47 protein-coding genes, 1 pseudogene and 2 riboswitches (1 of these 50 running past the window's edge) are annotated in these 45,107 nt (G+C 60.1%); of the genes and pseudogenes, 28 read left to right on the plus strand and 20 right to left on the minus strand.

All coding sequences use genetic code 11. The features are described from left to right. Both FHX09_RS24200 and FHX09_RS24205 read left to right on the plus strand, forming a co-directional pair. A protein-coding gene (locus FHX09_RS24200) for a DUF2189 domain-containing protein (RefSeq protein WP_132593124.1) crosses the window boundary here: on the plus strand, positions 1 to 104 show its end. Its footprint begins 700 nt before the window's first position; only the last 104 of its 804 coding nucleotides appear in the window; its start codon lies beyond the left edge, outside the window; the stop codon is at positions 102 to 104. A gap of 69 nt (positions 105 to 173) precedes the next feature. After that, positions 174 to 662 (plus strand): low affinity iron permease family protein, encoded by a 489-nt coding sequence (locus tag FHX09_RS24205; protein WP_007789560.1) that lies wholly within the window; start codon positions 174 to 176, stop codon positions 660 to 662. 6 nt (positions 663 to 668) lie between these two features. On the opposite strand, the gene purB is transcribed toward FHX09_RS24205, so the two are convergent. From purB to FHX09_RS24225, 4 genes are all read right to left on the minus strand, one after another. Continuing rightward, positions 669 to 1,976, minus strand: a complete 1,308-nt coding sequence (purB, locus tag FHX09_RS24210) for an adenylosuccinate lyase (RefSeq protein ID WP_132593122.1) — start codon at positions 1,974 to 1,976, stop codon at positions 669 to 671. A 63-nt stretch (positions 1,977 to 2,039) separates the two neighbouring features. Beyond that, complete coding sequence (locus FHX09_RS24215; protein ID WP_184450764.1) at positions 2,040 to 2,576, minus strand: hypothetical protein; 537 nt, start codon at positions 2,574 to 2,576, stop codon at positions 2,040 to 2,042. Further along, positions 2,548 to 3,228 (minus strand): ribulose-phosphate 3-epimerase, encoded by a 681-nt coding sequence (gene rpe / locus FHX09_RS24220; protein WP_007789567.1) that lies wholly within the window; start codon positions 3,226 to 3,228, stop codon positions 2,548 to 2,550. Before rpe ends, FHX09_RS24215 begins: the two co-directional genes overlap by 29 nt. 38 nt (positions 3,229 to 3,266) lie before the next feature. Next, positions 3,267 to 4,349 (minus strand): branched-chain amino acid ABC transporter substrate-binding protein, encoded by a 1,083-nt coding sequence (locus FHX09_RS24225; protein ID WP_132593118.1) that lies wholly within the window; start codon positions 4,347 to 4,349, stop codon positions 3,267 to 3,269. A gap of 170 nt (positions 4,350 to 4,519) precedes the next feature. On the opposite strand from FHX09_RS24225, the gene FHX09_RS24230 reads away from it, so the two are divergent. From FHX09_RS24230 to FHX09_RS24260, 7 genes are read left to right on the plus strand one after another with little or no spacing between them, the layout of a single operon-like run. Next, positions 4,520 to 5,014 carry a flavin reductase gene (locus tag FHX09_RS24230; RefSeq protein WP_037081966.1) on the plus strand — a complete coding sequence of 165 codons (495 nt, stop codon included), beginning with the start codon at positions 4,520 to 4,522 and terminating at the stop codon, positions 5,012 to 5,014. A gap of 23 nt (positions 5,015 to 5,037) precedes the next feature. Continuing rightward, positions 5,038 to 5,967 carry a MoxR family ATPase gene (locus FHX09_RS24235; RefSeq protein WP_184450765.1) on the plus strand — a complete coding sequence of 310 codons (930 nt, stop codon included), beginning with the start codon at positions 5,038 to 5,040 and terminating at the stop codon, positions 5,965 to 5,967. A 3-nt stretch (positions 5,968 to 5,970) separates the two neighbouring features. Continuing rightward, the gene (locus FHX09_RS24240; protein WP_184450766.1) at positions 5,971 to 7,233 is read left to right on the plus strand and encodes a VWA domain-containing protein; all 1,263 of its coding nucleotides are present in this window, start codon (positions 5,971 to 5,973) and stop codon (positions 7,231 to 7,233) included. After that, complete coding sequence (locus FHX09_RS24245; protein WP_007789581.1) at positions 7,230 to 7,559, plus strand: XdhC family protein; 330 nt, start codon at positions 7,230 to 7,232, stop codon at positions 7,557 to 7,559. The genes FHX09_RS24240 and FHX09_RS24245 overlap by 4 nt, the downstream gene beginning before the upstream one ends. Continuing rightward, positions 7,559 to 8,263, plus strand: a complete 705-nt coding sequence (locus tag FHX09_RS24250) for an XdhC family protein (protein WP_132593114.1) — start codon at positions 7,559 to 7,561, stop codon at positions 8,261 to 8,263. The genes FHX09_RS24245 and FHX09_RS24250 overlap by 1 nt, the downstream gene beginning before the upstream one ends. Beyond that, positions 8,260 to 9,894, plus strand: a complete 1,635-nt coding sequence (locus FHX09_RS24255; protein WP_183722876.1) for a molybdopterin-binding/glycosyltransferase family 2 protein — start codon at positions 8,260 to 8,262, stop codon at positions 9,892 to 9,894. The genes FHX09_RS24250 and FHX09_RS24255 overlap by 4 nt, the downstream gene beginning before the upstream one ends. A gap of 3 nt (positions 9,895 to 9,897) precedes the next feature. Continuing rightward, positions 9,898 to 10,215: a TfoX/Sxy family protein gene (locus tag FHX09_RS24260; RefSeq protein WP_007789587.1), complete on the plus strand. Its 318-nt coding sequence runs from the start codon at positions 9,898 to 9,900 to the stop codon at positions 10,213 to 10,215. 4 nt (positions 10,216 to 10,219) lie between these two features. Here the strand turns inward: FHX09_RS24260 and FHX09_RS24265 are convergent, their stop codons facing one another. The 5 genes from FHX09_RS24265 to FHX09_RS24285 form a co-directional block, all read right to left on the minus strand. Further along, positions 10,220 to 10,642 carry an NUDIX domain-containing protein gene (locus tag FHX09_RS24265; RefSeq protein WP_007789589.1) on the minus strand — a complete coding sequence of 141 codons (423 nt, stop codon included), beginning with the start codon at positions 10,640 to 10,642 and terminating at the stop codon, positions 10,220 to 10,222. Between the two features lie 6 nt (positions 10,643 to 10,648). Beyond that, entirely contained in the window at positions 10,649 to 12,187 is a 1,539-nt protein-coding gene (locus tag FHX09_RS24270) for a DEAD/DEAH box helicase (protein ID WP_183722878.1), read from the minus strand. A 106-nt stretch (positions 12,188 to 12,293) separates the two neighbouring features. Next, positions 12,294 to 13,592, minus strand: a complete 1,299-nt coding sequence (locus FHX09_RS24275) for a M23 family metallopeptidase (protein WP_132593110.1) — start codon at positions 13,590 to 13,592, stop codon at positions 12,294 to 12,296. 97 nt (positions 13,593 to 13,689) lie between these two features. Further along, complete coding sequence (locus FHX09_RS24280; RefSeq protein ID WP_132593108.1) at positions 13,690 to 14,514, minus strand: ferritin-like domain-containing protein; 825 nt, start codon at positions 14,512 to 14,514, stop codon at positions 13,690 to 13,692. Then, positions 14,511 to 14,984, minus strand: a complete 474-nt coding sequence (locus FHX09_RS24285; protein ID WP_007789596.1) for a peroxiredoxin — start codon at positions 14,982 to 14,984, stop codon at positions 14,511 to 14,513. Before FHX09_RS24285 ends, FHX09_RS24280 begins: the two co-directional genes overlap by 4 nt. Positions 14,985 to 15,103: 119 nt before the next feature. On the opposite strand from FHX09_RS24285, the gene FHX09_RS24290 reads away from it, so the two are divergent. Beyond that, entirely contained in the window at positions 15,104 to 18,493 is a 3,390-nt protein-coding gene (locus FHX09_RS24290) for a DUF3971 domain-containing protein (protein ID WP_183722882.1), read from the plus strand. Between the two features lie 52 nt (positions 18,494 to 18,545). On the opposite strand, the gene tyrS is transcribed toward FHX09_RS24290, so the two are convergent. After that, positions 18,546 to 19,802 carry a tyrosine--tRNA ligase gene (gene tyrS, locus FHX09_RS24295; protein WP_007789598.1) on the minus strand — a complete coding sequence of 419 codons (1,257 nt, stop codon included), beginning with the start codon at positions 19,800 to 19,802 and terminating at the stop codon, positions 18,546 to 18,548. 116 nt (positions 19,803 to 19,918) lie between these two features. Here tyrS and FHX09_RS24300 point away from each other — a divergent pair, with 116 nt between their 5' ends. Then, positions 19,919 to 21,031, plus strand: coding sequence for an anhydro-N-acetylmuramic acid kinase (locus FHX09_RS24300; protein ID WP_007789600.1), 1,113 nt, complete (start codon positions 19,919 to 19,921; stop codon positions 21,029 to 21,031). After that, positions 21,031 to 21,555, plus strand: a pseudogene (locus FHX09_RS24305) (GNAT family N-acetyltransferase). Before FHX09_RS24300 ends, FHX09_RS24305 begins: the two are co-directional and overlap by 1 nt. Here FHX09_RS24305 and FHX09_RS24310 read toward each other — a convergent pair. Then, positions 21,552 to 22,229: an alpha/beta hydrolase gene (locus FHX09_RS24310; RefSeq protein WP_007789602.1), complete on the minus strand. Its 678-nt coding sequence runs from the start codon at positions 22,227 to 22,229 to the stop codon at positions 21,552 to 21,554. The pseudogene FHX09_RS24305 and the gene FHX09_RS24310 overlap by 4 nt on opposite strands. Positions 22,230 to 22,432: 203 nt before the next feature. On the opposite strand from FHX09_RS24310, the gene FHX09_RS24315 reads away from it, so the two are divergent. The 9 genes from FHX09_RS24315 to FHX09_RS24355 all read left to right on the plus strand — a co-directional run bounded on the left by FHX09_RS24315 (position 22,433) and on the right by FHX09_RS24355 (position 31,377). Beyond that, positions 22,433 to 23,599, plus strand: a complete 1,167-nt coding sequence (locus FHX09_RS24315) for a cysteine desulfurase family protein (RefSeq protein ID WP_132593104.1) — start codon at positions 22,433 to 22,435, stop codon at positions 23,597 to 23,599. Positions 23,600 to 23,742: 143 nt separating this feature from the next. Continuing rightward, positions 23,743 to 25,212: a Fe-S cluster assembly protein SufB gene (gene sufB, locus FHX09_RS24320; RefSeq protein ID WP_007789605.1), complete on the plus strand. Its 1,470-nt coding sequence runs from the start codon at positions 23,743 to 23,745 to the stop codon at positions 25,210 to 25,212. Between the two features lie 72 nt (positions 25,213 to 25,284). Beyond that, positions 25,285 to 26,040: a Fe-S cluster assembly ATPase SufC gene (gene sufC, locus FHX09_RS24325; RefSeq protein ID WP_184450767.1), complete on the plus strand. Its 756-nt coding sequence runs from the start codon at positions 25,285 to 25,287 to the stop codon at positions 26,038 to 26,040. Between the two features lie 23 nt (positions 26,041 to 26,063). Beyond that, on the plus strand, positions 26,064 to 27,338 hold the full coding sequence (gene sufD / locus FHX09_RS24330) for a Fe-S cluster assembly protein SufD (RefSeq protein WP_132593102.1): 1,275 nt from the start codon (positions 26,064 to 26,066) through the stop codon (positions 27,336 to 27,338). Between the two features lie 12 nt (positions 27,339 to 27,350). Continuing rightward, positions 27,351 to 28,592, plus strand: coding sequence for a cysteine desulfurase (locus tag FHX09_RS24335; protein ID WP_132593100.1), 1,242 nt, complete (start codon positions 27,351 to 27,353; stop codon positions 28,590 to 28,592). Between the two features lie 11 nt (positions 28,593 to 28,603). After that, complete coding sequence (locus FHX09_RS24340; protein ID WP_132593099.1) at positions 28,604 to 28,984, plus strand: SUF system Fe-S cluster assembly protein; 381 nt, start codon at positions 28,604 to 28,606, stop codon at positions 28,982 to 28,984. 135 nt (positions 28,985 to 29,119) lie between these two features. Then, entirely contained in the window at positions 29,120 to 29,512 is a 393-nt protein-coding gene (gene sufA / locus FHX09_RS24345; RefSeq protein ID WP_007789610.1) for a Fe-S cluster assembly scaffold SufA, read from the plus strand. Positions 29,513 to 29,647: 135 nt separating this feature from the next. Continuing rightward, positions 29,648 to 30,265: a LysE family transporter gene (locus FHX09_RS24350; RefSeq protein WP_132593097.1), complete on the plus strand. Its 618-nt coding sequence runs from the start codon at positions 29,648 to 29,650 to the stop codon at positions 30,263 to 30,265. Between the two features lie 329 nt (positions 30,266 to 30,594). Continuing rightward, positions 30,595 to 31,377, plus strand: a complete 783-nt coding sequence (locus FHX09_RS24355) for an alpha/beta hydrolase (protein ID WP_132593095.1) — start codon at positions 30,595 to 30,597, stop codon at positions 31,375 to 31,377. A gap of 64 nt (positions 31,378 to 31,441) precedes the next feature. On the opposite strand, the gene FHX09_RS24360 is transcribed toward FHX09_RS24355, so the two are convergent. The 5 genes from FHX09_RS24360 to FHX09_RS24380 form a co-directional block, all read right to left on the minus strand. Next, complete coding sequence (locus tag FHX09_RS24360; protein WP_183722890.1) at positions 31,442 to 31,687, minus strand: DUF982 domain-containing protein; 246 nt, start codon at positions 31,685 to 31,687, stop codon at positions 31,442 to 31,444. A 98-nt stretch (positions 31,688 to 31,785) separates the two neighbouring features. After that, positions 31,786 to 34,650 (minus strand): aminomethyl-transferring glycine dehydrogenase, encoded by a 2,865-nt coding sequence (gene gcvP, locus FHX09_RS24365; RefSeq protein WP_184450768.1) that lies wholly within the window; start codon positions 34,648 to 34,650, stop codon positions 31,786 to 31,788. Further along, positions 34,650 to 35,012: a glycine cleavage system protein GcvH gene (gene gcvH, locus FHX09_RS24370; RefSeq protein WP_132593089.1), complete on the minus strand. Its 363-nt coding sequence runs from the start codon at positions 35,010 to 35,012 to the stop codon at positions 34,650 to 34,652. Before gcvH ends, gcvP begins: the two co-directional genes overlap by 1 nt. Before the next feature lie 24 nt (positions 35,013 to 35,036). Beyond that, complete coding sequence (gene gcvT / locus FHX09_RS24375) at positions 35,037 to 36,173, minus strand: glycine cleavage system aminomethyltransferase GcvT (RefSeq protein WP_132593087.1); 1,137 nt, start codon at positions 36,171 to 36,173, stop codon at positions 35,037 to 35,039. A 74-nt stretch (positions 36,174 to 36,247) separates the two neighbouring features. Next, positions 36,248 to 36,328, minus strand: a riboswitch (glycine riboswitch). Positions 36,329 to 36,331: 3 nt separating this feature from the next. Next, positions 36,332 to 36,419, minus strand: a riboswitch (glycine riboswitch). Between the two features lie 111 nt (positions 36,420 to 36,530). Further along, positions 36,531 to 36,800: a hypothetical protein gene (locus FHX09_RS24380; RefSeq protein WP_184450769.1), complete on the minus strand. Its 270-nt coding sequence runs from the start codon at positions 36,798 to 36,800 to the stop codon at positions 36,531 to 36,533. Between the two features lie 120 nt (positions 36,801 to 36,920). Between FHX09_RS24380 and crcB the strand changes: the two genes are divergently transcribed. The 7 genes from crcB to FHX09_RS24415 all read left to right on the plus strand — a co-directional run bounded on the left by crcB (position 36,921) and on the right by FHX09_RS24415 (position 42,441). Then, positions 36,921 to 37,298 carry a fluoride efflux transporter CrcB gene (gene crcB / locus FHX09_RS24385; protein WP_132593085.1) on the plus strand — a complete coding sequence of 126 codons (378 nt, stop codon included), beginning with the start codon at positions 36,921 to 36,923 and terminating at the stop codon, positions 37,296 to 37,298. 90 nt (positions 37,299 to 37,388) lie between these two features. Further along, a complete protein-coding gene (locus FHX09_RS24390; protein WP_037081974.1) occupies positions 37,389 to 38,384 on the plus strand; it encodes an RluA family pseudouridine synthase in 996 nt (331 codons plus the stop codon). After that, a complete protein-coding gene (locus FHX09_RS24395) occupies positions 38,381 to 39,034 on the plus strand; it encodes an HAD-IA family hydrolase (protein WP_184450770.1) in 654 nt (217 codons plus the stop codon). Before FHX09_RS24390 ends, FHX09_RS24395 begins: the two co-directional genes overlap by 4 nt. Before the next feature lie 8 nt (positions 39,035 to 39,042). After that, positions 39,043 to 39,828, plus strand: a complete 786-nt coding sequence (locus FHX09_RS24400) for an ATP12 family chaperone protein (protein ID WP_132593083.1) — start codon at positions 39,043 to 39,045, stop codon at positions 39,826 to 39,828. A 70-nt stretch (positions 39,829 to 39,898) separates the two neighbouring features. Further along, complete coding sequence (locus tag FHX09_RS24405; protein WP_007789628.1) at positions 39,899 to 40,354, plus strand: hypothetical protein; 456 nt, start codon at positions 39,899 to 39,901, stop codon at positions 40,352 to 40,354. A 32-nt stretch (positions 40,355 to 40,386) separates the two neighbouring features. Next, positions 40,387 to 41,919: an acyl-CoA carboxylase subunit beta gene (locus tag FHX09_RS24410; RefSeq protein WP_007789629.1), complete on the plus strand. Its 1,533-nt coding sequence runs from the start codon at positions 40,387 to 40,389 to the stop codon at positions 41,917 to 41,919. A 126-nt stretch (positions 41,920 to 42,045) separates the two neighbouring features. Then, positions 42,046 to 42,441 (plus strand): DoxX family protein, encoded by a 396-nt coding sequence (locus FHX09_RS24415; RefSeq protein WP_132593081.1) that lies wholly within the window; start codon positions 42,046 to 42,048, stop codon positions 42,439 to 42,441. A gap of 44 nt (positions 42,442 to 42,485) precedes the next feature. Here FHX09_RS24415 and sugE read toward each other — a convergent pair whose 3' ends face one another. The 4 genes from sugE to gfa all read right to left on the minus strand — a co-directional run bounded on the left by sugE (position 42,486) and on the right by gfa (position 44,908). Beyond that, the gene (gene sugE, locus FHX09_RS24420) at positions 42,486 to 42,800 is read right to left on the minus strand and encodes a quaternary ammonium compound efflux SMR transporter SugE (protein WP_184450771.1); all 315 of its coding nucleotides are present in this window, start codon (positions 42,798 to 42,800) and stop codon (positions 42,486 to 42,488) included. A gap of 132 nt (positions 42,801 to 42,932) precedes the next feature. Further along, a complete protein-coding gene (gene fghA, locus FHX09_RS24425) occupies positions 42,933 to 43,766 on the minus strand; it encodes an S-formylglutathione hydrolase (protein WP_132593077.1) in 834 nt (277 codons plus the stop codon). Further along, positions 43,763 to 44,230: a YaiI/YqxD family protein gene (locus FHX09_RS24430; RefSeq protein ID WP_132593075.1), complete on the minus strand. Its 468-nt coding sequence runs from the start codon at positions 44,228 to 44,230 to the stop codon at positions 43,763 to 43,765. Before FHX09_RS24430 ends, fghA begins: the two co-directional genes overlap by 4 nt. A 99-nt stretch (positions 44,231 to 44,329) precedes the next feature. Beyond that, positions 44,330 to 44,908 (minus strand): S-(hydroxymethyl)glutathione synthase, encoded by a 579-nt coding sequence (gfa, locus tag FHX09_RS24435; RefSeq protein WP_132593073.1) that lies wholly within the window; start codon positions 44,906 to 44,908, stop codon positions 44,330 to 44,332. Positions 44,909 to 45,107 lie beyond the last annotated feature (199 nt).

Genomic DNA, 45,107 nt, shown 5'->3' on the forward strand with positions numbered 1-45,107 from the left:
TTGGCACGATCCCACTGTTCGTCGGGCTTGCCCTGGTCATGCCGGTGCTCGGTCATGCCAGCTGGCACCTCTATAGGAAGCTCGTGGCACCACCGGTTGTCTGACGGCTGCAGACTGGAACTACACCACCTCCCTTGGAGTTTCGCTGAGGGGATACCCCAGGGAGGTCACATATGGCTGCGCCGCAACATCTGTTTACCCGCTTTGCCAGCAAGACGTCTGAATGGGCAGGGAAGCCAGCGACTTTCGTCCTCGCTGTCGCGCTCGTCGCCATATGGGCAGCGACGGGGCCACTTTTCGATTTCTCAGAGACTTGGCAGTTGGTCATCAATACCGGAACGACCATTATTACGTTCCTGATGGTGTTCGTGTTGCAGAATGCGCAGACGAGGGATGCTCGCGCTGTCCAGGCCAAGCTCGACGAGATTATTCTGACGAGCCACGCCGAGAACAAGTTCATCGGGATCGAGCACCTCGATGACGAAGACCTGAAGCACTTGGACCGCCTTGTCGCCAAGGCCGCAAAGGGAGTGCGCGAGGGGCGGACAAAAGGAACGCCGAAAGCGACAAATTCCACTGATGAGACGAACGAAAAGAGGACATCGGCGAAGCCCCGGAAGCCGAAACGGAAAACGGCGCCCTCGAAGGCGCCGTCCCGGTAGTCCAACTTAGGCAGCGCCGAAAACGCGCCGGAAGATCGTATCTACGTGTTTGGTATGGTATCCGAGATCGAACTTCTCGCGGATTTCTTCTTCGGATAACGCGGCACGGACCTCTGCGTCGGCGAGCAATTCCTCGAGGAAGTCCTTGCCCTGTTCCCAAACCTTCATCGCGTTACGCTGAACGAGCCGATAGGCATCCTCACGCGAAACACCAGCCTGCGTCAGCGCCAGAAGTACACGCTGCGAATGCACGAGGCCACGGAATTTATCGAGATTCTTCATCATGTTGTCGGGATAGACCACAAGCTTCTCAATGACGCCGGCCAAACGGTTGAGGGCGAAGTCGAGCGTGATCGTCGTGTCGGGACCGATGGCGCGCTCGACGCTGGAATGGCTGATGTCGCGCTCGTGCCACAGGGCGACGTTCTCCATGGCCGGAACGACCGACATGCGCACCAGGCGCGCTAGGCCGGTGAGGTTCTCGGTCAGAACCGGATTGCGCTTGTGCGGCATGGCAGAAGAACCCTTCTGGCCAGGCGAGAAGTATTCCTCGGCTTCCAGCACTTCAGTCCGCTGCATGTGGCGGATCTCGATCGCGACGTTTTCGATGGAGGAGCCGATGACGCCGAGGATCGCGAAGAACATCGCATGGCGGTCGCGCGGAATGACCTGGGTCGAAACGGCCTCCGGGATCAGGCCGAGCTTGGCGCAGACGTGTTCCTCGACGCGTGGGTCGATATTGGCAAAGGTGCCGACGGCGCCCGAAACCGCACCTGTGGCGATTTCGGCACGCGCAGCCACGAGACGCGCACGGTTGCGGCTCATCTCGGCATAGAAGCGCGCCAGCGTTAGTCCCATCGTCGTCGGCTCGGCGTGAATGCCGTGGCTACGGCCGATGCGGATGGTGTCCTTGTGTTCGAACGCGCGTGCCTTGAGTGCCGCAAGCAGGCGGTCCATATCGGCAAGCAGAATGTCGGCTGCACGGACGAGCTGGATGTTCAGCGTGGTGTCGAGAACGTCCGAAGAGGTCATCCCCTGGTGGACGAAACGGGCGTCCGGGCCGACGATTTCTGAAAGATGTGTCAGGAAGGCGATGACATCGTGCTTGGTGACGGCCTCGATTTCATCGATCCGCGCAACGTCGAACGTCGCAGCGCCGCCTCGCTCCCAAATTGTCTTTGCAGCGGATTTCGGGATGACGCCCAGTTCGGCGAGCGCATCGCAGGCGTGAGCCTCGATTTCGAACCAGATGCGGAATTTGGTTTCGGGCGACCAGATGGCGACCATCTCTGGTCGGGAGTAGCGCGGGATCATGGCTTCCTGCTTTCGTTCATAAAAAGAATGCTGGCGCCCCTGTAGCAAAGACAGGCGGCAATCTCAACGCATGCGTTTGGCAAGCGCAATACTCGTGCCGAAAAGGCAGAGAAGCCCGAGCGGAAGAAACAGGCGAATTCCCAGCACGGCAAACTGATAGACCGCGCTGGCTCCGGTAAAGACGAATTGGAACACCCATGTGCGGGATCCAAAAGAGGCGTGCCACGCGGAGTAGAAGACCCGGTAGTCCATGGCGAAGAGAAAGGCCGTCATCAAGATGGTCCCGGCGGCAAGTGCAACGAAGAATGCTGCAAAGCGTGTTTTCAAGGATCGTCGATGCGCAAGGAAGCGGCCCAAGGGCAACATGAACAGCCAGGCCAGTAAACCGCCCGCAAAATAGAGCATTGCGAGATCGCGGACATGTGCCGTCTCCATCCCATTTCTGAGATAGAGCGCGGCCATTGCGGATGCCAGCATCTGGGTGCCCCAGAGAATGGCGCCCACGAAAAGATCGGGGAGGGGCGGGCGAGCCGCCCGAAGCCGCTCGGAAATCAAGGGCGGCCTGCTTTTATCACGACTTGGATTGACCTTCGGCGGCATTTCGTAGAGCGCTGATTGCTGTCTTGTAGGCTTCGAGCGAACCGCCTTTGAAAATCGCCGAACCGGCCACGAGAACATCGCCGCCAGCCTTGCCGATGATCGGCGCGGTTTCGACCGTCACTCCACCGTCAACTTCAAGGTCGATCGGTCTGTCACCGATCAGTGACCGCGCTGTGGCGATCTTGTCGGCCATCGCCGGGATAAATTTCTGCCCGCCGAAGCCGGGGTTCACCGACATGATGAGGATCAGGTCGATGTCGTCGAGCACGTTCTCGATCGCCGAAAGCGGCGTTGCTGGATTAATGGTAACGCCGACCTTCTTGCCCAGCCCGCGTACCGTCTGAAGCGAGCGGTGGAGATGCGGCCCGGCTTCAGCATGGACGGTAATGCGATCGCAGCCGGCTTTCGCGAAGGCCTCAAGGTACGGGTCGACCGGCGCAATCATCAGATGGCAATCGAACACTGCATCCGTATAGGAACGCAGCGACTTGATAACGTCAGGGCCGAAGGAAATGTTCGGCACGAAGTGACCGTCCATGACGTCGAGGTGAATCCAATCGGCTCCGGCGGCCGTTACGTCGCGCACTTCCTGGCCGAGTTTAGCAAAATCGGCAGCAAGGACGGATGGCGCGATGCGAATGGGCGTAGTCATTGAAGTCTCTCCGTAGAACGCATGCCGCAGCGTCAGATCTATTCGATCGGAGTGCTTGGCGGCACGAACGAACCGGCATGCCACTGCAGCATGCGGTAGGGATTGTCGGCCAGTTCATGGCCGGCGTTGAAAGCAATTTTTCCGATGACCGTCTCAAAGGAGGTGCCGCCGATGTGCTGCGCGATGGGCCTGTCGTCCGCGCCGGCATCCTGGGCTGCCTTCGTGGCGATTTCCACCGCCGCATAGGCAGGTAGCACATAGCCCTCCGGCTCGACGCCACTCGCGCGGAACGCGTCGACCACCGGCTTCGCCTCCGGGCGCGCGGCATAATCAGGCAGAACAACGGCGAGAACGCCATCCGCGAGTGCAAGCGGCTGGTCAGCAGCGCGCATGGCGTCGCCACCAAGAATATCGAGGTGAGCTTTTTCCGCTGCGGCATCGCGTGCGATGACGGCAGCGTCGCTACGATCTCCGCCGACAAAGACTTTTGTTGCCCCGGCTTTCTTCAGTCGTCGCACGAGAGCGACCTGCTGCTCCTGGCCCGGTCGATAGGTGTCGGTGAAGACGGGCTTGAGGCCTTTTTCCTCGAGTGCGTTACGGATTGCTTCCGTAAGCTCCCGACCATGGATAGTGCCATCCTCGATCAGTGCGATCGGCGAGGCTGCCCACTCGCTCACGATTGCCTCGATGATCTTTTCCGCTTCGGCGCCATCGGCTGGCGCCATCCGGTAGAAGGGCCAGCCATTCTTCAGGGCATCTTCCATGAGAATGCGTGAACGCACGGAGACGGTGATCGCCGGGATATTTGCGTCCCTGAGCTTAGGCAGCGCGCCTTCGAGCGTTTCGCTGCAGAGAAAACCGACGGCCACCTGGACCTTGGCATTAATCAGTGCGTCGGCGATTGCCGCGCCGCTGTTTGCCTCGCAAGTCTCTCCGACCGTGACAACCGTGTTACCGTCCTGCTGGACCTTGGCCGTCGCGCCGGCAATGACCTGCGCGCCGATTGGCGCGAGGTTGCCACTCTGTGGCGCTACGACACCGACTATCAGGCCCGCGGCATGGCATTCTGCGGCCGCAAGGAGCAGCATCGGCAGAAGTGCTAGGCCACGCAAAGTATTCATAAAAGCTGCAGGTCCCTGTCGTTTGTCCTGCTCTTTTATCCGTCCGACATCGATCGTCAAAGAAAAACGCACAATCGGGAAGCTTTTCGCCTGGCTTTTGTAGAAAAGGTAACCGATCACCTTCATATTACAGGAAACAGCAAGCCGGTGACGCCGGATGGAGAATGCCTTTGTTGAATAAACAACCGATCGATCCGCGCCTCTACCGAGATGCGATGAGCCGCTTTGGAGGCCATGTGCAGCTCGTGACGACGGCAATCGGCGAGGAGCGCCGCGGCGTGACGATCACTGCCGCTTGCTCAGTATCTGACGACCCTGCAACCGTTCTTGTGTGCCTGAACAATAGCAATCCGAAGAACGACATCTTCTTCCGGAGCGGCATCTTCGCCCTGAACACGTTGGGCGCGCACCATCAGGCGCTGGCCGATGCCTTTTCCGGCCGCACCCAGCTCAGCAACGACGAACGTTTCGCGACGGGCCGGTTCGACAAGCTCGTCACCGGTGCACCCATTCTTCACGACGCCCTTGCCTCCTTCGATTGCCGCGTGAGTGAAATCAAGGAAATGTCGACGCACCATATCATTTTCGGTGAGGTCGTGGCGGTCCGCTACAACGAGGCCAAGCCCGCGCTTCTCTATATGAACCGCGACTATCACACGTTATAACTTCCTGAAAAAAGGGAGAAGACATGCCGGATCAAGCGCATCTGCCGCTGCCGTCGTCGATCGACGAGACGATCGCGATGCTGGGCGATCAGGACTATCTGGCTGGGCGGGCACTTGGCACGGTGCTTTTTCTCGCCCTGAAGATGAGGCGTCCTCTCTTCCTGGAGGGTGAGGCCGGTGTCGGGAAGACGGAGATCGCCAAGGTCCTATCAAAAGCCCTGGGGCGGCCGTTGATCCGCCTGCAATGCTACGAAGGCTTGGACATCGCCTCGGCCGTCTACGAATGGAATTACCCGGCGCAGATGCTGGAAATCCGCCTTGCCGAGGCGTCCGGGCTTACCGACCGGGACAGGATCGAGTCGGACATCTTCTCCGAACGCTACCTGATCCGCCGGCCGGTGCTTCAGGCTCTATCGAGCCCGGATGGCCGGTCACCAGTCTTCCTTATCGACGAGCTAGACCGTACCGACGAGGCATTCGAGGCCTTCCTTTTGGAGGTTCTTTCCGACTTTCAGGTAACGATTCCCGAGATCGGCACGATCCGGGCCGCCGAGCCGCCGATCGTCATCATCACCACGAACCGGACGCGCGAGGTCCACGACGCGCTAAAGCGGCGCTGCCTCTACCACTGGGTCGATTATCCCGATGCCGCGCAGGAGCTGGAAATCATTCGACGCAAGGTGCCGGGCTGCAATGCAGCCCTGTCCACACAGATCGTCGCCTATGTGCAGAAGCTTCGTGCACTGGATCTTTTCAAGAACCCGGGCGTTGCCGAGACGATCGATTGGGCGACAGCGCTGACGGAACTCGACCGGCTGGCGCTCGATCCGGATACGATCTCCGACACGATCGGAACACTGCTGAAATACCAGGACGACATTGCACGCATTCAAAGCAGCGACGGCGCAAAGGTGCTGGAAGATGTCAAGAGCGAGCTGCAGGCGGCGGGATAGCGCATGGATCCGAGAAGCGGACAGGATGGGATCTCCGTTCCACCGCCTCCAGTCGGCGACGGTCGATTTGCAGACAATATCGTCTTCTTTGCCAGAGCATTGCGGAAGGCCGGCATGAAGATCGGGCCGGCGGCGATCGTCGACGCGATCGAGGCGGTCGAGGCAATCGGCATGGGGTCGCGGGAGGAATTTCACGCCGCACTCTCGTCCGTCTTCGTCAAGCGGCATGAAGACAAGGCGGTGTTCGACGAGGCGTTTCGGCTTTTCTGGCAGTCGCGAGATCTCGTCGCAAAAATGATCGCGATGATGTCACCACGCGCGCCGGACACGCGTGACAAGGAAAAGGCGAGGCCCGGTGAAAGCCGCGCCGCCGACGCCTTGCTCGGCGAACGAAGGGACAACAAGCCGCCGCGTGATGAGCCCGACATCGAGATAGACGCACGCTTCACCATGTCGGGCAGCGAGGTCTTCCGGCGGATGGACTTCGCCCAAATGTCAGTGATGGAGATTGCCGCCGCCAAGAAGGCGCTCACGAAACTGCAGTTGCCTCTGGACAAGGTGCGCACTCGGCGCTTCCGGCCGTCGCATGTTCATTCGCATGTCGACCCGCGCGGGACGATGCGGGCGGCATTGCGCAGCGGGGCCGATCTCATTCTTCCGCGATACCGTGAAATCCGGGAGGTCCAGCCGCCCTTGGTCGTTCTCGCCGATATTTCCGGCTCCATGAGCCAGTACACGCGCATCTTTCTGCATTTTCTGCATGTGCTGACGGAGAAGCGCCGGCGGGTGCATACCTTCCTCTTCGGGACGCGCCTCACGAACGTCACCCGCCAAATGCGACACAAGGACCCTGACGAGGCGATGGATGAATGCGCTGCGGCCGTAAAGGATTGGTCGGGAGGAACGCGGATCGGTGAAACGTTAAAGGAATTCAATCGCCTGTGGGCCCGGCGCGTGCTGGGCCAAGGCGCGGTCGTGCTGCTTATCACCGATGGCCTGGAACGCGAGGGAACGGAGCTGCTCGCAGCCGAGATGGACCGCCTGCACCGCTCCTGCCGGCGACTGATCTGGCTCAATCCGTTGCTGCGCTTCGATGGCTTCGAGCCACGAGCACGTGGCGTGCGCGCAATGCTGCCGCATGTTGACGAATTCCGACCGGTTCACAATCTATCATCCTTGAGCGACCTCGTGGAAGCACTCGGCGCGACTAGGTCGACCACGTACGACCCGCGCCGGTACCTCGAAACATTGAAAGGCATCGCATGACAGGGACATCTTTTGACCTTGATCCGCTGATGACGGCAGAAGGCTGGCGGAAAGGCGGGCGAGACGTGGCTGTTGCCACGGTGATCGAGACGTGGGGATCGGCGCCACGACCGGCGGGGAGCCATCTGGTGATCGACCGAGACGGCAATTTCGAAGGGTCCGTGTCAGGAGGCTGCGTCGAAGGTGCCGTCATTGCCGAGGCCCTGGACGTAATCGCCGACGGCAAGGCGAAGATGCTCGAGTTTGGCGTCGCGGATGAAACCGCGTGGCGCGTCGGCCTTTCCTGCGGTGGCCGCATTCGCGTCTATGTCGAAAGGCTCGATTGATGGATGCCGCAAATCTTGCGCGTCTCAATGACGCCCGACGCGCTCGCCGGGCCGCGATACTGCTGACTGATCTTGAGAACGGCAACGATAGCGTCGTTCTCGAGGGAGATTCCGTGAAGCCTTGGTTGGTGCCTGCCGTTGAAGCTGCGTTCCGCTCGGGCAGATCGACGTCGATCGAGGTCGATGGGCACCGCTATTTTTTGAACGCACATCTGCCCCCGGCCCATATCGTGATCATCGGCGCCGTCCACATCAGCCAAATTCTGGCACAGATGGCCTCTCTTGCCGGCTTCGATGTTCGGATCATAGATCCGCGCACGGCTTTCGCTACACCCGAACGATTCCTCGGCATCGATCTGACGGCGGATTGGCCAGTGGACGTACTCAAGGATCGTCCGCTGGATGCCTATACGGCGCTGGTCGCGGTTACGCATGACCCGAAGATCGACGATTTCCCGATTGCCGAGGCGTTGCGGATCGGTTGTTTCTACGTCGGTGCGCTCGGCAGCCGCAAAACGCATGCAACGCGGCTGGAGAGGTTGCGTACCGATGGTCTGGACGAATCCGCGCTTGCCAGGATCAATGCACCGATCGGGCTCAAGATCGGTGCGGCGAGCCCGGCAGAAATCGCGGTCGCCATTCTCGCGGAAATCGTACAGACGTTGCGAACCCGCGACATTTCACCGGCTGGTGACAGGAAATGAAATTTGGGTCTTTTTCTATCGATGATGCCGACGGCGTGGTCCTCGGGCATGCGGTGAAGCTTGCAGACGGCAGCTTGCCCAAAGGGCACAGGATCGATGCCGCTGACATCGACAGGCTCCGCAGCGAGGGTATAGAACATGTCATTGCGGCGCGCATCGAGCCGGGGGACGTCGGTGAGGATGACGCGGCGGGACGACTTGCGAGGGCTGTCACTCCCGACCACCTCCGCTTCTCGGAGGCGTCCACAGGGCGCGTGAACGTGTACTCGACGGTCGACGGGCTGTTCGTCGCAACCCGAAGTGCCGTCGATCGCCTGAACAGGATCGATCCCGGCATAACGCTCGCCTGCCTCAACGACCATGTGCCTGTCCGGAACGGCGACATGGTCGCAACGTTCAAGATCATTCCGCTCGCCGTCTCAGGCGCGAAACTCGACGCCGCATGCGAAGTGCTGCGGGCGACGTCGGCATTCGAGGTGAAACCCTTTGCCGGCAGATCTGTCTCGTTGATTGCGACGGAGCTGCCTTCGCTGAAGCCGGCGGTGATGGACAAGACGGCGCGTGTGCTTTCCCGCCGGCTCATCGCATCCGGCAGTCATCTCGTTAGAGAGGCGCGGGTTGCTCATCGTGTAAAGCCGGTTGCAGAGGCACTCCGAGACGCATCAGGTTCGCCCGACAAAGCACCGAAGCTGATCATTCTTTTCGGCGCGTCTGCCGTGATCGATGACGAGGACGTGATTCCCGAGGCGATTCGACAGGCCGGAGGCGAGGTGGTGCAGGTCGGCATGCCTGTCGACCCGGGTAACCTGCTCGTTCTCGGCCGCATCGGCGATATCCCTGTGATCGGGGCACCGGGATGCGCGCGCAGCCCCAAGGAGAATGGCTTCGACTGGGTGCTCGATCGGATCCTGGCGGGTGAAGAGCCAAGTGCACTCGACATCAGCGGCATGGGTGTCGGAGGTCTTCTGATGGAAATCCAGGCGCGGCCAAGCCTTCGTGAACAGGAGGCGCAATTGGTCCCCGCGGATAACGTCGTGGCCATCGTTCTTGCCGCCGGCAAGGCCAGCCGAATGGGCGAGGGCGGGCCGCACAAGCTGCTGGCGGAGTTTGACGGCGTGCCGCTTGTCAGGCGATCGGTGAGGACGGCGATCGGCAGTCGGGCGTCGTCAGTCATTGTCGTGACGGGACATCGCAAAAACGACATCGAAGCGGTGCTGTCCGGGCTGAATGCGATGATAGTTCACAATCCGGACTACGCCTCCGGCATGGCCTCGTCGCTCGCGACAGGATTTTCCGTCGAGCAAGCGCGGGACGCGGATGGAGCTTTGGTCATCTTGGCCGACATGCCGGGCGTTTCTACCAGCGATCTCGATAAGCTGATCTTGGCGTTCCGACGATCGCATGGCCATTCGATCATCCGTGCCGTGTCGCACGGTAAGCGCGGCAATCCTGTGATTATACCGAAATCCCTGTACGATGAGGTCTTGCGGCTGGAGGGTGACGTCGGTGCGCGGCACATCCTTGAGACATCGGGCGTGCCTGTGGCCGACATCGAAATCGGCGACGCTGCGCATCTGGATGTGGATACGCCGGAGGCCGTCATCGCGGCAGGCGGAGTTTTGAAGGGCTAGGGGATGGATGCGGCGGCGATTGAAGAAATGTTTCAGGGGCTTGGCCCCGTCACGATCAAACGGATGTTCGGTGGCAAGGGCATCTACCATATGGGGCGGATTGTTGCGGTCGAGGTGCGCGGCGAGATGCTGCTGAAAGCCGACGAGCAGAGCGCGCCCGAATTCGCTGCAGCCGGGGCGACGCAATGGGCCTACGAAGGCAAGAAGGGAAGTCCGGTGAAGATGCCATACTGGTCGATCCCCGACGATGCCTATGACGACCCCGACCTTATGGCGCGATGGGTGCGGCTTGCCTATGAGGCAGCGCTCCGGGCGGAGTGAAACCCTAGAGGAGTTCGTCGGCTTTCAGCCTGTCCATGGCGGCGGACGCGAATGCGGAGAGCGGTTGCGGGAGGTCGGAACGGCTGAACCAGCCGAAGTCCGAGAGCTTTTCCGGCTCAGTGAGCTTCGGTTCGCCGTCGAACTCGGACGCAATATAGAGCAGGGAGACCCAGTGCTGTTCGTCCGCCTTGCTGATAACTTCTGCGGGGCCGAGGAGACTGACGCGGCCAATCGATAGACCGGTTTCTTCTTCGGCTTCACGGCGCGCCGCCTGCTCTGCCGGCTCCATATGATCGACTTTGCCGCCCACAATGCTCCAGTGGCCGGCCTCCGGCGCGCGGAGACGCTTGTAAAGGAGGATCTTGCGGTCACGCAAAATCACCAGACCAACGCCAACGCCCGGAAAATCGATGCCCGGCGTGCCCATGATTCGCTAGATCTTGGCGTTGGCCGTGATCAGCATGAAGGCCGGAATCTCATCGCCGAAACCGACAGGCGTCGGGCCGTCGTCGTGGTCCCGGTAGCGGCGGCGGTCGCGATTGTCATCGTTTGCCGGATAAGGACGAGTGGCGCGCGTGCTGTGCTGCGGCTTGTGTTGTTCTGCTTTGCGCTCTTGCTTCACGCTTTCGACCTTTGCTGGTGCTGCTGTTTCCATCGTCTCGACGTCATTATCTGCGACGGCGATATCAGATTTATGACCTCCACGGCCCTTGCTGCGACTGCGGTCCTTGTCTCGACCCTTGCGGCGGGAACGATCGTCCTCGCGGCCGGGCTCAGGAGGGGGCAAGGCGGAAAGGTCGCCGTTCAACCACTCGACTTTCTCGCCGATCAGCTTTTCGATCGCGTCGGCGTGTTTTTGGTCGTGGCGGGTGACGATGGTGAATGCAGCGCCGGAACGGCCTGCGCGGCCGGTGCGGCCGATGCGATGAACATAATCCTCGGAATGGATCGGAACATCAAAGTTGAAGACGTGGCTGACGTCAGGAATGTCGAGACCGCGAGCGGCGACATCGGAAGCCACGAGAAGCTGGAGGTTGCCGTCCTTGAAGTTCTGCAGCATGGCCATGCGCGAGCGCTGGTCCATGTCGCCGTGCAGAGCGCCGGCGGAAAAGCCGTGGCGGTCCAGGGACCGAAAGAGCTCGGAAACGTCCTTCTTGCGGTTACAAAAGATAATCGCGTTCTTGAGATCGGTCTGCGCCTTGATAAGGTCGCGCAGAACGGCGCGCTTCTCGTAGTCCTTGCCGTGCGAGGCGACGAAACGCTGCGTTACGGTTTTTGCCGTCGACGCCGGCTTGGCGACTTCGACGCGTTCCGGATTCTGCAGGAAGCGATCCGCAAGCTTCTGGATCTCAGGCGGCATGGTCGCCGAGAAGAACAGCGTCTGACGGGTAAACGGAATGAGCTTTGCGATACGCTCGATATCGGGGATGAAGCCCATGTCGAGCATGCGGTCGGCCTCGTCGATAACGAAGATTTCGACAGCGCTCATCAAAAGCTTCCCGCGCTCGAAGTGATCGAGCAGGCGGCCGGGCGTACAGATCAGAACATCGGCGCCGCGCTCAAGCTTGCGATCCTGATCTTCGAAGGACACGCCGCCGATCAGCAGCGCGACATTCAACCGGTGATTCTTGCCGTACTTTTCGAAGTTCTCCGCAACCTGCGCCGCGAGTTCGCGGGTCGGCTCGAGGATCAGCGTGCGCGGCATGCGAGCGCGGGCACGGCCCTTTTCCAGCAGCGACAGCATCGGCAGAACGAAGGATGCAGTCTTGCCTGTTCCCGTTTGCGCAATCCCGCAAATATCGCGTCGCTCGAGCGCAAAAGGGATCGCACCAGCCTGGATGGGAGTTGGCGTCGTGTAGCCCGCGTCGGTCACAGCGGAAAGCACTTTTTGGCTCAAGCCAAGATCAGCAAATGTCGTCAAAGGGAAAACTGTTTCCGTTCCGGTTCGGCCGTACTCTGATTGAGTCGGCATGATTGCGTGCCGCAATGCAGCGCGACATAAGCCGAAACTGCCCTTAAGTCAAGGAATACAGGCCTTGCGGCTAGTGCACAGGTAAAGACGTGGTTAGTGCACGTAGTTACTTCATGTAACTGGCAAGCTTCAAGCCCGCATTCATGAAATAAATGGGGTCGACTGCCCGGCCGTCCTGGCGGACCTCATAGTGCAGATGCGTACCGGTGGACCGGCCGGTGCTGCCTGCAAGGCCGATCACGTCATTGCGGTCGACCTTGTCGCCGACCTTCACCAGGATTTCCGACATGTGACCATAACGGGTGGAAATGCCGTTACCGTGGTCAACCTCAACCATGTTGCCGTAGCCGCCGGTCCAGCCGGCCGCAATCACCTTGCCAGGCGCTGTCGGGCGAACCTTCTCACCGGGCGCAAAACGAAAGTCAATGCCGGAGTGCAGTGCCAACCGCCCGAGGAACGGATCACGCCTGTTGCCGAACGAGCTGGTGATCTCCTTGCCAATGGCCGGGTTCTGGAATGGCAGCGATTCCGCTGTGCTCCGTACGGTCTCAAGGCGGGTGAGGGCATCGTCAAGCTGTGATAGCGAGCTATCGAAATCATCCGCGCCTTCAGGCTCGACATACGGTCCGCCGACTGCGCTGTCATCCTGCTTCGTGCGCTCGGCCGGTACCGAAATGCGGAAACGCGTCAGGACCTTCGATATGGCATTGGCGGCACCACCCGCGTCACTCGTCAATTGCGCGATGCGATTGCGCTGCTTCTGCTCGATGTCTTTCAACGACAGCGTCACCTTGGAGAAAACGCGGTCGGCGCGGTCGCCAACGGTTTCCTGTGCCGGGACGTCGGCGAGGGTAGCGTTGTCGGTCGTCACGTCGGCCGGTTTGTCAGCTCCGGCAAGCTGATTTTCGATTGCCTGAACTGCACCGGAAAGCGAGGCGTGCTTGTCTTTTGCTTCGGGAGCGTAAGACTGGAGCGTCGTCGTCTCCTTGCCGCCCAGCCCTGAATTCTCCGCGCGATCAAGAAGCGAGCCGAGCTTGCCGTGGCGCGAGGTAAGCGCCAGCTGCTGCTCCATGAGCTTGTCGACCTTGTCTTCGACAACTTGCTGATCGAGCAATTGACGTGACGTAACCCGGTCGACCTGGGCGCGCAGAGCGGCGATGCGGTCTTCATAGTCATGCTGCATGCGCGCCTGCCTTGCCATCGTCGCACCAATCAGGTCGTCGCGCAGGACGAGATAAGAGGTCGCCAGGAGATAGCCGATCGCAAAGACGCCGACGAAGCAGAAGGCAAGTGCCGCCATCCACGGCCTGACCGTCAGATGACGGACCCGGTCACCGCTTGCCAGGATCAGTATATGCTCTTGTTTTTTCTGACCGAATACGCGGCTGTGCTGTGCATGCGTCACGGAGAATCTCCCAATTGACGGCCGATGCCTCAATTGCCGCAATTACGCATGATTATGGTTAATATTTACTTAGGTCAGCATGGCTGTCGCTATAAGATCAGGCGTTGCTCGTCGATGTCAGTGACCGATAGAAGGACGGCGTCAGGCCGGCTTCGGCCCGCGCGATGTCGTTGAAGGGAGGCTTTAACGGACCGCGGAAATTGGCGCGTACCAGTTCGTGGAATGTTCGTGCCGGATCCCGCCTTTCGCGCGCGCAGAGAAAACGGAACCATTTGGCGCCAATCGCGACGTGCCCCTTCTCATCGTTGTAAATGACATCGAGTACGGCTGCGCTCTCCAGATCGCCGGTTTCGCGCAACTTGGCCTGTAGCGACGGCGTGACGTCCAGCCCGCGAGCCTCGAGGATGAGCGGCACAACGGCGAGGCGCGCCGTTAGGTCATTCCTTGTCGAGTGCGCCGCCTGCCACAGGCCGTCGTGGGCGGGCAGGTCACCATAGTCTGCATCGAGGTCTCTCAGGCGGGCGCGCACCATGCGGAAATGTTTTGCTTCCTCGAAGGCAACCTGCATCCAGCCGTCGAAGAAAGAGTTAGGCACCGGTTGGGTGGCGAATCGCGCAACGATATCAAGCGCCAGATCGACAGCGTTGAGTTCGATATGGGCGATAGCATGCAGCAGCGCGATGCGGCCCTTGACCGTATGCAAGGAACGCTTTTCGACCTGCGTCGGCGGTATCAGATCTGGCTTGTGCGGACGGCCCGGTCTGTCCGGCAACGGCGCGTCGAGGGGCGAACGCAGAGACAGCTTGCGATCGAACCAACGCGTGGCAGTCTCCTGAGCAAGCGTCGTCTTCTCATTGAGATCGGTCGCACCGATAGCGTCGATCGCGCCGCCGCGCAGGGATGTGATGGAGCGAGGCGTCATCGCGACAGGTTCTGGACGGCTGCAAGCACGATTTCTGCGTGGCCGGGCACCTTCACCTTCTGCCAGATCGTGCCGATCGTCCCATCCTCGCGGACTAGAAAGGTCGTTCGCTCCACGCCCATGAAATTGCGCCCATACATGGTCTTCTGTTTCCACACGCCATAGGCCTCAAGCGTCGTCTTCTCTTCATCAGACGCCAAGACAACCGCAAGGTTGTGCTTCTTGATGAATCGGTCGTGGCATTTCACGGAATCGGGAGACATGCCGATGACGCCAGCGCCAGCCTTTTCGAACTCATCCGCAAGTGCTGTGAAGGCGAGCGATTCCGCCGTGCATCCCGTCGTGTCGTCCTTGGGATAGAAGAAAAGCACCAGCGGTTTTCCGCGGAAATCACGAAGCGAAATGCGCCCTCCGCCATCTCGCGGGAGATCAAAGTCAGGCGCCGTCGTACCGATGCTGATATCCGCCATTGAGAGACCTTTCTTTTGCCGGGTTTATGGATAACAGGTGATTTGCCAGATATATATTGGACGAACAATCGTCCAGCCAGTCTGGTCCAAACCACAAGTTAGGGAGTTAGGCGAGACGCATGTCGGCGATCCGCGGCGAGAAAATTACATTCCGCAAGAAAGATATCGTCGCACTGCATGAGCTTCCCTCGGCGCAGGCCGAAGATCCCATCATCGTCAGTTGCCCGCCGACACGTTCGCGCATGCGCAGGACGGCCGGTGTCACGGGTGGCTGCGTTGCCGTTATTCTGTTCGTGCTCGCGGCAATTATCTTCACGGTGGAAAGCGGCATGTTCGACGCGCCGCTGTCGCGGCAGGCGCAGGCTGCGCTCAACTCGGCCATCGGACCGCGCTATCGGGCCGAGGTCGGCTCTACGGTCATCCGCTTCACATCGAACCTGCGGCTTGCGCTTGAGGCGCGCGACGTTAACATGATCGACGAAGAGAGTGGCCAGCACCTGTCGACGACGCATGCATTGCGCATGGCGCTCGACCCGCTGCAACTCTTTCGTGGTCGCATAGCGATCGCGCAGATCGAGGCAGAGGATATCGCGCTCGACACGGCGTTGCTGCCGTCCGGAAAACCACTCAAGCTCGATGATGTCAGGATCGACGAAATCCCGGCCGCGATGGAAGCTGCATTTGCTCAGCTCGACATGATCGACAGTTTCGTGGAGCGCGGCGGAACGCGGTCAGTCAAGCTCTCGGGCATTGACATCAAGCTCGCCGATACCGCAAACGGTCCACTCTCGATCGTGGTTGACAACCTGGCCTTCTCGAGGACACGGCAGGGCGCGCTGGCGCTGGATGGCGAGGTCGCGATCAACGGCAGGCCGTCAACGCTCAGCGTCGTCACACAACGGGCCAGCGGACGCACCTCGAAGTTGACAGGGCAGGTCGCGGGCGTCGATCTGGGACCGTTCACGCTCAAGCGGAACGTCGAGGGCCAAATCCGGCAAGGCATCAATGGCTCTGGTGACTTGACGATCTCGGCCTTTCGCGCCGGCGATCAAGACCCGCCGGCGCTTGGCGCCTCGATCGAACTGAAGCCGGGGCAGTTCTATATGGATGGCGACCAGCAGGAACTGAGCGGCGGCCGCATCAACCTCGCTTATGACTTCTCGAAGCAGACGCTGGAGATTGCCAAGTCGCGTGTTCAGTTCGGTGCAACATCCGTGCCGCTCAGCGGTGCCCTCATAGACCTGGACAAGATCGATGCCTCCGCAGGAAAGGGCTTCGGCATCGATCTGCTCGTCAGCGGCGGCACCGCGGCGCCAGTTGGATCCGGAGAGCAGCCACTTGCCTTCGACATAAATGCGACTGGTCGTTACCTCGTTGCCAGCCGCGAACTGCAATTTGCGAACATGCAGGTTTCGAGCCCAGCCGGAGGCCTCTTCGGCTCGCTGCACGTCCGTTTCGGCGATGCGTCACCGGAGATCAGCTTTGCCGGTCAGTCGCAACATTTGCAGACAACGGCGGTCAAGCAATTGTGGCCATTCTGGATGGCGTCGAAGGGCCGCGAGTGGGTTGAACGCAACCTCTTCGGGGGAACCGTCAGTGACGCGTCGATTTCCGTCTTCATTCCATTTGGACGCTTGGACGAGGCTGTCGGCAAGGGGCTGAAACTCGATGAGCACCAGATCCGGATCGCCTTCGACATCGCTGGCACGCGAATGAATGTGGCCGGCGACATCCCGCCGATCCGTGATACGAATGCGCATTTTGACTTGAGTGGTCCGCGTGCGACGATCTCCATCAAGAGCGGGACGGCGTTCTTCCCCTCGGGACGATCGGTAAACGTCGGCGAGGGAACGTTTGTCCTGCCGTCGACCTATGACAAGCCGCTCATGGCCGAACTCAATCTTCCCATTTCCGGCGCGGCGGACGCGGTCGGCGAATTGCTGACCTATAAGCCAGTACAGATACTGCAGCGTGCAGGCTTCGTGCCTGAGGACCTCAAGGGCAAGGTGTCGGCGAACGTGCAGGCGCGCCTCGGGCTGATCTCGTCGCAGAATCCTCCGCCGGCTGAATGGAAGGCTGTGCTGCAGCTGCAGGATCTCGATATCGCCAAACAGATTTCGGGCCGCAAGATCACGGATCTTGACGGGGTGCTTAACGCCGATCCGAAGCAGGTAAGCGTTGACGGAAAGGGGCTGATCGACGGCATTCCCGCTGGCATCAAGCTTGTCGAGCCGACAGACAAATCTTCGGACGTTCAGCCACAACAGACCATTACCGCCACGCTCAACAACGATCAGCGAGAAAAGGTGCTGCCCGGCCTCAACGACATCATCGATGGCAGCATAGACATCGAGCTCAAGCGCATCGATCAGGACCGACAGCAGGTCTCGGTCGATCTTGGAAGGGCGCGATTGTCCCTCCCATGGATCGGTTGGTCGAAGGGAAGCGGTATCGGCGCGACTGCTGCGTTCGAGGCTTCCGGGCCCGCCGAAAACACGGAGTTGAAGAACTTCGTCCTCAAGGGCGACGGCTTCGGAGCCAACGGCTCGCTTGTCATCGGCAAGGGCAATCTCATGAAGGCGGATTTCGACAGTGTCAAACTGTCGTCGCTGGATGACTTTGCCGTTTCGGTAAAGCGCAGCAAGGGCGGGCTTGATGTCTCCGTATCAGGCAACAGCGCTGACGCTCGCCCGATCATCGCCAGATTGAAGTCCGGCGGTGGAGGCGGCGAGACCGACCGCAGCGGTAACGTATCGGTTCGGGCCAAGCTCGGTCGCATTATCGGCTTCAATGACGAGAAGATGCGGAATGCTGAAATGCTGTACGTTTCCGCAGATGGCAGGTTACAGGCACTGAATTTTACCGGTGTCACCGACAGCGGCGAGGCGTTCGTTGCCCAGACCAAGGGCAATGGCGTTATCAATGTCACCAGCGGGGATGCGGGCTCTGTTTCGCGCTTCGCCGACCTCTATCAGCATATGATGGGTGGCTTGCTCAATCTGCAGATCCGCCTCGGCGCAGGCGACCGCTGGGATGGCTCGATCGACATCAGGCGCTTTTCTCTGGTCAACGAGCAGCGCCTGCATTCAATCGTCTCGACGCCGGTCGGTCAGGAGCAACGGAGCCTGAATTCGGCGGTCAAGCGGAGCATCGACACCTCGGCACAGCGCTTCCAACGCGGCTTTGCCCGCATTGTTTCGCAAAACGGCGTGATCGGCATTGAGAACGGCGTGGTGCGCGGCGATCAGGTCGGTGCCGTGTTCCAGGGTATAGTACGTGACCCGCGCGGTAGGATGGACATGACGGGCACCTTCATGCCTGCCTATGGCCTCAACAGGCTGTTTGCCGAATTACCCCTGATCGGTATCATCCTAGGCAACGGCACCGATCGCGGCCTGATCGGCATCACGTTCAAGCTGACGGGGGAATTGGAAGCGCCCGATCTGATCGTCAATCCGCTGTCGATCATCGCCCCCGGCGTCTTCCGCAACATCTTCGAATTCCAATAGGCGCGAAAAAGCCGGCGCGAGGCCGGCTTTCCTTTTCCGATGTTGCTAGAACTTATGCCGCGCGGCGGATCAAGATGTGCTTCTTCTTGCCGAGCGAGAGCTTGATGACGCCATCGGCGGTGATCTCGCCGCTTCCGACAACCTTGCGCTCGTCGCTGACAGCCTGATCGTTGATGCGCACCGCACCGCCCTGAACGTGACGACGGGCCTCGCCATTCGAGGCGGCAAGGCCGGCGCGCACGATCAGCGACAGCAGACCGATGCCACCGTCGAGCTCGGCAGCCGGCACCTCGACCGACGGAAGGTTTTCGGCAAGGCCACCTTCCTCGAAGGTCTTGCGGGCGGTTTCGGCGGCCTGTTCGGCCGCCGCGCGGCCGTGTAGGATCGCGGTGACCTCAGTCGCCAAGATTTTCTTGACCTCGTTGATCTCGGAGCCGGCGAGCGCCGACAGGCGCGCGACCTCGTCCATCGGCAACGTCGTGTAGAGCTTCAGGAAGCGCGAGACGTCGGCGTCTTCGGTGTTGCGCCAGTACTGCCAGAAATCATAGGCCGAGAGCATGTCGGCGTTGAGCCAGACGGCGCCGGTCGCGGACTTGCCCATCTTGGCACCCGAAGACGTCGTCAGCAGCGGCGAGGTGAGGGCGTAGAGCTGTTGCGTCCCCATGCGGTGACCGAGGTCGATGCCGTTGACGATGTTGCCCCACTGGTCCGAACCGCCCATCTGCAGACGGCAGTCGTAGCGCTTGGCGAGTTCGACGAAGTCGTAGGCCTGCAGGATCATGTAGTTGAATTCGAGGAACGACAGCGACTGCTCGCGATCAAGCCGCATCTTCACGCTGTCGAAGGACAGCATGCGGTTGACCGAGAAATGCCGGCCGACATCTCGCAGAAACTCCAGGTAGTTGATGGAACGCAGCCACTCGGCGTTGTTGATCATCAGTGCATCTTTGGGGCCTTCGCCGTAGGTCAAGTAGTTTGAGAAGACCCGCTTGATCGAAGCAATGTTGCTCTCGATGGTGTCGATCGTCATCAGCTGGCGGGCTTCGTCCTTGAAAGAGGGGTCACCGACCATGCCTGTGCCACCGCCCATCAGTGAAATAGCGCGGTGGCCAGTTGCCTGCAGCCAGTGCAGCATCATGATCTGGATGAGCGAACCCGCATGCAGGCTGGGCGCAGTCGGGTCGAAGCCGATATAGGCCGTTACCGTTTCCTTGGCGAAGAGTTCGTCGAGGCCCGATTCATCGGAGATCTGATGAATGAAGCCACGCTCTTTCAGCGTGTGGAGGAAATCGGATTTGAACTCGGACATGACCTTTTGCTCTCGGGTGCGGATTTTCGGATTGGCTATTGTTGAAGTGACGCGGCGCGTTTAGCACTGTTTTGCCGAACAGTCACCATTTGGCAGGAATCTTCCAGCGAGGGGTCATGGAGAAGATCAGGACCGCGATCGGCTTGATGAGCGGAACATCGATGGACGGTATCGACGTGGCGCTGCTGCGTACCGATGGCCGGGCCGTCGTCGAGCGCGGACCGTTTCTCGGCGTTCCCTATGAGCCAGCCTTCCGTGATCGGTTGAAGCTGGCACTGGAGCAAGCGAAGACCATTACCCAACGTGAGCAAAGGCCGGGTGATCTCGCCGCGATCGAGAGTGAACTGACGTTACGTCATGCAGTTGCCGTTAGGGAATTTCTGGCTGCGAATACGCTCGATACGGCTTCGATCGATGTCGTCGGCTTTCACGGGCAGACGGTGCTGCACCGTCCGGACGAGGCGCTGACGGTGCAGATCGGCGATGGGGCACTGTTGGCGCGCGAGACGGGCATTCCGGTGGCCTACGACCTCCGTGCCAACGACATGGTGCATGGTGGCCAGGGTGCGCCACTGGTTCCGGTCTATCATGCAGCACTTGCCGCCAACGTCACGAACGCGGCTTTGCCGGTCTGCTTTGTCAATATCGGCGGGATTTCCAACCTCACCTATGTCGGCGAGGACGGCGTCATCGTCGGCTACGACAGCGGGCCGGGCAATACGCTGATCGATCAGTGGGTCGAGACCCATGCGGGCGTGCCGTTCGATCAGGGCGGCATGATTGCCTCGGAAGGTCGGATTGTCGCGGAACTGGCGGATCGATATTTGAACAGCCCGTTCTTTACCGCGGAGAAGCGACGCTCGCTCGACCGCAACGACTTTCCTCCGCCATCGGGCGAAGATGCAGAACTTGGCGACGGTGCGCGCACTCTTGCGTATGTCGCGGCCGCCTCGATCATCAAGTCCGCCAGTCACCTTCCGGTGAAGCCGACGCTTTATGTCGTTTGCGGTGGCGGTCGCCTCAATCGCGTGCTGATGCAGGATCTGAAAGACATTGCTCATGGCGCGAAGGTGATAACGGCGGAGGAGGCGGGCTTCAATGGCGACTCCATGGAGGCCGAAGCCTGGGCTTATCTGGCGGTGAGGTCGTTGGATGGCCTGCCGTTGACGTTTCCGGGGACAACGGGTGTGCATGCGCCTGTCAGCGGCGGTGTCGTGGTGAAACCGTGATGCAACAGGTCATTCTGGAGACACCGCGCCTGGTCGCTATCTGTGGGAACCCGACGATGCGGGCCTGATCCAGGAGCTCCATTCGACGATCGAGGCGACGCGATATCTTTCGGGTGCTGCCCCCCGTGGTCGCGTGAAAAGGCTGAGGAGCGGTTGTGCAGCTGGTTCGGCGAGCAGGCGCGGGACGCAACCACGAAATACAAAATCCTCAGTCGCGATGACGGCCGCTTCATTGGCCCGCGGGGTTCTCGCTATTTGGCGGCGAGCGGCAGGATTTCGAACTCGGCTATTCGCTTCGGCAGGAGAAATGGGGCAAGGGCTATGCGACGGAGATTGCCGGCGGGCTTGCCGATTGGTTCTTTGGACGGAACTTTGCGCAACAGTTCATCGCGTTCCCCCATCCTGACAATGCCGCATCCCAGCATGTCCTAACGAAAATCGGCATGCGAAGCCGCATGCCGATGATCATCGACGGATTGTCTTGCCCGACGTTCGAATTGACCGCCGGGATGCGGTCAGCCTAGCGGATGCGCTTGGCGGCCGGCTCCGGCACCAGTTCGCCATTCAGGCGGCGATCGAGGTAGTCCTCGCACTCGCTCATCAGGGTCTCGACCTGGCCGTTGAAGAAGTGGTTGGCACCGGGCACCGTGCGGTGCGTGATCAAGATACCCTTCTGCGTCTTCAGCTTCTCGACGAGGCCGTTTACATCCTTCTCGGGCGCGACCTTGTCAGCTTCGCCGTTGATGATGAGGCCGGAAGACGGGCAGGGCGCAAGGAACGAGAAGTCATAGGTGTTCGGCTGCGGCGCGATCGACATGAAGCCTTCGATTTCGGGACGACGCATCAGGAGCTGCATGCCGATCCACGATCCGAAGGAATAGCCGGCAACCCAGCACGTCTTCGAATCGGGATGCAGGCTCTGCACCCAGTCGAGCGCGGACGCGGCATCCGAAAGCTCGCCGGCGCCGTGGTCGAACTCACCCTGGCTGCGGCCGATTCCCCGGAAGTTGAAGCGCAATGTCGTGAACCCGCGCTTCTGGAACATGTAGAAGAGCTGGTAGACGATCTGGTTGTTCATCGTGCCACCGAACTGGGGATGCGGGTGCAGAATGAGGGCAATCGGCGCGCTTTTTTCCTTGGAAGGCTGGTAGCGGCCTTCAAGGCGGCCTGCGGGGCCGTTGAAAATGACTTCGGGCATCGGTACTCCGGCGTTTATTTCTTCGCGTTCACGCTGCGCAGACTTGACGAACGTTGTCAGCTTTTCTAAAACGCAGTTTAGAACAATTCGAAACTTGCATGGCGATCCACGCATTGTGGGATGTGTCATAAGGCAAGCCCGGCCGAAATTTCAAGGAAAATGAGCCGAGGCGTCGTGCAAGCTTAAAGCGCAGGACAAAGATCATGGCGCCGCCACGCCTTTATCTCGATTGGAACGCGACTTCGCCGCTGCATCCGCATGCGCGCGACGCGGTTCTGCGTGCAATGGATCTGTTCGGCAATCCGAATTCGGTGCATGGCGAGGGCCGGGCCGTCCGCGCAGCCATAGAAAGTGCGCGGCGCCAAGTGGCAACGCTTGCGGGCGCCGATCCTGCGCATGTGATCTTCACGAGCGGCGCCACCGAGGCGGCCAATATGGTGCTGACGCCGGAATTTAGGATGGGGCGGACGCCGCTGGCAATCGGTCAGCTCTATTATTCCGCGGTTGAGCATCCTGCAGTTCGCGAAGGTGGGCGCTTCCCGAAGGAACGGACGACGGAAATTCCGGTGACAGAGGCGGGCGTCGTCGATCTCGATGCGCTTGGCGCCTTGCTTACGGCGCATAACAAGGCGACCGGGCTGCCGATGGTCGCCGTCATGCTGGTCAACAACGAGACCGGTATCGTTCAGCCGATCGCCGACGTTGCGAAAATCGTACAGGCGCATGGTGGCCTGCTTGTCGTCGATGCGGTGCAGGCGGCCAGTCGTTTGAGGCTCGATACCAACGCACTTGGCGTCGACTTCATGATCGTCTCATCGCATAAGATCGGCGGTCCGAAAGGCGCCGGTGCGCTGATCACCCGTGGCGAAGTCCTAATGCCGCGGCCGCTGATCCATGGCGGCGGCCAGGAGAAGGGTCACCGCTCGGGGACAGAGAATTCGCTTTCGGTGATTGGCTTCGGCGCTGCTGCCGACGCAGCTGTTGCGGAATTGGATGCGCGCAATGAAGTCGCGTCGGCTCTACGTGATCGACTGGAAACCGGCATGCGAAGCGCTGCGCCTGACGTCGTCATCTACGGCGCCGAAGGCCAACGTGTTTCGAATACGACTTTTTTCACGCTTCCAGGGCTGAAGGCCGAGACTGGCCAGATCGCCTTCGATCTCGAAGGTGTGGCGCTCTCTGCCGGGTCCGCCTGCTCATCCGGCAAGGTCGGCGAAAGCCATGTTCTGGTTGCCATGGGGCGTGACCCCAAGCTCGGTGCTTTGCGCATTTCGTTGGGCTTTGCAACGACCGAGGACGAGATCGACAAGGCGATTTCGGTCTTTGCGAAAATAGCCGCTCGGCGCAAGCTGGCCGGGGAGGCGGCGTGACCGCTTCATAAATTTGCGGAAACGCAATTTTCCGCTTGCCATTCGGGCTGAAAAGTCCCTTTTGGCCACCTACATACGGGGCAAACGATACTGCCCGAACGACAAGCTGCCGGACCTTTTCTCCGGCGAGATTGGAGAATGACATGCCCGCCGTCCAGGAAACGGTTGATCGCGTCCGCGAGATTGACGTCGATCAGTATAAATACGGTTTCGAGACCATCATCGAAATGGACAAGGCACCCAAGGGCCTGTCCGAAGACATCATCCGGTTCATTTCCGCCAAGAAGCAGGAGCCGGAATGGATGCTCGAATGGCGTCTCGAGGCCTATAAGCGCTGGCTGACGCTGGAAGAACCGACCTGGGCGCGCGTCGATTATCCGAAGATCGATTTCAACGACATCTACTACTACGCCGCACCGAAAAGCACGCCTGGCCCGACGTCGCTTGACGAAGTCGATCCTGAAATTCTCAAGGTCTACGAAAAGCTCGGTATTCCGCTCAAGGAGCAGGAAATCCTGGCCGGTGTCGAGAAGCCGAAGATCGCCGTCGATGCCGTCTTCGATTCTGTTTCCGTCGTCACGACCTTCAAGGAAGAGCTGAAGAAGGCCGGCGTGATCTTCATGTCGATCTCGGAGGCAATCCGCGAGCATCCGGAACTGGTGCAGAAATATCTCGGTTCCGTCGTTCCGACCACCGACAACTATTATGCGACGCTGAACTCGGCCGTCTTTACCGATGGTTCGTTCGTGTTCGTTCCGAAGGGCGTTCGCTGCCCAATGGAGCTGTCCACCTACTTCCGCATTAACGAGAAGAACACCGGCCAGTTCGAGCGCACGCTGATCATCGCCGAGGAAGGTGCATACGTTTCCTACCTTGAAGGCTGCACCGCGCCGCAGCGCGACGAAAACCAGCTGCATGCCGCCGTCGTCGAGCTCGTTGCTCTCGATGATGCCGAGATCAAATATTCGACCGTTCAGAACTGGTATCCAGGCGATGCCCAGGGCAAGGGCGGCATCTACAACTTCGTCACCAAGCGTGGCGATTGCCGTGGCGACCGGTCGAAGATCTCCTGGACGCAGGTCGAGACTGGTTCCGCGATCACCTGGAAGTATCCGTCCTGCATCTTACGCGGTGATGACAGCCGCGGCGAGTTCTACTCGATCGCCGTCTCGAACGGCCACCAGCAGGTCGACAGCGGCACGAAGATGATCCACCTCGGCAAGAATACGTCGAGCCGCATCATCTCCAAGGGTATTGCGGCCGGCGTATCGCAGAACACCTACCGCGGCCAGGTATCGGCGCACCGCAAGGCATCCAACGCTCGCAACTTCACGCAGTGCGATTCGCTGCTGATCGGCGGCAAGTGCGGCGCCCATACGGTTCCGTATATCGAGGCGAAGAATTCCACGGCGCAGTTCGAGCACGAGGCAACCACCTCGAAGATCTCGGAAGACCAGCTTTTCTACTGCCTGCAGCGCGGCATCCCAGAGGAAGCGGCGATCGCGCTTATCGTCAATGGCTTCGTCAAGGAAGTCCTGCAGGAGCTGCCGATGGAATTCGCCGTAGAGGCGCAGAAGCTTATCAGCATCTCGCTCGAAGGCAGCGTCGGCTGACGCAATACGACATGAATGCGCGAGGGCGCGTGGATCGCGCCTTTCTCCGATTGCTTTTTATGGGACAAAACCATGCTTGAAATTAAGAACCTGCACGCCCGCATCGCTGAAGACGGCACCGAGATCATTCGCGGACTGAACCTCACGGTGAAGGCCGGTGAAGTTGCTGCCATCATGGGCCCGAACGGCTCCGGCAAGTCGACACTTTCATACGTCCTGTCGGGGCGCGAAGACTACGAAGTCACCGAAGGCGACATCCTTTACAACGGCGAGAGCATCCTGGAACTAGACGCTGCCGAGCGTGCGGCCAAGGGCATCTTCCTGGCCTTCCAATATCCGGTCGAAATTCCGGGCGTGGCCACCATGCAGTTCCTCAAGGTTGCGATGAACGAACAGCGCAAGGCGCGCGGCAAAGAAGAGCTGAAGACCCCCGACTTCATGCGCCTCGTCAAGGACGCTGCCGGCAAGCTGCAGATCAACACCGAAATGCTGAAGCGCCCGCTGAACGTTGGCTTCTCGGGTGGTGAGAAGAAGCGCGCCGAAATCCTGCAGATGGCGCTGCTGCAGCCGCAGCTTTGCGTACTTGACGAGACGGACTCCGGACTCGACATCGACGCGCTGAAGATCGTTGCCGATGGCGTCAACGCGCTGCGTTCGCCGGATCGTGCCGTCGTCGTCATCACCCACTACCAGCGTCTGCTCGACTACATCGTTCCGGATACCGTTCACGTTCTCTACAAGGGGCAGGTGATCAAGTCGGGCGACAAGGCGCTGGCGCATGAGCTGGAAGCCAACGGCTACGCCGACATCATCGGTGCGGCAGCCTGATTTAGGCGGAAAGGACGGGTCTCATGAACATGCAGACGACGAGCCGCCAGACCGCCGCTGAAGCGGCGCTCATCGAGGCTTTCAACAACCAGGTCGGCGAGCTACCGGGAGACGGTTCGGTCATCGCCATCCGGGACAGGCTGCTTGACGACCTGAAGAAGGCCGGCCTGCCGACGCGCCGCATCGAGGCCTGGCACTATACCGATCTCAAGACGCTGTTGCGCGCCATTCCGGAACAGGCCGGCGACGCTGGTTCGGAAGCCCGCGACCCGCTGGTTGAAGAATCCTCGATCCTTTCGGTTATTCAGGGTGTGCCCGATCTCAGGGCTTCGGTCGATGGCCTCGATATTTCGAGCTATGCGGCTCAGCTTTCAAACGGCACGGCTGCCACCGGCCTCGGCGCATTCGGCAGTGATGACGCGATCGGCCGCATCAACGGCAGCTTCGTGCGGGATGGCTACGTCATTGACGTCGCCGCCGAAACTGCGCTTGAGGAACCGCTCGAGATCCAGTTCGTTCATGCTGGCGGCCAGACGCATACGCGCCTGCCGATTAGCTTCGGCGCAAACGTGAAAGCGACGGTCATCGAACGTCACCTTGCAGTGACCTCCGACGCCGCTTTCGTGTCGCACGTCAGTGACATCACGGTTGGAGAAGGTACGGAGCTCACCTGGATCATTATCCAGCAGCAGGGCGCAGAGGATACGCACCTCGGCCAGATCCGGGTCGATCTCGGCGCCGATGCCAAGCTGAAGCTTTTCGTTATCAATGCCGGCGGTAAGCTCGTTCGCCAGGAGCTGCACATCAAGGTAACGGGCGAGGGCGCCGATCTGACGCTTCGCGGCATCAACCTGCTTGGCGCCGAAACGCACACGGACGTTACCATGGTTCTCGGCCATAACGTTCCGCATACGGGCTCCACGGAAGTGATCCGCAACGTCGTCTTCGACCGCGCCAAGGGCGTCTTCCAAGGCATGATCCGCGTTGCTCCGGACGCGCAAAAGACCGACGCCAAGATGGCTTGCAATACGCTTCTGATGTCCGACGACGCCGAATTTTCGGTGAAGCCGGAACTGGAGATCTTCGCTGACGACGTTCAGTGCGGTCACGGCGCGACCGTTGCCGACATTGACGACAATCATCTCTACTACATGATGGCGCGCGGCATTCCGGAGAACAAGGCGCGCGCAATGCTCGTCAACGCCTTCGTTGCCGAGATCGTTGAAGAACTGGAAGACGAAGCGCTGGTCGCGTCGCTGGAAGGCGTCATCTCGGCCTGGCTCGAAAAGCACGCCTGATCGGATAGCATTATGGACAAGATAGTTCCGGCCACCACATACGACGTCGAAGCCATTCGCAAGGATTTTCCGATCCTTGCGAGGGAAGTCTACGGCAAGCCGCTGGTCTATCTCGACAACGGTGCCTCCGCTCAGAAGCCGCAGGCCGTCATAGACGCGATTTCGCATGCCTACTCGAACGAATATGCGAACGTTCACCGTGGTCTGCATTTCCTTTCGAACGCCGCGACCGACGCGTATGAGGGCGCGCGCGAAAAGGTCCGGCGCTTCCTGAACGCGCCTGATGTCAACGACATCGTGTTCACGAAGTCTTCGACGGAGGCAATCAATACGGTCGCCCATGGCTGGGGCATGCCGAAGCTTGGAGAGGGCGACGAGATCGTCATCTCGATCATGGAGCATCACTCCAACATCGTGCCGTGGCATTTCATCCGCGAACGGCAGGGCGCCAAGCTGGTATGGGTGCCTATTGATGACGAGGGCGCCTTCCATATCGAGGACTTCGAGAGAAGCCTGACCGACCGCACAAAGCTCGTCGCCATCACGCATATGTCGAATGCGCTCGGCACGGTGGTTCCGGTGAAGGAGATCTGCCGCATCGCGCACGAGCGCGGCATTCCGGTTCTGGTCGACGGGTCGCAGGGCGCCGTCCATATGCCTGTCGACGTGCAGGACATCGATTGCGACTGGTACGTGATGACCGGCCACAAGCTCTATGGCCCGTCCGGGATCGGTGTGCTCTACGGCAAGAAGGAGCGGCTTCGCGAGATGCGGCCCTTCCAGGGCGGTGGCGAAATGATCTTCGAGGTGACCGAAGATGCCGTGACCTATAATGATCCGCCGCATCGCTTCGAAGCCGGGACGCCGCCGATCGTGCAGGCAATCGGGCTCGGCTATGCGCTCGACTACATGGAGAAGGTTGGCCGCGAGGCGATCGCGCGCCATGAGGCGGATCTTGCCACTTACGCCGCGGAGCGGCTGCAGGCGGTGAATTCGCTGCGCGTTTTCGGCACCGCGCCAGGCAAGGGCGGCATCTTCTCCTTCGAGCTTGCCGGTCTGCATGCGCATGATGTGTCGATGGTGATCGACCGTCAGGGGGTTGCGGTGCGCGCGGGAACCCATTGCGCCATGCCGCTCTTGAAACGTTTCGGCGTCACCTCCACATGCCGGGCGTCCTTCGGGATGTACAATACACGCGCCGAGGTCGATGCCTTGGCCGATGCGCTGGAATATGCGCGTAAGTTCTTTGCTTAAGGAGTGTCCGTATGAGCCTGGACGAAAGCAAACAGAAGATCGACGTGCGCGAAGGCATCGTGCATTCCAGCATTCCGGCCGACGAACTGGCGCGGCTCAGCGACGATGTGATTTCGGCGCTCAAGACGGTCTATGATCCTGAGATTCCTGCCGATATCTTCGAGCTCGGGCTGATCTACAAGATCGACATCGAAGACGATCGCATCGTGAAGATCATGATGACGCTGACGGCGCCCGGCTGCCCGGTCGCCGGCGAGATGCCCGGCTGGGTCGAAAATGCTGTCGGCGCGGTCGAGGGCGTATCCGGCGTCGAGGTTGAAATGACCTTCGATCCACCGTGGACACCGGATCGAATGTCGGAAGAGGCGCAGGTCGCCGTCGGCTGGTACTAGCATGACCCCGGAAAGTTGCAGACTTTTCGGACACGATCATACGGCAGGCTGGTATTGATCGGTTAAGCCGCTGGCACTACATTTGAATCGTGAAACGCCGGACCTTGAATCCGCGCGCGGAAGGAGAAGAAGCCGATGGGCTTTGCAGTAATGAGTATGACGGAAGCCGCCGCGAACCGCGTGAAAGCGATCCTCGAAAACTCCGGACCGGAGGCCAAGGGCATTCGCGTCGGGATCAAGAAGGGCGGCTGCGCAGGGATGGAGTATACCATCGACCTCGTGACGGAACCGAATGCGAAGGACGACCTGATCGAGCGCGATGGCGCGAAGGTTTGGGTCGAACCGTCCGCCGTGCTCTACCTTCTCGGCACCGAAATGGGCTTCGAGAGCACAACGCTACGCTCCGGTTTCACCTTCACCAATCCAAACCAGACGTCAGCCTGCGGCTGTGGCGAATCCGTCGAGTTGAAGCCAGCGGACCTCGCGGCGCTTGCCGCCCAAGGCAACGCCGTCGTACCGGCACACTGATTGGCACAATCCCCTGAATTGTTGATGAGGCCGCCGGCTTTGGCGGCTTTTTGTTTTACCTCGTCGTGACTGCCCTTTAAAGGCCCGGTACGGAGGGCCCGTGAAACGCGCCAGCGGAAGGGAATCGACGAAAGAATGCTACTGCTGTTCCTGAAAGGCGCTCTGCTGGGTGTCATCATTACCGCGCCACTTGGGCCGATCGGGATGCTGTGCATCAACCGCACGCTCGAGCGCGGTTTTCTGGCGGGCTTCTCTTGCGGGTTCGGGACGGCGGTCGGCGACGCCAGTTACGCGCTTGTCGCGGTAACCGGCATTGCCGTTTTTGAAGAGTTGATGTCGGCCGCCACCCTGCCATTGGCATTCGGCGGAGGGCTGCTCTTGCTCGGGCTCGGGTATCGCGGATTGACCCACGATCCAGTTCAGGCCGCAGATGTGAGGGCAGGCGGACTTATCGGCACGACGCTGGCGACCTTCCTGCTTACGATCTCCAACCCGGCGACCATTCTCTCCTTCGGCGCTCTCTTTGCCGGTTTTGGGCTGACAGAGGAGACACGGCGTTTCAGCTCGGCAGTCATCGTTGGTGGAGTATTCTGCGGATCACTTGCCTGGTGGTTCTTTCTAAGCAGCGCGGTGAACCTTGCTAGGGAAAAACTGCCCAAGGATTTCACAACGAAGGTCGCGCGAGGAACGAGCTATCTTCTGGTCCTCTTCGGGTTTGTCGCACTCGCCTCAGCACTCCACTCGCTACTTTAAAGCATCATGGCAGGGCGCTTGATCCTGCGTGGTGTTGTGGCCACGCAGAGCGAATCTGTCAGCCTTGGCAACTGATCTATACCTATGTGTAGTGCAGGGTAGGTTGACCGGTTGGCGCTTCCTCAATAGATTCATTTGCGAACGGGCCGCATCGCACGATGCGCTTCGCAAATGCCCGTCCGAAGAGTTGTCCATCGCCAACGGTGCTGGTGCGGCAGCGACAAGAAAAGCCACTTCAAACGAGTCTTGCAGGCCGCATGGTTGGATGCGCAGCCAGAGCTGACGCGCGCTTGTTTTACGGTCAATTCAACGCTCAGGGAGCACTGATCATGATGATGAACAGACGGACATTCTCAGCAGCACTCGTCGCAGGCGCGGCAGCTTCCCTCATCTCTATCCGTGGTATGGCCGCGCCTGCTGCCCCGGTGAAAGCGCGAAACGTCGTGTTGGCACACGGACTGTTTGCCGATGGTTCCTGCTGGACCGAGGTCATTGCTCGGCTGCAGGCTGCGGGGCTCAATGTGACGGCCGTGCAAAATCCTCTAACGACGCTGCCCGAAGCCGTCGCCTCGGTGCAGCGCGTACTCGACCGGCAAGATGGTCCGACAGTTCTGGTCGGGCATTCGTTCTCCGGCATGTTGGTTACCGAAGCGGGGGGGCATCCGAGCGTATCGGCGCTTGTTTATGTGGCTGCGCGTGCGCCTGACGCCGGCGAAGACTATACGGCCCTTGCCAAGACATTTCCGACACCGCCGGCCTCAGCGGGCATCGTCTTCGATGGAGACGAGGGACGACTGACCGAAGCGGCATTCCTGCGTGACTTCGCCGGAGATCTCCCTGAGGCGAAGGCGAAAGTGCTCTATGCCGTGCAGGAGCCGTTCCACAAGGCGCTCCTCACGGGTAAGACGACACAGGCGGCATGGCGCTCGAAGCCCAGTTGGTATGCCGTGTCGACCGAAGACCGAACGATCGATCCCGACCTCGAGCGCTTCATGGCCAAGCGGATGGGCGCCAAGACCATCGAACTGAAATCGAGCCATCTGTCACTGATTTCGCACCCGGACGCCATTGCCAGCTTGATCCTGGAAGCCGCAGGGCAGCAGAGGGCATAGCAGAAATCTCCGCTGCTCGCTCTGTACGCCGACACAATGAAAGCGCACCCGAGCGGGCGAGCGGTCAGCTCTTGATATCGATGCCGGCCTCGACAGCGGCGGCTATGAAGGCTTTGCGAGCGTCGTCGTTGGTGCGTTTGCCCTTGATGACGTCGGCGCACACCAATAATGCCTTGTCGAGTGCCGAACCGTCTTCAGTCGGCCAATCCTCGATCATCGCCCAGGAAGCGGCCTGTGTGGTCGCGATGGTCACGTATTTGCCCGGCTCTTCAAGAGCGAGCAGAACCGGCCTTGGCCACGGAGCCTGCATCACAGAATCGCTGTCGTCTTTTGGCATTGCGCGCAGACCTTCACTCTCAGGTATTCGTGAATACGGCCTTCCCTGAAAAAGGGAAGGCCGTTTGCTTATTATTCAGCAGCTTCTGCGTAGCTTTCGACCGGCGGGCAGGTGCAGACCAGATTGCGGTCGCCGAAGACGTTATCGACGCGGTTGACCGGCGACCAGTATTTGTCGACGCGGAAGGCGCCGGGCGGGAAGCAGGCCTGTTCTCTGCTGTAGGGACGATCCCACTCACCGACAAGGTCTTCGACGGTGTGGGGAGCGTTCTTCAGCGGGTTGTTGTCCTTGTCGGCGCGGCCTTCCTCGATGTCGCGGGCCTCCTGACGGATCGCCAGCATCGCTTCGCAGAAGCGGTCAAGCTCGGCCTTGGTTTCCGATTCCGTCGGCTCGATCATCAGTGTACCTGCAACCGGCCAGCTCATAGTCGGCGCGTGGAAGCCGCAATCGATCAGGCGCTTAGCGACGTCGTCGACCGTAACACCAGCGCTGTCGGCCAGCGGGCGGGTGTCGATGATGCACTCATGCGCCACGCGGCCGGCTTCGGACTTGTAGAGCACGTCGTAGGCACCCTTCAGGCGGGCCGCGATGTAGTTGGCGTTGAGGATCGCCACTTTGGTCGCCTGCGTCAGGCCTTCGCCGCCCATCATCAGGCAGTAGCTCCAGGAGATCGGCAGGATTGAGGCAGAGCCGAAAGCAGCCGCGGAGACCGCGCCCGGACGGCCATCCGTTTCCGGGTGTCCTGGCAGGTAGGGTGCCAGATGCGCCTTGACGCCGATCGGGCCCATACCGGGACCGCCGCCGCCATGCGGGATGCAGAAGGTCTTGTGCAGGTTGAGGTGCGAAACGTCCGAGCCGATATCACCGGGCCGGGACAGACCAACCATGGCGTTCATGTTGGCGCCGTCGAGATAGACCTGGCCGCCGTGCTTGTGCACGAGGTCGCAGATTTCCTTGACGGTTTCCTCGAAGACGCCGTGCGTCGAGGGGTAGGTGATCATGCAGCAGGAGAGGTTTTCCGCATACTGCTCCGCCTTGGCGCGGAAATCATCCATGTCGATATCGCCGTTCTCGCGAACCTTGACGACCACGACCTTCATGCCGACCATCTGAGCGGAGGCAGGGTTGGTGCCGTGCGCGGAGGTCGGGATGAGGCAGACGTCGCGGTGACCATTGCCATTGGCGATATGATAGTTACGGATCGTCAGCAGACCGGCATACTCGCCCTGCGCACCGGAGTTCGGCTGCATGGAGAAGGCATCATAGCCTGTCACGGCGCAGAGCTTCTCCGTCAAGTCGTCGATCATCTCGCGATAGCCGAGCGCCTGATCCACTGGAACGTATGGGTGGATATCCGAGAACTCGGGCCATGTGATCGGCAGCATTTCCGCCGTCGCGTTCAACTTCATCGTGCAGGAGCCGAGCGGGATCATCGCGCGGTCGAGCGCCAGATCGCGGTCGGACAGCCGGCGGATATAGCGGGTCATCTCGCTTTCGGCGCGGTTCATGTGGAAGATCGGATGGCTCAGGTACTCGCTGGTGCGGGCGAGGCCCTTCGGCAGCCGATAGCTCGGCTCGAAATCGCCCACAGCAAAGTTACCGCCGAAGGCGCGCCAGACGGCCTCCAGCGTCGCCGGGCGGGTGCGCTCGTCGAGGCTCATGCCGATCTTCGTAGCGCCAACCTTGCGTAGATTTACGCCTTCGGCGACTGCGGCGCGCAGGATGACGCCCTGCATGTGACCGACATCGACAGTGATCGTGTCGAAGAAGGTCTCGGGCTCGATGGTATAGCCGAGCTTTTCCAGGCCCTTGGCCATCAGCACGGCCTTCTGGTGGACCTGCTGGGCGATCGCCTTGATGCCCTTGGGACCGTGGAATACGGCGTACATCGAGGCCATAACGGCGAGCAGGACCTGCGCGGTGCAGATGTTCGACGTGGCCTTCTCGCGGCGGATATGCTGTTCGCGGGTCTGCAGCGACAGGCGGTAGGCACGGTTGCCGCGCGCGTCCACAGAGACGCCGACAAGACGGCCGGGCATGGAGCGCTTGTGTGCGTCCTTGACCGACATGTAGGCGGCATGCGGGCCGCCGTAACCGACAGGAACGCCGAAGCGTTGCGAATTGCCGATGGCAATGTCCGCGCCCATTTCACCGGGCGACTTCAGCAGCGTCAGGGCCAGGATGTCAGCAGCGACTATGGCGACGGCGCCGGTCTGGTGCAGGCGCGAGATCAGACCGGTGAAATCATGCACGTGGCCGTGCGTGCCTGGATACTGGAAAATGGCACCGAAGACGTCGACCGGATCGAGATCGGTGAAGGGGTTGCCGACAATGACGCTCCAGCCCAGTGGCTCGGCGCGGGTCTTGATCAGTTCGATCGTCTGCGCATGGCAGGCGGCGTCGACGAAGAAGGCTTTCGCCTTCGACTTCGAGACGCGCTCGGCCATCGCCATGCCTTCTGCGGCTGCGGTCGCTTCATCGAGCAGCGAGGCGTTGGCGACGTCAAGGCCGGTAAGGTCGCAGATCATCGTCTGGTAGTTCAGCAGCGCCTCGAGGCGGCCCTGGCTGATTTCGGGCTGGTAGGGCGTGTAAGCCGTGTACCAGGCCGGGTTTTCCAGGATGTTGCGCTGGATGACCGGCGGCGTGATGGTGCCGTAGTAGCCCTGGCCGATCAGCGAGACGAGCACCTTGTTCTTGTTGGCGGTCTCGCGTAGCTTGTCGAGCGCCTCGCGTTCCGTCATCGGCGCGCCCCAGACGAGAGGCGCCTTCTGGCGGATGGAGGGTGGTACCGTGGCGTCGATCAGCCCGTCGAGGCTGCCGTAGCCGATCACCTCCAGCATATCCGACATTTCGGCCGGGGACGGGCCGATGTGGCGACGGTTGGCGAAGTCGTAGGGCTGGTAGTCGGTAAACTGGAATTCGGTCGGCGTCGTCATTACGCAGTGAGCTCCTTGTAGGCCGCTTCATCGAGCAGGCCGTCGGCATCAGCGGCATTCTTGAGCTTCAGCTTGAAGAACCAGCCAGCGCCTTGGGGATCGGAATTGACCAGCGACGGATCTGCGGTGATCGCCGGGTTGACTTCGGTGATCTCGCCGTCAAGCGGACAATAGACGTCAGAAGCAGCCTTCACGGACTCAACGGTTGCGGCATTGTCATTCTTGGAAAAGGTGGTGCCGACTTCCGGCAATTCCACGAAGACGAGGTCGCCGAGCTGTTCAACGGCGTAGGTGGTAATGCCGATCGTCGCGACGCCGCCCTCGATCTTCAGCCACTCGTGTTCTTCGGTAAACTTCAGCATGATTGTTCTCTCCGGAAAAATGTTTCAGCGTTTGTAGGTCGGTGTAATAAAGGGGAGGGCACTGACGATGACCGGCAGGTACTTGCCGCGCACTTCAGCATAGACCTGGGTTCCAACAGCCGCCTGGGCGACCGTGACGTAGCCCATTGCGACGGGATGCTCGACCGAGGGGCCGAAGCCGCCCGAGGTCACTTCGCCGATCTCCGTCTTGCCTTCAGCATCCGCAAAGAGCTTGGCGTGGCCGCGAACCGGAGCCTTACCCTCAGGCTTCAGGCCGACACGGCGGCGGGCAGCGCCCTTTTCAAGCTCGGCCAAGATGCGGTCTGCGCCAGGAAAACCGCCTGCACGGGCGCCGCCCGTCTTGCGCGCCTTCTGCATACCCCATTCGAGCGCAGCTTCCACAGGCGTGGTGGTCGTGTCAATGTCGTTGCCATAGAGGCAGAGGCCCGCCTCGAGGCGCAGGCTGTCGCGGGCACCGAGGCCGATCGGCGCCACGTCCGGATGCTCGAGCAACCGCTTGGTGACATCCTCCGCCTTGTCTCCCGGGATCGAGATTTCAAAGCCATCTTCGCCGCTATAGCCCGAGCGGGAGACGAGACAGGAAACGTCATGCAGCCGGCAATGGCGCACGTCCATGAACTTCATTGCCGCGACATCGGCCCAGAGTTCCGCAAGCACTTCGACGGCGCGCGGTCCTTGCAGGGCGATCAGCGCACGATCGAGCAGCGTGATGTCGCAGGTGTCGCCGATATGCTTCTGCAGGTGAGCAAGATCGGCATCCTTGCAGGCGGCGTTGACGACGACAAAGAGATGGTCGTCGAGATGGGTAATCATCAGGTCGTCGAGAATGCCGCCGTTGCCATCGGTGAAGAAACCGTAGCGCTGGCGACCTTCGGTAAGACCGAGGATATCGACCGGAACGAGGCTTTCGAGCGCAAGCGCGGCGTCCTCATATTTTCCGGACTTTGCCTTGATGACGACCTGGCCCATGTGGGACACATCGAAGACACCGGCCGACGTGCGGGTCTGGATGTGCTCCTTCATGACGCCGGCCGGATATTGTACCGGCATGTCATAGCCTGCGAAGGGCACCATGCGGGCGCCAAGCGACAGATGCAGCGCGTGAAGCGGAGTTTTCTTGAGGGCAGCAGTATCGTCCAACGACGCCTCCGGGGTTTGCGCCTGGAATTCCATGCGCGGGCTCAAATCTTCAGACGCGGTTGCGCCTTGCATTTCGAGCCCCCTCTGTCCCTGTGCCTGAGATTGTTATCCCTTCGGCGAGCGTTTCGAAAACGCTTCTCTCCAGAGTTCCGTCTGCCCCTTGCTGGTCCTTTGGCCTGAGAGTTTCCGGGGCGGTTGCTCCTTCGGCACCGGTCGTAGACGACCAGCTTCTCCCAACAAGGTCGAGGGCAATTATCTGGCCAGGGCTGTACTTGGCAAGGGGGAATGTCGCCGCCGAACAAATTTTTGTCGCGTAGATTTGAGTATAGCGCGACGGAGCGAGGAGGCGGGTGATGCTCAGCTGTCGCTGTAGAGTTTCAATGCCTGCTTCAACCCAGCCTGTGGCTGCCGTTGCCCCATCGTCATTAGATCCAGCGCGACTTCCGTCGATTGAATGATGTTGGCCGGTTCTTCGACGTCTTGGCCGCTGGCCGTCCTCATCTGACGGTCTGCTGCGCGGCGAGCTTCTTTCGCAGCCGTGCTTGCGGACACGCGCTGCGGAATCCGCAACGTATCAAACGCTGCGGCCGCGGTGCTCGCAGCTATCATGCCTACCAAGACTGTCATACGGTCAGAATAAGGCGTCGCACGTTCTTAACTGGCTAAATTAACCGCTGGCATTTTATGCATCTTGATCTTCTCCGGAGATGATTGGAATTTCCGGCGCGGCAAAACAGAGACGACTCAATGATTCAGGCCATACTTGTCGCCGTTGGCGGCGCAATCGGTTCCGTCCTCAGATACTACGTCAGCCAGTGGGCTCTCAGGCTCGCAGGCCCGGCCTTTCCGTGGGGAACACTGACCGTCAATGTTGTCGGCTGCTTTGTCATTGGCGTCTTCGCCGAAATGATCATTCGACGCTTCGATGCATCGCCGGAATTGCGCCTGCTGCTGATCACCGGCTTTCTCGGTGGCTTCACGACCTTCTCGGCATTCTCGCTCGATGCCATTTCGCTCTTCGAGCGTGGAGCAGTTGTCTCGGGCGCTGTCTATATCGTCGCAAGCGTCGGCCTGTCGATGGCCGGGGTAATCGCCGGACTGGCGCTCATGCGTGCAATCTTGTGAGATTACGGTTTCCGTTTTCGGCGAAAATGCTCTAAAGCCAGCCGCAAAGGCCGCACAGCGCGCCTAAGACCATTTTCCGAAAGATGACGTATGGCGGGTATCGAACACAAAAAAGTGGAGCTGGACGAGGCGGGCATGCGGCTCGATCGCTGGTTCAAGGTGCACTTCCCGGGGCTCGGTTTCGGCCCACTCCAGAAGCTTCTGCGATCGGGTCAGGTCCGCGTCGATGGCGGACGCGTGAAAAGCGATACGCGCGTGCAGCCAGGGCAGGTGGTGCGCGTGCCGCCGCTCGATGTCGACGCCAAGTCGAAAAACACGCCGATCGCCGGCCATGATCTGAAACACGGGGGCGATTACGAGCTTCTGCAGCGCATGGTGCTGCATGAAGACGACAAGGTGATCGTCCTGAACAAGCCGGCCGGTCTTGCCGTGCAGGGCGGGTCTGGTGTGACGCGGAATATCGACAAGATGCTCGAAGCATGGACCAGCCCGAAGGGCGAAAAGCCGAGGCTGGTGCATCGCCTCGACCGCGATACATCCGGCGTCCTTGTCATCGCCCGCACCCGAGGCGCCGCACAGAAACTGACGGCAGCGTTTCGCGAGCGTGATACCAAAAAGACCTATTGGTCGCTGGTAAGAGGCGTTCCGCGCAAGCACGAGGACAAAATCTCGACCTGGCTGGTGAAGGAAGCGACCGCGGATGGCGACCGGATGCGTGTTGCCAAGCACGGCGAAGACGGAGCCGATCACGCGATTTCCTACTATCGCGTCTTGGAAACCGCCGCGCAGAACCTCGCTTGGCTCGAGATGGAACCCTATACCGGACGGACGCACCAGCTGCGCGTTCATGCGCTTCATATCGGTCACCCGATCATTGGCGACCCCAAGTATTTCATCGAGGATCCGAACTGGGATGTCCCGGGCGGTATCCAGAAGCGGCTGCACCTGCATGCGCGCAAGATCGACATTCCGCACCCCTCCGGCGGCAGACTGCGCGTCAGTGCACCTTTGCCGCCGCATATGGTGCAGACCTGGAACCTGCTCGGCCTCGATCTCGCATCCCAGGAAAGGGAAGACGACGAATGAGGCTCGCACTCTTCGATTGCGACGGGACGCTGGTCGACAGCGCCGCGCTGATCCATGAGGTGATGGCGCGGACATTCGTGCATTTCGGCTATGACCGGCCTGATGTCTCGTTGACGAAGTCGATCATCGGACTGACGCTGGATATCGCGATCGCGCGGATGCGTGGAAAGCCTCATGTCGACGATGAAGCGATCGCGATGACGGCGCATTATAGGGCGATCTATACCGGTGTCCGTGACGAACCTGGAATGGACGTGCCGCTCTTTAACGGCATCAAGCCGCTGGTCGATGAATTGGCGCGGAACGATGACATTCTGATCGGCGCGGTAACCGGCAAGTCGCGTCTCGGTCTTATCCACATCCTCGAAAAACATGGTCTTGCACCACATTTTATTGTTTCGCGTACTGCGGACGACTGCCCATCGAAGCCGCATCCAGCTATGGTAATGGAGTGCTGCAGCGAGACCGGCATGAATCCCGCCGATGCCATCGTCATCGGTGATGCTGTCTACGATATGCAGATGGCGAAGGCTGCGGGCGCGAAGGCGGTAGGTGTATCGTGGGGTTATGCCAGCGTGGACGATCTGGTGACTGCGGGTGCCGACAGCATTGTTCGCCATCCGAGCGATATTATGAAGCACTTTTCCTGAGGTGAGGTATGCGTGATCTGTTGAACGACCAAGCTGAAGGATTGAGTCATCCAGACCCAATCCGTCGCGCCCAGATCCAGATGAAGAAGCCATTGCCGAAGCGCTTCTATAAGACAGTCACAATCCGGGAACTCGACGAAGGCTTCTCGATCGAACTGGATGGCAAGGCAATCCGGACGCCAGCCCGCAAGCTGCTTGTTGTCGCGACGAAGCCGCTTGCAGAACTTCTTGTGCCAGAATGGGAGGCACAGGCCGAGCTCATCGACCCTTCAACCATGCCCGTGACCCGGCTCGTCAACACCGCTATCGACGGGGTTGCAACCGATACGCAGGCCGTCTTTGACGACATTCTGCGCTTCTCCTCAAGTGATCTTCTCTGCTATCGCGCCGATGCACCGCAGGAACTCGTCGAGCGTCAGAAAGAGCTTTGGGATCCAGTGCTCGATTGGGCCGCTAATTCGCTCGGCGCGCGCTTCATTCTGATCGAGGGTGTCATGCATCACGATCAACCACCGGAAGCCATCTCCGCGTTTTCCGCGGCGTTGAAGCGGCACGACAAGGCCACGGTCCTCGCCGCCCTACATACCATCACAACGCTGACCGGCTCGGCGCTGCTGGCGCTTGCCTTTGCCGAACGTGTCCTATCGGCGAAGAACGTCTGGTCGCTCGCACATCTCGACGAAGACTGGACAATCGAGCATTGGGGCAGCGACGAAGAGGCCGAAGAACGGCGGGAGAAGCGCTTCGAGGATTTCAAGGCCGCTGCGGACGTTTTTTTGGCCATGAAGGGCTGAAACATATTGCTTTGATGTCAGTTATCGCGAAAATCTGCGACTCTATCGGGGGCGGATGCGGATTTTTTTAATGAACTGGCTCAAGTCGTGCTTTTTTCGGGTTGCGCTTATCTGCATCGCCCTCGCGTCCTGCTCGCTCTTCGCAAAGGAGCAACCCGGCCCAGTCTATGACGTCCGAAGCGCTGTCGTTGTCAGCCCGCAGAAGATACCGCCCGCAATCCTTGCCGGGGTCGGTGATCGGGTAAATGCGGCGATCAACGCTACGGTGCGGACCGAAGTCTATCCACGCGTCGTGCTGACGATCCGCATCCTGTTCGTCGAAAAGGGCCAGGGCCTCGACAAGAGCCGGAATGTCGCGAAGGTCAGCATCGATGCTGCTTCGGTCGAAGACGGATCGGTCATTGCCGTTAGCTCGTTCGAGGTCACGAGCTTCTCCAACAGTCCCACGGCCGCCGACGAAATCCTTGCCGAGGACATCGCCGCCCGCATTCGTTCGGCTTTCTCGCTAAGCGCCGGACGCGCTTGAACCGGCCGCGATATCCGCGGTGAGGAGTATCTATGAAGGAAATTCTTGAAGAACTCGAACGTCGCCGAGGGATTGCAAGGCTCGGTGGCGGCAAGGCGCGTATCGACGCGCAGCATCAGCGCGGCAAGCTGACGGCGCGCGAGCGAATTGATCTCTTCCTCGACGAGGACTCCTTTGAGGAGTTCGACATGTTCGTCGAGCATCGATCGAGCGACTTCGGCATGGACAAGACGCGGATTGCCGGCGACGGCGTCGTCACCGGCTGGGGTACGGTGAACGGACGAACCGTGTTCGTTTTCGCCAAGGATTTCACGGTGTTCGGCGGCTCGCTCTCCGAGGCGCATGCCGAGAAGATCATGAAGGTGCAGGATATGGCGCTCAAAAACAGGGCGCCGATCATCGGCATCTACGATGCCGGCGGTGCTCGCATCCAGGAAGGCGTCGCTGCGCTTGGCGGCTACGCTGAGGTGTTTCAGCGCAACGTGCTCGCGTCGGGCGTCATTCCGCAAATCTCGGTTATCATGGGACCGTGCGCCGGCGGCGACGTTTATTCGCCCGCAATGACTGATTTCATCTTCATGGTCCGCGACACGTCGTACATGTTCGTGACCGGCCCGGATGTGGTGAAGACAGTCACCAACGAGACCGTCACCGCGGAAGAGCTCGGCGGCGCTTCTGTGCATACCACGAAGTCCTCGATTGCCGACGGCGCCTACGACAATGATGTCGAGGCGTTGCTGCAGGTTCGCCGACTTATTGACCTTCTGCCACAATCAAACACCTCGCCAGTGCCGGAAATCGAATGTTACCAGCCGGTGACAGACATCGATGCATCGCTGGATACGCTGGTGCCAGCCAACGCCAACAAACCCTATGACATCAAGGAATTGATCCAGAAGACAGTGGACGAGGGTGATTTCTTCGAGATCCAGGCAAGCTTCGCCAAAAACATAGTCTGCGGCTTCGGTCGGATCGAGGGCTCGACCGTCGGCTTCGTGGCAAACCAGCCAATGGTGCTGGCCGGTGTGCTCGACAGCGATGCGTCGCGAAAGGGGGCACGGTTCGTCCGCTTCTGCGACTGCTTCAACATTCCGATCGTAACGTTCGTGGATGTGCCCGGCTTCCTGCCGGGTACCGCTCAAGAATATGGCGGACTGATCAAGCACGGCGCAAAGCTGTTGTTCGCCTATGCAGAGGCGACGGTGCCAAAGCTGACGGTGATTACGCGCAAGGCGTTCGGCGGAGCTTATGACGTCATGGCATCCAAGCATCTGAGGGGCGACTTGAACTATGCCTGGCCAACGGCTCAAATCGCGGTCATGGGTGCCAAGGGTGCAGTCGAGATCATCTTCCGGAAGGATATCGCCGATCCCGAAAAGATCGCTGCACACACGAAGATGTATGAGGACCGTTTCCTTTCACCATTTGTGGCAGCTGAACGAGGCTATATCGACGAGGTGATCATGCCGCATTCTACGCGGCGGCGCCTGGCGCGCGGCCTCAAGATGCTTCGCAACAAAGACCTGAGCAATCCCTGGAAGAAGCACGACAATATCCCGCTTTGAGGAGACTAGATTGGGGAAAGCTAAGGAAAATCAAGAAGAAGTGATCGTCTGTCAGCGATCCGTGTCTTCATTCCTTTTGGCGAAGCAGCTAACGCTCCGCTGTCTTTACTCAAAAGGAAAGTCTACATGTCGAGTTTGGAACGACTGAGCGCATATCAGCCTTATTCGCTCGCCGCTTTGCGCGTTATTACGGCACTGCTCTTTATCGAGCACGGAACGATGAAGCTTTTCGCGTTCCCAGCTGCACAAATGGAAGGCCCGCTGCCGCCCTTGATGCTGGTTGCCGCTCTGCTCGAAGTCGTCGGTGGCCTTATGGTGCTGATCGGCCTGTTCACACGGCCGGTCGCCTTCATCCTGTCGGGCCAGATGGCGGTCGCCTATTTCATGGCGCACGGACCAAAGGCGTTCTGGCCGGCCCTGAATGGTGGCGACGCTGCAATTCTATTCTGCTTCATCTTCCTATTCATCTTCTTCGCCGGAGCTGGTGCTCTGTCGATCGACCACCGCAAGGCGGCCGCCTAACAGCGATAAATGCCGCGACCGGTTTTACCGGCCGCGGCTGCAGCTCATGCCGTGGCCTTCAAGCCGGCGATCCCCGCAACAATCATTGAAATGCAGAGCAGACGTGGGGCACTGGCGGCATCACCGAGTAGCCAGATGCCGAGCAACACGGTGCCAACGCTACCGATACCCGTCCAAATAGCGTAGGCCGTCCCAATCGGCAGCGTCTTGACGGCAATGCCCAACAGCACGACGCTGACGATCATGGAAATGGCGGTCAAAGTGGTCGGTACCAGACGCGTGAAACCGTCGGTGTATTTCAAACCGATCGCCCAGCCACATTCGAAAAGTCCGGCAAGAAAAAGCAGAAGCCAAGCCATCGTAAGTCTCCATCCTCAGAGCGAAGACGTTCCCGATGCGCCAGGGTTCAGATCAAGCCCGGGACTTTGGGAACGCTTCAACTCACGTAGGAAACGTCATGGCAGACCTACCACCCGTTTCTTGCGCGTGCCTCAGGCAAGCCGCTCGGCATGCCACTTCAGGTGATCGTCCATGAAGGTCGAGATGAAATAGTACGAATGATCATAGCGCTCATGCATGCGCAGTGTGGCCTTGATATCAGTATTCTTGACGGCGTCTTCGAACAGCCAGGGACGCAGCCCGTTCTCCAAGAAACCATCAGCCTTCCCTTGGTCGATCAGGAACTCAGGGAAACGTGCTCCATCGCTTACCAAGGCGCAGGCATCGTATTTGCGCCAGGCTGCGCGGTCAGCTCCGAGGTATTTTTCAAACGCCGGAGCCGACCAGTCCGCGGTCGAGGGTTCCACGATCGGCGCAAACGCCGAGCAGCTCTTGAACCGATCCGGATTCTTGAGTGCAATGGTCATTGCGCCATGCCCGCCCATTGAGTGGCCGAAGATGCCCTGCCTGCTCATGTCCATGCGGAAGTGTTGGCTGACATAGGCCGGGAGCTCTTCGGTGATGTAGGTGTACATCTGGTAGTTCTCCGACCATGGCTCTTCGGTCGCATCAAGATAGAAACCTGCACCCTTGCCCATCTGCCAATTGGTGAGCTCATCCGGTACGTCATTGCCGCGCGGGCTTGTGTCCGGGCAGACGATAATCAAGCCGAGTTCGGCAGCCATGCGTCGATACTCGCCCTTTTCCATGACGTTCGCATGCGTGCAGGTCAAGCCAGAGAGGTACCAGACAACAGGGCAGGGCTCTTTGATGGCCTTTGGGGGAACGAAAACTGCAAAGGTCATATCGCACTTGCAGGCGTCGGATTGGTGCGTGAAGACACCTTGCATGCCGCCGAAGGCGGTCGTCTGTGAAATGATGTTCATTCTCTATCGTCCGTTCTTGGAGTAGGTGCCTTTGCCCGGCGGCACAGGCGATCGAAAGTTTCGAGGAAGCGGGAGCGATCCTTCGGGCCGAAGGCAGGACTGTAACCCTTGCTTTCGCCGGTCTCTCTCAAGTGAGCGCCGAGATCGCGCATGGCGCTGGCCATGCCGATATTCGTGTTGTCGAAGACGCGACCCGTCGGACCGCTGACAAGGGCGCCGGTCGCCACGCAGCGGACCGCTAGCGGGACATCGGCGGTGACGACCACATCACCGGCGCCGGCATGTTCGGCAATCCAGTTGTCGGCGGCATCGAACGAGGCCGAGACGATGACATTGTGCACCATCGGGTCGCGCGAAGGGCGCAGACCGGAATTGGCCACGAAGGTCACTTCGATGCCGTGGCGCTCGGCGACCTTGAGGATTTCCGGCTTCACGGGGCAGGCGTCTGCATCGACATAAATCATGAATTCAATCTTTGGCTGAAACGCCACGCGGCCCTGAGGGGCGCGTAGCGGCGGTTCGTTCGGGTCTCATAGTCCGACGGCTGCCCTTCGTTCAAGACATCAGGCTTCCTTCAGCGTGCCTGCCTTCTTAGCCACCCAGGTTGCGATGACATCCATCAGCGTCGGATTCAGGCAGTCATAGGGCGTGAGGCCGAGTTCGTTCAGGCGACCACGAACACCTGCCATCGCCGAAGGCGGGGTGCCCGATTCGATGATCGACGAGACGAAGGCCGCGAATGTTGGCTCCGGCCAGCCCCCTTCCTGGAAGCGTTCCGGATGGATAAAGTCGAGCCCTTTGAACGCATGTTCGCGCTCCACCGGTCCGTACATATGGACGCCGCAGCCCTTGCAGGCGTGGCGCCGGATCAGCGCATCCGGATCGACGATCTGCAGCTTGTCGCCATTCTCCAGCACGGTGACGTTTTCATGCGGGGTCACGGCGACGACTGAAAAGGCCGCTCCCTTCGGCTTCCAGCATTTGGTGCAGCCGCAGGCGTGATTGTGGGCGATGGTGCCCTTGATCGCGACCTTGACAGCGCGGTCGGTGCAAGCGCAGACCAGCGTGCCGCCATTGAAATTTGCCTGGCCTTTCTTCACGCCGCCGTCGAGGGCGGGGTGTATCGATACTTGACTTGGCATGTTCAGCTCCTCCTCTTTAGCTGCCCACGGCTCCCAAATCAGGATCAATTTGCGAAAAAGCCGCAGGCCATTTCAAAGTCGTGCCGCATTCCGTCGTCTTCTCCTCAATACAGTACCACGCTTCGGATGCTTGTCCCCGAATGCATGAGCTCGAAGCCCTTGTTGATGTCTTCGAGGGCCAAGGTGTGGGTGATCATCG

The organism is Rhizobium sp. BK538, assembly GCF_014197575.1.
In the GTDB taxonomy this organism is placed as follows: domain Bacteria; phylum Pseudomonadota; class Alphaproteobacteria; order Rhizobiales; family Rhizobiaceae; genus Rhizobium.

What these genes read in the sequence shown, in the direction of transcription:
- FHX09_RS24205 (WP_007789560.1), top strand. Translation starts at nt 174, where the DNA reads ATGGCTGCGCCGCAACATCTGTTTACCCGCTTTGCCAGCAAGACGTCT.
- purB (WP_132593122.1), bottom strand. Translation starts at nt 1,976, where the DNA reads ATGATCCCGCGCTACTCCCGACCAGAGATGGTCGCCATCTGGTCGCCC.
- FHX09_RS24215 (WP_184450764.1), bottom strand. Translation starts at nt 2,576, where the DNA reads ATGCCGCCGAAGGTCAATCCAAGTCGTGATAAAAGCAGGCCGCCCTTG.
- rpe (WP_007789567.1), bottom strand. Translation starts at nt 3,228, where the DNA reads ATGACTACGCCCATTCGCATCGCGCCATCCGTCCTTGCTGCCGATTTT.
- FHX09_RS24225 (WP_132593118.1), bottom strand. Translation starts at nt 4,349, where the DNA reads ATGAATACTTTGCGTGGCCTAGCACTTCTGCCGATGCTGCTCCTTGCG.
- FHX09_RS24235 (WP_184450765.1), top strand. Translation starts at nt 5,038, where the DNA reads ATGCCGGATCAAGCGCATCTGCCGCTGCCGTCGTCGATCGACGAGACG.
- FHX09_RS24240 (WP_184450766.1), top strand. Translation starts at nt 5,971, where the DNA reads ATGGATCCGAGAAGCGGACAGGATGGGATCTCCGTTCCACCGCCTCCA.
- FHX09_RS24245 (WP_007789581.1), top strand. Translation starts at nt 7,230, where the DNA reads ATGACAGGGACATCTTTTGACCTTGATCCGCTGATGACGGCAGAAGGC.
- FHX09_RS24250 (WP_132593114.1), top strand. Translation starts at nt 7,559, where the DNA reads ATGGATGCCGCAAATCTTGCGCGTCTCAATGACGCCCGACGCGCTCGC.
- FHX09_RS24255 (WP_183722876.1), top strand. Translation starts at nt 8,260, where the DNA reads ATGAAATTTGGGTCTTTTTCTATCGATGATGCCGACGGCGTGGTCCTC.
- FHX09_RS24260 (WP_007789587.1), top strand. Translation starts at nt 9,898, where the DNA reads ATGGATGCGGCGGCGATTGAAGAAATGTTTCAGGGGCTTGGCCCCGTC.
- FHX09_RS24265 (WP_007789589.1), bottom strand. Translation starts at nt 10,642, where the DNA reads ATGGGCACGCCGGGCATCGATTTTCCGGGCGTTGGCGTTGGTCTGGTG.
- FHX09_RS24270 (WP_183722878.1), bottom strand. Translation starts at nt 12,187, where the DNA reads ATGCCGACTCAATCAGAGTACGGCCGAACCGGAACGGAAACAGTTTTC.
- FHX09_RS24280 (WP_132593108.1), bottom strand. Translation starts at nt 14,514, where the DNA reads ATGACGCCTCGCTCCATCACATCCCTGCGCGGCGGCGCGATCGACGCT.
- FHX09_RS24285 (WP_007789596.1), bottom strand. Translation starts at nt 14,984, where the DNA reads ATGGCGGATATCAGCATCGGTACGACGGCGCCTGACTTTGATCTCCCG.
- FHX09_RS24290 (WP_183722882.1), top strand. Translation starts at nt 15,104, where the DNA reads ATGTCGGCGATCCGCGGCGAGAAAATTACATTCCGCAAGAAAGATATC.
- tyrS (WP_007789598.1), bottom strand. Translation starts at nt 19,802, where the DNA reads ATGTCCGAGTTCAAATCCGATTTCCTCCACACGCTGAAAGAGCGTGGC.
- FHX09_RS24300 (WP_007789600.1), top strand. Translation starts at nt 19,919, where the DNA reads ATGGAGAAGATCAGGACCGCGATCGGCTTGATGAGCGGAACATCGATG.
- FHX09_RS24310 (WP_007789602.1), bottom strand. Translation starts at nt 22,229, where the DNA reads ATGCCCGAAGTCATTTTCAACGGCCCCGCAGGCCGCCTTGAAGGCCGC.
- FHX09_RS24315 (WP_132593104.1), top strand. Translation starts at nt 22,433, where the DNA reads ATGGCGCCGCCACGCCTTTATCTCGATTGGAACGCGACTTCGCCGCTG.
- sufB (WP_007789605.1), top strand. Translation starts at nt 23,743, where the DNA reads ATGCCCGCCGTCCAGGAAACGGTTGATCGCGTCCGCGAGATTGACGTC.
- sufC (WP_184450767.1), top strand. Translation starts at nt 25,285, where the DNA reads ATGCTTGAAATTAAGAACCTGCACGCCCGCATCGCTGAAGACGGCACC.
- sufD (WP_132593102.1), top strand. Translation starts at nt 26,064, where the DNA reads ATGAACATGCAGACGACGAGCCGCCAGACCGCCGCTGAAGCGGCGCTC.
- FHX09_RS24335 (WP_132593100.1), top strand. Translation starts at nt 27,351, where the DNA reads ATGGACAAGATAGTTCCGGCCACCACATACGACGTCGAAGCCATTCGC.
- FHX09_RS24340 (WP_132593099.1), top strand. Translation starts at nt 28,604, where the DNA reads ATGAGCCTGGACGAAAGCAAACAGAAGATCGACGTGCGCGAAGGCATC.
- sufA (WP_007789610.1), top strand. Translation starts at nt 29,120, where the DNA reads ATGGGCTTTGCAGTAATGAGTATGACGGAAGCCGCCGCGAACCGCGTG.
- FHX09_RS24350 (WP_132593097.1), top strand. Translation starts at nt 29,648, where the DNA reads ATGCTACTGCTGTTCCTGAAAGGCGCTCTGCTGGGTGTCATCATTACC.
- FHX09_RS24355 (WP_132593095.1), top strand. Translation starts at nt 30,595, where the DNA reads ATGATGATGAACAGACGGACATTCTCAGCAGCACTCGTCGCAGGCGCG.
- FHX09_RS24360 (WP_183722890.1), bottom strand. Translation starts at nt 31,687, where the DNA reads ATGCAGGCTCCGTGGCCAAGGCCGGTTCTGCTCGCTCTTGAAGAGCCG.
- gcvP (WP_184450768.1), bottom strand. Translation starts at nt 34,650, where the DNA reads ATGACGACGCCGACCGAATTCCAGTTTACCGACTACCAGCCCTACGAC.
- gcvH (WP_132593089.1), bottom strand. Translation starts at nt 35,012, where the DNA reads ATGCTGAAGTTTACCGAAGAACACGAGTGGCTGAAGATCGAGGGCGGC.
- FHX09_RS24380 (WP_184450769.1), bottom strand. Translation starts at nt 36,800, where the DNA reads ATGACAGTCTTGGTAGGCATGATAGCTGCGAGCACCGCGGCCGCAGCG.
- crcB (WP_132593085.1), top strand. Translation starts at nt 36,921, where the DNA reads ATGATTCAGGCCATACTTGTCGCCGTTGGCGGCGCAATCGGTTCCGTC.
- FHX09_RS24390 (WP_037081974.1), top strand. Translation starts at nt 37,389, where the DNA reads ATGGCGGGTATCGAACACAAAAAAGTGGAGCTGGACGAGGCGGGCATG.
- FHX09_RS24395 (WP_184450770.1), top strand. Translation starts at nt 38,381, where the DNA reads ATGAGGCTCGCACTCTTCGATTGCGACGGGACGCTGGTCGACAGCGCC.
- FHX09_RS24400 (WP_132593083.1), top strand. Translation starts at nt 39,043, where the DNA reads ATGCGTGATCTGTTGAACGACCAAGCTGAAGGATTGAGTCATCCAGAC.
- FHX09_RS24405 (WP_007789628.1), top strand. Translation starts at nt 39,899, where the DNA reads ATGAACTGGCTCAAGTCGTGCTTTTTTCGGGTTGCGCTTATCTGCATC.
- FHX09_RS24410 (WP_007789629.1), top strand. Translation starts at nt 40,387, where the DNA reads ATGAAGGAAATTCTTGAAGAACTCGAACGTCGCCGAGGGATTGCAAGG.
- FHX09_RS24415 (WP_132593081.1), top strand. Translation starts at nt 42,046, where the DNA reads ATGTCGAGTTTGGAACGACTGAGCGCATATCAGCCTTATTCGCTCGCC.
- sugE (WP_184450771.1), bottom strand. Translation starts at nt 42,800, where the DNA reads ATGGCTTGGCTTCTGCTTTTTCTTGCCGGACTTTTCGAATGTGGCTGG.
- fghA (WP_132593077.1), bottom strand. Translation starts at nt 43,766, where the DNA reads ATGAACATCATTTCACAGACGACCGCCTTCGGCGGCATGCAAGGTGTC.
- FHX09_RS24430 (WP_132593075.1), bottom strand. Translation starts at nt 44,230, where the DNA reads ATGATTTATGTCGATGCAGACGCCTGCCCCGTGAAGCCGGAAATCCTC.
- gfa (WP_132593073.1), bottom strand. Translation starts at nt 44,908, where the DNA reads ATGCCAAGTCAAGTATCGATACACCCCGCCCTCGACGGCGGCGTGAAG.